44 protein-coding genes (1 of these 44 running past the window's edge) are annotated in these 57182 nt (G+C 73.7%); 17 read left to right on the top strand and 27 right to left on the bottom strand.

Features of this window, described 5'->3' with window-relative positions; genetic code table 11:
• The first annotated feature begins 424 nt into the window (after positions 1-424).
• Both ACZ5XZ_RS16055 and ptsP read left to right on the top strand, forming a co-directional pair.
• Positions 425-874 (top strand): PTS sugar transporter subunit IIA, encoded by a 450-nt coding sequence (locus tag ACZ5XZ_RS16055; RefSeq protein WP_468978234.1) that lies wholly within the window; start codon positions 425-427, stop codon positions 872-874.
• Between the two features lie 76 nt (positions 875-950).
• Positions 951-2621: a phosphoenolpyruvate--protein phosphotransferase gene (gene ptsP, locus ACZ5XZ_RS16060; protein ID WP_468978236.1), complete on the top strand. Its 1671-nt coding sequence runs from the start codon at positions 951-953 to the stop codon at positions 2619-2621.
• An 88-nt stretch (positions 2622-2709) separates the two neighbouring features.
• On the opposite strand, the gene ACZ5XZ_RS16065 is transcribed toward ptsP, so the two are convergent.
• A complete protein-coding gene (locus ACZ5XZ_RS16065; protein ID WP_468978237.1) occupies positions 2710-3654 on the bottom strand; it encodes a hypothetical protein in 945 nt (314 codons plus the stop codon).
• Between the two features lie 154 nt (positions 3655-3808).
• Entirely contained in the window at positions 3809-5842 is a 2034-nt protein-coding gene (locus ACZ5XZ_RS16070; protein ID WP_468978239.1) for an acetoacetate--CoA ligase, read from the bottom strand.
• Positions 5843-6173: 331 nt separating this feature from the next.
• Here ACZ5XZ_RS16070 and ACZ5XZ_RS16075 point away from each other — a divergent pair, with 331 nt between their 5' ends.
• Together ACZ5XZ_RS16075 and ACZ5XZ_RS16080 are read left to right on the top strand one after the other, a co-directional pair.
• On the top strand, positions 6174-8570 hold the full coding sequence (locus ACZ5XZ_RS16075) for a glycoside hydrolase family 31 protein (RefSeq protein WP_468978241.1): 2397 nt from the start codon (positions 6174-6176) through the stop codon (positions 8568-8570).
• Between the two features lie 90 nt (positions 8571-8660).
• The gene (locus ACZ5XZ_RS16080) at positions 8661-9464 is read left to right on the top strand and encodes a M15 family metallopeptidase (protein WP_468978243.1); all 804 of its coding nucleotides are present in this window, start codon (positions 8661-8663) and stop codon (positions 9462-9464) included.
• Between the two features lie 40 nt (positions 9465-9504).
• Here the strand turns inward: ACZ5XZ_RS16080 and ACZ5XZ_RS16085 are convergent, their stop codons facing one another.
• Entirely contained in the window at positions 9505-10422 is a 918-nt protein-coding gene (locus ACZ5XZ_RS16085) for an NUDIX hydrolase (RefSeq protein WP_468978244.1), read from the bottom strand.
• Positions 10423-10672: 250 nt separating this feature from the next.
• Here ACZ5XZ_RS16085 and ACZ5XZ_RS16090 point away from each other — a divergent pair, with 250 nt between their 5' ends.
• The 3 genes from ACZ5XZ_RS16090 to glpK all read left to right on the top strand — a co-directional run bounded on the left by ACZ5XZ_RS16090 (position 10673) and on the right by glpK (position 14910).
• Positions 10673-12400, top strand: a complete 1728-nt coding sequence (locus ACZ5XZ_RS16090) for a bifunctional diguanylate cyclase/phosphodiesterase (protein WP_468978247.1) — start codon at positions 10673-10675, stop codon at positions 12398-12400.
• A gap of 151 nt (positions 12401-12551) precedes the next feature.
• Entirely contained in the window at positions 12552-13319 is a 768-nt protein-coding gene (locus ACZ5XZ_RS16095; protein WP_468978249.1) for an MIP/aquaporin family protein, read from the top strand.
• Between the two features lie 52 nt (positions 13320-13371).
• A complete protein-coding gene (glpK, locus tag ACZ5XZ_RS16100) occupies positions 13372-14910 on the top strand; it encodes a glycerol kinase GlpK (RefSeq protein WP_468978250.1) in 1539 nt (512 codons plus the stop codon).
• Between the two features lie 58 nt (positions 14911-14968).
• On the opposite strand, the gene ACZ5XZ_RS16105 is transcribed toward glpK, so the two are convergent.
• From ACZ5XZ_RS16105 to ACZ5XZ_RS16115, 3 genes are all read right to left on the bottom strand, one after another.
• On the bottom strand, positions 14969-15580 hold the full coding sequence (locus tag ACZ5XZ_RS16105) for a GTP-binding protein (RefSeq protein ID WP_468978253.1): 612 nt from the start codon (positions 15578-15580) through the stop codon (positions 14969-14971).
• A gap of 146 nt (positions 15581-15726) precedes the next feature.
• The gene (locus tag ACZ5XZ_RS16110) at positions 15727-16344 is read right to left on the bottom strand and encodes a TetR/AcrR family transcriptional regulator (protein ID WP_468978254.1); all 618 of its coding nucleotides are present in this window, start codon (positions 16342-16344) and stop codon (positions 15727-15729) included.
• Positions 16345-16406: 62 nt separating this feature from the next.
• Positions 16407-17276, bottom strand: a complete 870-nt coding sequence (locus ACZ5XZ_RS16115) for an alpha/beta fold hydrolase (protein ID WP_468978255.1) — start codon at positions 17274-17276, stop codon at positions 16407-16409.
• A 421-nt stretch (positions 17277-17697) separates the two neighbouring features.
• On the opposite strand from ACZ5XZ_RS16115, the gene ACZ5XZ_RS16120 reads away from it, so the two are divergent.
• Positions 17698-18702: an MASE1 domain-containing protein gene (locus ACZ5XZ_RS16120; RefSeq protein ID WP_468978610.1), complete on the top strand. Its 1005-nt coding sequence runs from the start codon at positions 17698-17700 to the stop codon at positions 18700-18702.
• 86 nt (positions 18703-18788) lie between these two features.
• Here ACZ5XZ_RS16120 and ACZ5XZ_RS16125 read toward each other — a convergent pair whose 3' ends face one another.
• The 3 genes from ACZ5XZ_RS16125 to ACZ5XZ_RS16135 are packed head-to-tail and all read right to left on the bottom strand — an operon-like array spanning position 18789 to position 22511.
• Complete coding sequence (locus ACZ5XZ_RS16125) at positions 18789-19202, bottom strand: DUF742 domain-containing protein (protein ID WP_468978258.1); 414 nt, start codon at positions 19200-19202, stop codon at positions 18789-18791.
• Positions 19203-19221: 19 nt separating this feature from the next.
• Positions 19222-19662, bottom strand: a complete 441-nt coding sequence (locus tag ACZ5XZ_RS16130; protein WP_468978260.1) for a roadblock/LC7 domain-containing protein — start codon at positions 19660-19662, stop codon at positions 19222-19224.
• Positions 19659-22511 (bottom strand): nitrate- and nitrite sensing domain-containing protein, encoded by a 2853-nt coding sequence (locus tag ACZ5XZ_RS16135; protein WP_468978262.1) that lies wholly within the window; start codon positions 22509-22511, stop codon positions 19659-19661. Before ACZ5XZ_RS16135 ends, ACZ5XZ_RS16130 begins: the two co-directional genes overlap by 4 nt.
• Before the next feature lie 373 nt (positions 22512-22884).
• Between ACZ5XZ_RS16135 and ACZ5XZ_RS16140 the strand changes: the two genes are divergently transcribed.
• On the top strand, positions 22885-23268 hold the full coding sequence (locus tag ACZ5XZ_RS16140; protein WP_468978263.1) for a hypothetical protein: 384 nt from the start codon (positions 22885-22887) through the stop codon (positions 23266-23268).
• A gap of 64 nt (positions 23269-23332) precedes the next feature.
• Here ACZ5XZ_RS16140 and ACZ5XZ_RS16145 read toward each other — a convergent pair whose 3' ends face one another.
• Entirely contained in the window at positions 23333-23662 is a 330-nt protein-coding gene (locus tag ACZ5XZ_RS16145; protein ID WP_468978264.1) for a bifunctional 3-phenylpropionate/cinnamic acid dioxygenase ferredoxin subunit, read from the bottom strand.
• A 161-nt stretch (positions 23663-23823) separates the two neighbouring features.
• Between ACZ5XZ_RS16145 and ACZ5XZ_RS16150 the strand changes: the two genes are divergently transcribed.
• Positions 23824-24630, top strand: coding sequence for an IclR family transcriptional regulator (locus ACZ5XZ_RS16150; protein WP_468978267.1), 807 nt, complete (start codon positions 23824-23826; stop codon positions 24628-24630).
• A gap of 304 nt (positions 24631-24934) precedes the next feature.
• Positions 24935-26020, top strand: a complete 1086-nt coding sequence (locus ACZ5XZ_RS16155) for an S-(hydroxymethyl)mycothiol dehydrogenase (RefSeq protein WP_468978268.1) — start codon at positions 24935-24937, stop codon at positions 26018-26020.
• A gap of 31 nt (positions 26021-26051) precedes the next feature.
• Here the strand turns inward: ACZ5XZ_RS16155 and ACZ5XZ_RS16160 are convergent, their stop codons facing one another.
• The 7 genes from ACZ5XZ_RS16160 to ACZ5XZ_RS16190 form a co-directional block, all read right to left on the bottom strand.
• The gene (locus ACZ5XZ_RS16160) at positions 26052-30737 is read right to left on the bottom strand and encodes a hypothetical protein (protein WP_468978269.1); all 4686 of its coding nucleotides are present in this window, start codon (positions 30735-30737) and stop codon (positions 26052-26054) included.
• A gap of 56 nt (positions 30738-30793) precedes the next feature.
• A complete protein-coding gene (locus tag ACZ5XZ_RS16165) occupies positions 30794-31717 on the bottom strand; it encodes a hypothetical protein (RefSeq protein ID WP_468978271.1) in 924 nt (307 codons plus the stop codon).
• Between the two features lie 142 nt (positions 31718-31859).
• Positions 31860-33398: a hypothetical protein gene (locus ACZ5XZ_RS16170; RefSeq protein ID WP_468978273.1), complete on the bottom strand. Its 1539-nt coding sequence runs from the start codon at positions 33396-33398 to the stop codon at positions 31860-31862.
• Between the two features lie 156 nt (positions 33399-33554).
• Positions 33555-34199 (bottom strand): pyroglutamyl-peptidase I, encoded by a 645-nt coding sequence (gene pcp, locus ACZ5XZ_RS16175; protein ID WP_468978274.1) that lies wholly within the window; start codon positions 34197-34199, stop codon positions 33555-33557.
• Positions 34200-34248: 49 nt separating this feature from the next.
• Entirely contained in the window at positions 34249-35217 is a 969-nt protein-coding gene (locus tag ACZ5XZ_RS16180; protein ID WP_468978277.1) for a DUF979 domain-containing protein, read from the bottom strand.
• Positions 35214-35924 (bottom strand): DUF969 domain-containing protein, encoded by a 711-nt coding sequence (locus tag ACZ5XZ_RS16185; protein WP_468978280.1) that lies wholly within the window; start codon positions 35922-35924, stop codon positions 35214-35216. The genes ACZ5XZ_RS16180 and ACZ5XZ_RS16185 overlap by 4 nt, the downstream gene beginning before the upstream one ends.
• A gap of 124 nt (positions 35925-36048) precedes the next feature.
• Entirely contained in the window at positions 36049-36792 is a 744-nt protein-coding gene (locus ACZ5XZ_RS16190) for a GntR family transcriptional regulator (RefSeq protein WP_468978281.1), read from the bottom strand.
• A gap of 271 nt (positions 36793-37063) precedes the next feature.
• On the opposite strand from ACZ5XZ_RS16190, the gene ACZ5XZ_RS16195 reads away from it, so the two are divergent.
• Genes ACZ5XZ_RS16195 through ACZ5XZ_RS16205 form a run of 3 tightly spaced genes read left to right on the top strand, consistent with a single transcriptional unit; the run spans position 37064 to position 39356 of the window.
• On the top strand, positions 37064-37837 hold the full coding sequence (locus ACZ5XZ_RS16195; RefSeq protein ID WP_468978283.1) for a LamB/YcsF family protein: 774 nt from the start codon (positions 37064-37066) through the stop codon (positions 37835-37837).
• A complete protein-coding gene (pxpB, locus tag ACZ5XZ_RS16200) occupies positions 37834-38466 on the top strand; it encodes a 5-oxoprolinase subunit PxpB (RefSeq protein WP_468978285.1) in 633 nt (210 codons plus the stop codon). Before ACZ5XZ_RS16195 ends, pxpB begins: the two co-directional genes overlap by 4 nt.
• Positions 38463-39356, top strand: a complete 894-nt coding sequence (locus ACZ5XZ_RS16205) for a 5-oxoprolinase subunit C family protein (protein WP_468978287.1) — start codon at positions 38463-38465, stop codon at positions 39354-39356. Before pxpB ends, ACZ5XZ_RS16205 begins: the two co-directional genes overlap by 4 nt.
• Positions 39357-39390: 34 nt before the next feature.
• Here ACZ5XZ_RS16205 and ACZ5XZ_RS16210 read toward each other — a convergent pair whose 3' ends face one another.
• The 5 genes from ACZ5XZ_RS16210 to ACZ5XZ_RS16230 form a co-directional block, all read right to left on the bottom strand.
• The gene (locus tag ACZ5XZ_RS16210; protein ID WP_468978289.1) at positions 39391-42996 is read right to left on the bottom strand and encodes a hydantoinase B/oxoprolinase family protein; all 3606 of its coding nucleotides are present in this window, start codon (positions 42994-42996) and stop codon (positions 39391-39393) included.
• Positions 42993-43976 (bottom strand): SGNH/GDSL hydrolase family protein, encoded by a 984-nt coding sequence (locus ACZ5XZ_RS16215; protein ID WP_468978291.1) that lies wholly within the window; start codon positions 43974-43976, stop codon positions 42993-42995. Before ACZ5XZ_RS16215 ends, ACZ5XZ_RS16210 begins: the two co-directional genes overlap by 4 nt.
• Before the next feature lie 2 nt (positions 43977-43978).
• Positions 43979-45217: a glycosyltransferase gene (locus tag ACZ5XZ_RS16220; protein ID WP_468978293.1), complete on the bottom strand. Its 1239-nt coding sequence runs from the start codon at positions 45215-45217 to the stop codon at positions 43979-43981.
• A complete protein-coding gene (locus ACZ5XZ_RS16225) occupies positions 45214-46341 on the bottom strand; it encodes a glycosyltransferase family 4 protein (protein WP_468978295.1) in 1128 nt (375 codons plus the stop codon). The genes ACZ5XZ_RS16220 and ACZ5XZ_RS16225 overlap by 4 nt, the downstream gene beginning before the upstream one ends.
• A gap of 515 nt (positions 46342-46856) precedes the next feature.
• The gene (locus tag ACZ5XZ_RS16230; RefSeq protein ID WP_468978297.1) at positions 46857-48272 is read right to left on the bottom strand and encodes a HEAT repeat domain-containing protein; all 1416 of its coding nucleotides are present in this window, start codon (positions 48270-48272) and stop codon (positions 46857-46859) included.
• Positions 48273-48594: 322 nt separating this feature from the next.
• On the opposite strand from ACZ5XZ_RS16230, the gene ACZ5XZ_RS16235 reads away from it, so the two are divergent.
• Positions 48595-50061: a PP2C family protein-serine/threonine phosphatase gene (locus ACZ5XZ_RS16235; protein WP_468978298.1), complete on the top strand. Its 1467-nt coding sequence runs from the start codon at positions 48595-48597 to the stop codon at positions 50059-50061.
• 201 nt (positions 50062-50262) lie between these two features.
• Here the strand turns inward: ACZ5XZ_RS16235 and ACZ5XZ_RS16240 are convergent, their stop codons facing one another.
• A complete protein-coding gene (locus ACZ5XZ_RS16240) occupies positions 50263-51798 on the bottom strand; it encodes a DNA-binding protein NsdB (RefSeq protein ID WP_384436402.1) in 1536 nt (511 codons plus the stop codon).
• 285 nt (positions 51799-52083) lie between these two features.
• Here ACZ5XZ_RS16240 and ACZ5XZ_RS16245 point away from each other — a divergent pair, with 285 nt between their 5' ends.
• Positions 52084-53217 (top strand): aminoglycoside phosphotransferase family protein, encoded by a 1134-nt coding sequence (locus ACZ5XZ_RS16245; protein ID WP_468978300.1) that lies wholly within the window; start codon positions 52084-52086, stop codon positions 53215-53217.
• A 292-nt stretch (positions 53218-53509) separates the two neighbouring features.
• Positions 53510-55513, top strand: coding sequence for an N-acetylmuramoyl-L-alanine amidase (locus ACZ5XZ_RS16250; RefSeq protein ID WP_468978303.1), 2004 nt, complete (start codon positions 53510-53512; stop codon positions 55511-55513).
• A gap of 96 nt (positions 55514-55609) precedes the next feature.
• Here the strand turns inward: ACZ5XZ_RS16250 and ACZ5XZ_RS16255 are convergent, their stop codons facing one another.
• The 4 genes from ACZ5XZ_RS16255 to ACZ5XZ_RS16270 all read right to left on the bottom strand — a co-directional run.
• Positions 55610-56107, bottom strand: coding sequence for a hypothetical protein (locus ACZ5XZ_RS16255; protein ID WP_468978304.1), 498 nt, complete (start codon positions 56105-56107; stop codon positions 55610-55612).
• Between the two features lie 87 nt (positions 56108-56194).
• Positions 56195-56590 (bottom strand): ACT domain-containing protein, encoded by a 396-nt coding sequence (locus ACZ5XZ_RS16260; protein WP_468978306.1) that lies wholly within the window; start codon positions 56588-56590, stop codon positions 56195-56197.
• Between the two features lie 110 nt (positions 56591-56700).
• Complete coding sequence (locus ACZ5XZ_RS16265; protein ID WP_468978308.1) at positions 56701-56940, bottom strand: DUF397 domain-containing protein; 240 nt, start codon at positions 56938-56940, stop codon at positions 56701-56703.
• Positions 56941-57058: 118 nt separating this feature from the next.
• A protein-coding gene (locus tag ACZ5XZ_RS16270) for a thiolase domain-containing protein (RefSeq protein WP_468978310.1) crosses the window boundary here: on the bottom strand, positions 57059-57182 show its end. 1058 nt of this gene lie beyond the right edge of the window; the window shows 124 of its 1182 coding nt (coding positions 1059-1182); the start codon falls outside the window, past its right edge; the stop codon is at positions 57059-57061.

A 57182-nucleotide genomic window follows, 5' to 3' on the forward strand; every position in this document is an offset into this window, starting at 1 on the left:
TCTGGCGTTGACTTTTGGCACGCTGTTGAGTTCTCAAGGAACGGACGCTTCCTTTGTTCCTGTTTCACCAGGATCTCCGGGCGCTTCCCTTCGGTGTTTCACACTCTATCAGGCCTTTTCCGGCTTTCGAACCGCTGCTTTTCTGCAGACATGCAGAAGCGCAATTCTTGAGTCGCGATCAAGACGCTGGGAGTGCCGCCCACCTCAACCGGACGCAGTGATTGCGTCTGGTTGTTTGGGGCAGGTCTCAGACAGTACAGCTCTGCTGTGGGCGAGGCAAATCGATTCAGCGGGACGCGCGGTGTGCAACTGGCGCCTGTCATGCGGAACCGTCAGTTCCTATGACTTACGCTTCTGAACGGTGCGCCGTCCAGGACAGGTAGTGACGGCGGCCTGATGAATCTCCACCCCTGGGAGGCTTCCCATGACCACCGTGACGTCCCCGCTCGCAGGACGCGCCATCGGACTCGCGGCTGTGCCCGACCCGGTGTTCTCCGGCGCGATGGTGGGTCCCGGTACCGCCATCGACCCCGTTCGTGAACCGTCTACCGCCGTCTCGCCCGTGGACGGTGTTCTCGTCTCACTGCACCCGCATGCGTTCGTCGTCGTCGACGGTGAGGGGCACGGCGTGCTCACTCACCTCGGTATCGACACCGTTCAGCTCAATGGCGAGGGCTTCGAGCTGCTCGTGAACAAGGGCGACACCGTCACCCGCGGCCAGGAGATCGTGCGCTGGAACCCGGCCGCGGTCGAGGAGGCCGGCAAGTCGCCGGTGTGCCCGGTCGTCGCGCTCGAGGCCACCGCCGACTCGCTCGGCGATGTGCGCGAGGACGGCGACATCAAGGCGGGCGACGAGCTCTTCTCCTGGCAGTAGCCGGGCGCCGTCCCCAACGGCAGAGACGACATTCACCGCGGCGGCCGGGCCGTCGCATCAACCGGAGACGGGTGCAATGGAGACAACGCTGCGAGGCGTCGGTGTGAGCCACGGTGTGGCGATAGGCGAGGTGCGGCACATGGGCACGGCGGTTCTGGAGCCGCCGGCCAAGCAGATTCCGGCCGATGAGGCGGAGCGCGAACAGGGGCGTGCCCGTCAGGCCGTGGAGGCCGTCGCCGCCGACCTGATAGCGCGTGGAAACCTGGCGGGCGGCGAGGCACAGGCCGTTCTGGAGGCCCAGGCGCTGATGGCGCAGGACCCCGAGCTGATGGCGGACGTCGAGCGGCGGATCGCCGTCGGCAGCACCGCCGAGCGCGGTGTGTACGACGCCTTCGCGGCCTACCGGGCGCTGCTTGCCGGTGCCGGTGAGTACCTGGCGGGGCGGGTCGCCGACCTCGACGATGTGCGCAACCGTATCGTCGCCCGGCTGCTGGGTGTGCCGATGCCGGGTGTGCCGGACAGCGACGAGCCGTATGTGCTGATCGCGCGGGATCTGGCGCCGGCCGACACCGCGCTGCTGGACCCGACGCTGGTGCTCGGGTTCGTCACCGAGGAGGGCGGGCCGACCAGCCACAGCGCGATTCTGGCGCGGGCGCTGGGTGTGCCGGCCGTCGTGGCGCTGCCGGGCGCGGGTGAGTTGGTCGAGGGCACGGTGATCGCCGTCGACGGCAGCACCGGAGAGATCTTCGTGGAACCGAGCGCCGAGAAGCGGGCGGAGTTGGAGCGGGCCGCCGCGGAGCGGAAGGCGGCACTGGCCGCCTCGTCCGGTCCCGGGGCCACCTCTGACGGGCACAAGGTGCCGCTGCTGGCGAACGTCGGTGGTCCCGGTGATGTGGCCGCCGCCGTGGAGGCCGGGGCCGAGGGTGTCGGGCTCTTCCGTACCGAGTTCCTCTTCCTGGACGACAGCAAGCAGGCGCCGTCCGAGGAGAAGCAGGTCGAGGCGTACCGGAAGGTGCTGGAGGCGTTCCCGGAGGGCCGCGTGGTCGTACGCGTGCTGGACGCCGGTGCCGACAAGCCGCTGGACTTCCTGACGCCGGCGGATGAGCCGAACCCGGCGCTGGGTGTGCGGGGTCTGCGTACGCTGCTCGACCACCCCGAGGTGCTGCGTACCCAGCTGACGGCGCTGGCGAAGGCTGCCGAGGGTCTGCCGGTCTACCTCGAGGTCATGGCCCCGATGGTGGCGGACCGGATCGACGCCAAGGCGTTCGCGGACGCGTGCCGGGAGGCCGGGCTGCGGGCGAAGTTCGGTGCGATGGTCGAGATTCCGTCCGCGGCGCTGCGGGCCCGCTCGATTCTGCAAGAGGTGGAGTTCCTTTCGCTGGGGACCAACGACCTGGCGCAGTACACCTTCGCCGCCGACCGTCAGGTGGGTGCGGTCTCGCGCCTGCAGGATCCCTGGCAGCCGGCGCTGCTCGACCTCGTGGCGGCTTCGGCCGAGGCCGCGAAGGCCGAGGGCAAGAGCTGTGGTGTCTGTGGTGAGGCGGCCTCCGATCCGCTGTTGGCGTGTGTGCTGACGGGGCTCGGTGTCACCAGCCTGTCGATGGGTGCGGCGTCGCTTCCCTATGTGCGGGCGACGCTGGCCAAGCACACGCTGGCGCAGTGCGAGCGTGCGGCGGCCGCGGCGCGGGCCGCGGACACCGCCGATGACGCCCGGGCGGCCGCGCAGGCAGTGCTCTCCGGCGAGTGATGTCGCAGGAGACGTCGTAGGAGCCTTGACGGCCGTCCCGCCCTTGTGGCGGGGCGGCCGTTTTGTGTGTGCCGCGGTTGCGTGCGGCTCAGTGGTCGTGGGCGTCGGGCGGGGGGTCGAGGGGCAGGCCGGGGGCGTAGTCGACGCCGGGCTCGGGCGGGATCGGTTCTCCGCTGTCGGCGTCGGTGCAGTAGGCGGTGAAGACCTCGGCGGCGGTGAGCGGGCGGAGCCAGGAGTCGCGCAGGGACCAGCCGCGGACCGTGTCGCGCAGGGGCCCGGCGGTGGCACCGTGGTGGGCGGAGCCCGCGGGTCCGGTGGGGTCGGCGGTCGTGCGGGAGACGATGCCGCCGGGGGTGCGCAGGGCGAGGCCGGTGGCGAGGACGGTGCAGAAGACGAGGGTCTCGGCTTCGGCGAGCCTGAGGCGGTCGCCGGCGCCGTCGGTGGCGCGCAGGACCGCGAGGAGGGACGGCTCGCCCGCGGCGACGGAGCAGACGAGGTGGTGGGTGCCGCCGCCGAGGGACGTCAGCAGCTGCTGGAGGGCCTGGGTGGCGCGGGTGAAGGCGGAGTGGGCGAGGTCGGCGCCGCAGTCGTCGCAGCTGCCGGCGCGGGCGAGGAGGGCGGCGGCGTGGTTCCAGGCCGCCTGGCGGTCGGCCTCCTCGACGAGTAACGGCAGCAGCTGCCGCAGCGGCTCGCCTTCGTACGTCACCCGGGCGCCGGTGCGGGCGGCTTCGGCGGTGTAGCGGGTGCGGCTGTCGGGGCGGTCCGGGTCCAGGTCACGCTCCGCGCAGTACTTCTCGAAGGCGGCCGGGTCGAAGAGGCTGAGGGTGGTGAGCACGCCCTGGGCGGCGAGGGTGCGCAGCAGGGTCTCCATCTGCTGGAGGTAGCTGCCGTGGTCGTCGAAGGGGAAGGTGCGGTAGCGGCGCATGGCGGTGAAGTCCTGCTCGTCCGCGAGGACGGCGGCGGTGCTGGGGACTTCGCGGCGCAGTGTGCGGTGGGCGGCGGACCGGTTGGTGTGCCGGGATGCGGATGTCATGACTCCCCCTGGGTGAGATGCGCCCGTTGCGAGCGGGGCGCTGACCGAACGTCACTTGTCACTCACAGTAATCGGGGGGTCTGACAATCGCGGTCGGCGCCGGACCGACAGGCAGCAGGTGCCCGGTCGGTCCGGCGCCGGCCGGGCCCGCTGTCTACGTCGTGGGGCGTTCGGCCGCGCGGTCGCGGGCCACCCGCTCGTAGAAGCTCAGGAGTGCGATGTTGTCGACGGAGCCGGGGTTGACGGCCTTGTCGAGGGGGGTGCCCTGGAGGAGGCGTTTGACGGGCACCTCGATGCGCTTGCCGGTGAGGGTGTGGGGGACGCCGGGGGCTTCGATGATGTCGTCGGGGACGTGCCGCGGCGAGAGCTGTTCGCGCAGGGTGCGCTTGATGCGGTCGCGCAGGTCGTCGTCGAGGGTGGCGCCGGGGGCGAGGTGGACGAAGAGCGGCATCCAGTAGCCGCCGTCGGGGAGTTCCAGGCCGATGACGAGGGATTCGCGGATCTCGGGGAGCCGTTCGACGGCTTCGTAGATGTCGGCGGAGCCCATCCGGACGCCCTGGCGGTTGAGGGTGGAGTCGGAGCGGCCGTGGATGACGACGCTGCCGCGGGAGGTGACGGTGATCCAGTCGCCGTGCCGCCAGACACCGGGGTACATGTCGAAGTAGCTGTCGTGGTAGCGGGCGCCGTCGGGGTCGTTCCAGAAGCGGGTGGGCATGGACGGCATGGGTTTGGTGACGACGAGTTCGCCGACCTCGTCGATGACGGGCTTGCCCTGGGGGTCCCAGGCCTGCAGGTCGGTGCCGAGGCAGGGGGCCTGGAGTTCACCGATGTGGACGGGGAGGGTGGGGACGGCGCCGGCGAAGCAGCTGCAGACGTCGGTGCCGCCGCTGACCGAGGCCGTCCACAGGTCGGCGCCGCTCTCCGCGAAGGAGTCGTGCAGCCAGCGGAAGCCGTCCGGCGGGAGCGGGGAGCCGGTGGTGGCCACGCAGGTGATGGCGGAGAGGTCGAGGTCGCGGGCGGGATGGATGCCGGCCTTGCGGCAGGCCATGACGTAGGCGGCGGAGGTGCCGAAGACGGTGGCGCGGGTGGTTTCGGCGACCCGCCACTGGGCGGTGATGTCGGGGTGGCCGGGGCTGCCGTCGTAGAGCACGATGGTGGAGCCCACCAGCAGGCCGGCGACGAGGAAGTTCCACATCATCCAGCCGGTGGAGGTGTACCAGAAGAACCGGTCGCCCGGGCCGAGGTCGCAGTGCAGCCCGGTCTGCTTGAGGTGTTCGAGCAGGATGCCGCCCTGGGACTGGACGATGGCCTTGGGCAGTCCGGTGGTGCCGGAGGAGTACAGGACCCACAGCGGGTGGTCGAACGGGACCTGTTCGAAGACCGGTTCGGTGTGCTGCGAGGTCAGGTCCGACCAGTTCACGGCGCCTTCGGGAGCGGGGGTGCCGAGCAGCGGGATGTGGACGACGGCGCGCAGAGTGGGCAGTTCGGCGCGGAGTTCGCCAACGGTGTCGCGGCGGTCGTGCTCCTTGCCGCCGTAGCGGTAGCCGTCGACGGTGAACAGGACGACCGGTTCGATCTGCTGGAAGCGGTCCAGGACGCTGCGGGCGCCGAAGTCGGGGGCGCAGGAGGTCCAGACGGCGCCGACGGCGGCGGTGGCCAGGAGGGCGACGACGGCCTGCGGGATGTTGGGGACATAGCCGCTGACCCGGTCTCCGGGACGGACGCCGAGGCGGCGGAGTGCGGCGGCCAGCGATCCGACCTGGGCGCGCAGCTCCGCCCAGGTGACGGGGGTGGGCTCGTGGGTCTCGTCGACGTACAGGAGCGCGGGGTCGTCGGCGCGCGCCGGGTCCTCGCCGGCGCGCAGGGCGTGCTCGGCGTAGTTGAGGGTGGCGCCGGGGAACCAGCGGGCGCCGGGCATAGCGGAGTCGGCGAGGACGGTGTCGTAGGGGGTGGCGAAGCGGACGTCGAACCATTCGGCGGTGGCCTGCCAGAAGGCGGGCAGTGCGTCGACGGACCACCGGTGCAGCGCGGCGTAGCTCGCGGCGGGGTCGCCGGGGGTGGCGGCGGGCGCGCCGTGCCGCTCGGCGGCCCAGGTGTGGAAGCGGGTGACCTGCGCGCCGGCGATACGGTCCGGGCCGGGCTGCCAGAGGGGTTCCGGCCGGTGGTCGGACTGCGGTGCGGTGGTCATGATGCGGCTCCCGGTCGGTACGCGTGGTGTGCGTCGTATGCGTCGGGCGCGCACCGCGGTGGGGGTCCCCCGGCCCGACGTGTGCGCGTGACACGGCTTTCCTGGACGATGCCATGTGATCGACTTGTGCACCAGGGTGGGCTGCCCATATTCGGAGTGTGGCGGATGTGGCGTAGCCATGTGGTGCGGGCCGGGCCGGGAAGGGGGCCGCCGGGATTCGGCCACCGGGCGGCGGTCCTCAGGCCTCAAGGTGGCCGAGCGTGACCTCGTGCAGGTGAACGGCAGTTGAACGCTGCCCGGATGCCCGGACGTCAATGGCAGGCTGACCGGCATGGACGGGCGTGATCTGGTGCGGTCGGTACGGGTGGTCAGGGCGGTCGGGCCGGCGCAGGGGCTGCGGTCCGTGCGCTCGGCGTGGCGGGCGCGGAGGGCGGATGCGAAGGCGCTGCCGCGCGGCGGCGGGGAGCGGGCACGGGTACCGGGGGCGGCGTGTGGCGCGGAGCCGCTGCCGGGCGGCGGGGTGATCCGCTTCGCGCGGTCGTCGCTGCGGGTGCGGGTGGCGTCGGGCGGTGCCGTCTTCTGCGGCTGGGACGGTGCCGAGCCGGAGCCCTCCTACGCGCTGGCCGGGGCGTGTCCCGAGGTGGACGCCCGGGCGGTGCTGGAGCCCGATACGGAGGGCGGCTGGCGGGTGGTCTCCGAGCGGGTGCTGGTGGCGGTGTCCCGGCACGGCGCGGTGGAGGTGCGCACACCGGGTGGAGCGGTGCTGCGGCGGGAGCTGCCGCCGCGCTGGTGGGACCGTACGGACGCGGAGGGCGTATCCGGGGCGGGCGGGCGGCCGGAGGCGTGCGGCGCGTCGCGGTGGATACAGCGCTCGGAGGTGGCGGCCGATGCCCGGTTCTTCGGGCTGGGCGGCCGGGCGCACGGGCCGCGGCTGCGGGACGGCGTCTACCGGCTGTGGAACACCGATCCGGGCGGTGCGTTCGAGCCGGGCGACGATCCGCTGTCGGTGACGATGCCGGTGCAACTGGTGGTGGCGGACGCGGGTACCCATCTGATCTTCCACGACAACTCCTGGGACGGCCGGGTGCTGCTCCGGGAAGGCGCGGAGGGCGCGGGCTCCGGGCACGACCGTCCGGGCAGCTGCGAGGTGCGGATGGACGGCGGGCCGCTGCGCTACTGGGTGCTGGCCGGCACCCCCGCCAGGGTGCTGCAGGTCTGGACGGCACTGACCGGGGCGCCCGCACTGCCGCCCCAGTGGGCGCTGGGCCACCAGCACGCCCGTTGGGGGTTCGGCGGCCAGGACGAGGTGCGCCGGGTGGTGCACGGCTATCAGGAGCGCGAACTGCCGCTGTCCGCCGTCCATTTGGACATCGACCACTTCGACCGGCACCGGGTGTTCACCGTCGATCGCGCACGCTATCCGGATCTGCCGGGTCTGGCCCGGGAGTTGCGGGCGCAGGGGGTGCGCCTGGTGTCGATCGTGGATCCTGCGGTGAAGGCGCAGCCGGGCGAGGCGGTGTACGAGGGCGGGGCGGGGTCCGATGCCTTCGTACGGGACGCCGGGGGGCGGGAGGTGCGCGGGGTGGTGTGGGCCGGGGAGTCGGTGTACCCGGACTTCACCGACGCGCGGGTGCGCAAGTGGTGGGGTGCGCAGTACGCGGAGCGGCTGGCGCAGGGCTTCGCCGGCTTCTGGCACGACATGAACGAGCCGGTCTCCTTCGCGGCCTTCGGGGAGCAGACGCTGCCGCGCTCGGCCCGGCATGCGCTGGAGGGGCGGGGCGGCGACCACCGCGAGGCGCACAACGTCTACGGTCTGGCGATGGCGCAGGCCGGCTTCGAGGGGCTGTGCGAACTGCGCCCGGCCGAGCGGCCGTTCCTCTTCTCCCGTTCGGGGTGGGCGGGGATGCAGCGCTATGGGGGCACCTGGTCGGGGGATGTGGCGACGGGCTGGTCGGGGCTGCGGGCCTCGTTGTCGCTGGTGCTGGGGCTGGGGCTGTGCGGGGTGCCGTACAGCGGCCCCGATGTCGGCGGGTTCTCCGAGGTGCCCTCCCGGGAGCTGTATCTGCGCTGGTTCCAACTGGGCGCGTATCTGCCGCTGTTCCGTACGCACTCGGCGATCTGGGCGGGCCGACGGGAGCCGTGGGAGTTCGGGCCGGAGGTGCTGGAGCACGCCCGCACGGCGCTGCGCGAGCGGCAGCGGCTGCTGCCGTACTTCGAGACGTTGGGCCAGTTGGCGCGGCTGACGGGGGCGCCGTACGTCCGCCCGGTGTGGTGGAGCGCGCCGCGGGACCGCGCGCTGCGGGACTGCGAGGACGCCTTTCTGCTGGGGGACGCGCTGCTGGTGGCGCCGGCGCTGGCGGCGGGTGTGACCCGGCGGCCGGTGCGGCTGCCGCGCGGGCGGTGGTACGACACCGCGACCGGGCGGGCTCACGACGGTCCCGGGCAGGTGTGGGTGGACGCGCCGCTGTCACGGATTCCGGTGCTGGTGCGGGCCGGTGCGGTGCTGCCGGTGGCGGGCGAGGACGGCGGGACGGAGCTGGAGGTGTGGGCACCGGCGGCCGGGCGCGGCGGCAGTGGTCTGGTGGTGCCGGACGCCGGGGACGGCTGGCGGCGGCCGACGGTGGAGCGTTTCGCCTCGCGGTGGGAGGGCGACCGGGTGGTCGTGGAGCGGCGGGACGGCGGCGCGGTGGGGTATCCGGTGCGGGTGCGGGGGCTGGTGGGTGGGTAGCGCGGTTGCGTCCGGTGGCGCTCTTCCCCGGGCGGTTGCGTGCGGTGGCGCTCTTCCCCCGCACGCGCCGCGCCTGGTAGACGAGGGGCCATGCCGAGACTCGCTGCCGCGCTGCGCGGCCTGGCCGTTGCCGCCGCCGCCCTGATGACCGTCGCCACACTGCCGTCGGGGGCGGCGGCGGGGTCCGCTCACCGGGCGGCGCCCCCGTCCGCGTTGCCCAAGGGGTTCGTCGCGCTGCGCGAGGTGGACCCCACGATCATCCAGGAGATGCGCTACGTCACCCCGCACAACTTCGTGGGCGTCCCGGTGGACGGCTACCAGCGGCCGACGTGCCTGCTGACCCGGGACGCCGCGCGGGCGCTGCACCGCGCGCAGCTGTCCTTCCTCAGGCGGGGGCTCTCGCTGAAGGTGTACGACTGCTACCGGCCGCAGCGCGCCGTGGACCACTTCGTGCGGTGGGCCAGGGACCTGGGTGACCAGCGGATGAAGGCGGAGTTCTATCCGCGGGTGGACAAGACCAGGCTGTTCGACGACGGCTATATCGCGGCCAAGTCGGGCCACAGCAGGGGAAGTACGCTCGATGTGACGCTGGTGCGGCTGCCGGCCGTGCCCACCCGTCCGTATGTGCCGGGTGAGCCGCTGACGCCCTGTTACGGGCCGAGGGCCGGGCGCTTCCCGGACAACTCGCTCGACATGGGGACCGGCTTCGACTGCTTCGACACCCTCGCGCACACCCTCGACCCGCGCGTCCGCGGGCGCCAGCTGGCCCATCGCCTGCTGCTCAAGGAGGGGCTGGAGCGGGCCGGGTTCGTGAATCTGCCGGAGGAGTGGTGGCACTACACCTTCAAGCCGGAGCCCTTTCCGGACACCTACTTCGACTTCCCCGTCCGGTGACGGCTTCCCCGTCCAGTGACCTCGCCGGCGCCGCCGGCGGTCATCGCGCGCTCTCCTCGGGGCGCAGCAGCGCCGGGTGCAACAGCCGGGCGTCGCCCGCCCGGTAGAGGCGGGCGCGCGGTCCGCCGCGGGCTCCGCCGCGCGACGCGGTCGTCCCGGTGGCTTCGACGAAGCCGGGGACGGAGAGCACCTTGCGGTGGAAGTTCCCGGCGTGCAACGGGCTGCCCCAGATGGATTCGTAGACGCCGCGGAGTTCGACGACGGTGAACTCGGTGCCGAGGAAGGCCGTGGCCAGCGGGGTGTACTCGATCTTGGCGCGGGCCCGGTCGAGGCCGTCCGCGACGATGCGGGCGTGGTCGAAGGCGAGCGGGAGCGGTGCCTCGGCGGCACCTGGGCCGGGTGTCCGGTCGGCCGGGGTCCGGGGCGCGGAATCACCCCCGTGGATCCCGCGCCCCGGGCCCTGATGTGGGGGACGCGGCCGGGCCGCGTCCGGTTCGCCGAGCCCGAGTGCGCCGACCGGGACCCAGGCGGCGGCCGTGGCGTCGCCGCCGCCGCGCGCCTCGGGGAGGTCGGGGGCGAAGGCGAGGTAGGCGACGGTGACCACGGGCATCCGCGGGTCCCGGCCGGGGTCGCCGTACGAGCCGAGCTGTTCGAGGTGGACACGCTGAAGCTGGGTGGCGTCCAGCCCGGTCTCCTCGGCCAGTTCGCGGGCGGCGGCCTCGTCGAGCGACTCCCGGCCGGCGCGGACGAAGCCGCCCGGCAGCGCCCAGGCGCCCTGGAAGGGCGGGCCGCCGCGCTCGACGAGCAGGAGGTGCAGGGCGCCCGCGCGCAGGGTCAGCACGACGATATCGACGGTCACGGCGATGGCCGGGAAGTCGCGCGGGTCGTAGGCCGCGAGGAAGGCGCGCTCGCCGTCGTCGGCGCCGCCGCTCCTGCCGCCCTGCGGGTCCGTCTCCACGGCCGTGCCCCCTCGTGGCTCATTCTCACTCTGAGTCTTTCTCGGAACGAGAACAACTTAGCAGCGGGTGTGCACGGCGTCCACGCCGACCGGAATCCGATGGACCGTCAGGGCCCCGGACTCGACGTGCACCGCACCCTCGAACGTCCTGTGTGCATCGCGCGGCAGCCGCCCGCACGCTCCGGAAGGGTGCGTGAACAGTGCGTTAATCACACCCAGTTGGGGGTTGGGGCGGGGCATGCTGCTCCTCGTGCCTGCCTGGACGGACCAGCTTCGATTCGCCTTCCAGCCCGTCGTGAACCTCTCGACCGGTTCGGTCGCCGCGCTGGAGATACTCGCCCGCCCCGAGCCAGGCGAGATCGACGTTCTGGCCACCGCACGGCGCTGTCCCGACCTGGACGCCGAACTCGCGGCGCTCGCCGTTCGGACGGCGGCACACCAGGAGACGCTGCTGCCGCTGCACGTCAACGTCTTCGCGACGACCGTCGCCGAGCTGCCCCGGCTGACGGCGCTGGGCAAGGCCGTGCACGACATCGGCCGCCGGCCGTGGGAGATCACCCTCGATCTCGTCGGGCCGTTCACCCATGTCCCGCGCGCCGCGCTGCTGGAGTCGGTGACGGTGCTGCGCGACGAGGGCTACCGGATCTGCGCGGACGGGGTCGGGGACGGCGATCTGCCGCTGCGGCTGCTCGGCGAGCTCGCGCCGGACCTCGTCAAGCTCGACGCATCGCTGTGCGCGCGGCTGGACACCGATCGGGGGCGGCAGGCCGCGGTGGCCGCGATGCGGCAGCTGTGCGAGCGGATCGGCGGGCTGCTGGCCATCGAGGGGGTGGAGAGCGAGCGGCAGTACGCGGCGGTGCGGGACGCCGGGGTACAGCTGGCGCAGGGCCACTTGTTCGCGCCGCCCGCACGGCGGCCGGCCACCGAGGTCTATCTGCCGCCGCCGGCCGCGCGGGCGGTGAGCGGGCCGGCGGTGCCGTACCGCCCGCCGTCCGGGCCGCCGGTCGCGCAGTTCCTGCAGCCCGCCGCACTGCTGCCGATGTCCGCGTCGGCGGGCGCGGTGCGCAGCCATCTCACCGGCTTTCCCGAGGTGTCGGGGGTGCTACTGGTGGACACCGACGGGGTGCCGGTCCGGGCGATCGACCGGGACCGGTTCCTGCTGTCGCTGTCCGGGCGCTACGGGCATGCGCTGTACGCCGACCGGCCGGCGCTGCGGCTCGCGGACCGGCCGCGGACGGTCGGGGCGGACGCCACCGCCTGGCAGGTGCTCGACGTGATCGCCGAGGGCGACCGCGACCGTACGGGGGACGATGTGGCGGTGGTGGACGAACGCGGCCGGTGCATGGGGGTGGTGCACCTCGCCGACATCGTGCGGGCACTGGCCGAGAGCCGGGTGGAGGAGGCGGCCCGGCTCAACCCGCTGACCCGACTGCCCGGTTCGGACGAGGTCAACGGCGAGGTGGACCGGCGGATCGCCGAGGGCCGGGCCTTCGCGCTGAGCTGGCTGGATGTGGACGGTTTCAAGCAGGTCAACGACGGCGCCGGGTTCGCGGCCGGCGACGAGCTGATCCGTGCGGTGGGGCGGACGCTGGCCGGGGTCGCGGCGGGCGAGCCGGCCTGCCGGGTCGGCCACATCGGCGGCGACGACTTCCTGGTGCTGACCGAGCCGGACGGTCTGGAGCCGTTCGCCGCGGCGCTGCTGGACGTGGCCTGGTCGGCGGGCGGGCGGGCGGTCACGCTGTCGCTGGCGACCGCGGTGTGCCCGCCCGGCAGCGTCGGCGGGCACCATGCGGCCGCGGCCGCGCTGGCGCCGCTGAAGAAGGCGGCGAAGGCGCTGCCGGGGGCGAGCTGGGTGCTGGGCCGGCCGGGCTCGGGGCGTACCGAGGTCCGGCGCGGGTCACCGGTCCGGGTGCCCGGTCCGGCCGGGCCCGGATGCCCCGCCGCGCCCGGCCAGGGCGGGGTACGGGCTCCCGGCTAGGGCGGCACGCGGGACATCCCGAGGAGCCGTTGGCTCCTCAATGTCCTTTGTTGTATGCGACCTTGACGGTCCCTCACCTCGGGTGAACACTTCCGGACGCACCCTACGGAGGACCGGGGCCCGTCCCCGGGGCGAGAGCCAAGGAGCCGCCATGTATTCCAACGGGGACATCTTCGCCGGTGAAGTGATCGGCACCGCGATGCTGATTCTCTTCGGCGCCGGCGTGTGCGCCGCCGTCACCCTGCACCACTCCAAAGCCAGGGGCGCCGGCTGGGTCGTGATCGCGTTCGGCTGGGGCATGGGCGTACTGGCCGGGGCGTACACTGCGGCGCCGCTGTCCGGCGGGCACCTCAACCCCGCGGTGACGGTCGGCTCGGCGGTCGCGGGCGGCACCGAGTGGTCCAAGGTGCCGCTGTACGTCCTGGCCCAGATGCTCGGCGCGGGGATCGGTGCCGTACTGGCCTGGGCGCTGTACTACGCGCAGTTCGCCGCCAACGCCGAGCGGGACAAGGCCCAGCCGACGCTGGGGGTCTTCGCCACCGCCCCGGAGGTCCGCAAGCCGGTCGCCAACCTCGTCACCGAGGTCATCGCCACCATCGGCCTGGTGCTGCCCCTGCTGTTCTTCGGCCAGAACAAGGGCATCGGCATCGGCCAGGTGCCCGGCGCGCAGGCGGGGGTCTACGGCTCGGGGATCAATGTGCTGCTGGTCGCGCTGCTGGTGGTCGGCATCGGGCTGTCGCTCGGCGGGCCCACCGGCTATGCCATCAACCCGGCCCGCGACCTCGCCCCGCGCCTGGTGCACGCTCTGCTGCCGATCCCCAACAAGGGCTCCTCGGACTGGAGTTACGCCTGGATCCCGGTGGCCGGGCCGCTGATCGGCGCGGTGCTGGCCGGTCTGGTCCACAACTGCGTGTTCTGACCCGGAAGGCCCCGCACCCACTTCGAGCCAGGACGTCAGGAGGCGTGACGGTATGACCGAGCGAACCGGGAAGACCGAGAAGTACGTGGCCGCGATCGATCAGGGCACCACGTCGAGCCGCTGCATCATCTTCGACCACGGCGGGGCGATCGTCGCCGTCGACCAGCGCGAGCACCGGCAGATCTTCCCCAGGCCCGGCTGGGTGGAGCACGACGCGACCGAGATCTGGGCGAAGGTGCAGGCCGTGGTGGCGGGCGCGCTCGCCAAAGCGGGGCTGCGCGCCGACCAGCTCAGCGCGCTGGGCATCACCAACCAGCGGGAGACCACGGTCCTTTGGGACCGGGCCACCGGCAGACCGGTGCACCATGCGATCGTCTGGCAGGACACCCGTACCTCCCAGCTGTGCGCGCAGCTCGGCGGCCAGGACGGCCAGGACCGGTTCCGGGACGCCACCGGTCTGCCGCTGGCCAGCTACTTCTCCGGGCCGAAGGCGGCCTGGCTGCTGGACGAGGTGCCGGGGCTGCGGGCGCGCGCCGAACGCGGCGAGATCGCGTTCGGCACCATCGACTCCTGGCTGATCTGGAATCTGACCGGCGGCACCGACGGCGGGGTGCACGTCACCGACGTGACCAACGCGGGCCGCACGATGCTGATGAACCTGGGCACCCTGCAGTGGGACCCGGCGATCCTGTCGGCGATGAACGTGCCGGCCGCGATGCTGCCGGAGATCCGCTCGTCGGCGGAGGTGTACGGCACGGCGGTGGGGCAGCTGCACGGGGTGCCGGTGGCGTCCGCGCTGGGCGACCAGCAGGCCGCGGTGTTCGGACAGACCTGCTACGGCGTCGGCGAGGCCAAGAACACCTACGGCACCGGCTCGTTCCTGCTGCTCAACACCGGTAACCGCCCCGTTCCGTCCAAGAGCGGGCTGCTGACGACCATGGGCTACCAGCTCGGCGGCGAGGCGCCCGTCTACTGCCTGGAGGGCTCCATCGCCATTACGGGCGCGCTGGTGCAGTGGTTCCGCGACCAGCTCGGGATCATCGCGTCGGCCGAGGAGATCGAGCCGCTGGCGGCGAGCGTCCCGGACAACGGCGGGGCGTATGTGGTGCCGGCGTTCTCCGGTCTGTTCGCGCCGTACTGGCGTTCCGACGCGCGGGGTGTGATCACCGGCCTGACCGGGTTCGTCACCAAGGCGCATCTGGCCCGCGCCGTACTGGAGGCCACCAGCTGGCAGACCCGCGAGGTCGTGGACGCCATGTTCCAGGACTCCGGCGTGCGGATCACCCGGCTCAAGGTCGACGGCGGGATGACCGCCAACAACCTGCTGATGCAGCATCAGGCGGACGTGCTCGGGGTGCCCGTGATCCGCCCGGTGATCTCGGAGACGACCTGTCTGGGCGCGGCCTACGCGGCCGGGCTGGCGACCGGCGTCTGGCAGGACCTCGACGAGCTGCGCGGCCACTGGAAGCGCGACCGGCAGTGGGAGCCGCGGATGGACGACCGGACCCGCGAGGGCGAGTTCGCCAACTGGCGCAAGGCCGTGGAGCGGAGCTTCGGCTGGCTGCCCGAGGACGGCCCGGCGGCGTCGTAGCGCAGGCGTGCGGCCCGTGCCCCGGACGGCGGGGGGCGGGCCGTACTTCGGCGCCCGGTCAGGGAAGCGCGGGCTCCCGCCGCCGGGCGTCCGCGCGCAGCGCGTGCTGGACGACGGAGATCAGCACGTCCCGGACGGACTCCCGGCGGCGGGCGTCGCACAGCATCACCGGCACCTCGGGGTTCAGGTCCAGGGCTTCGCGTACCGCCTCCGGCGGATACTGGTCGGCGCCGTCGAAGCAGTTGACGGCGACCGTGAACGGCAGGCCGCGCCGCTCGAAGTAGTCGATGGCCGAGAAGCTGTCCGCGAGCCGGCGGGTGTCGGCGAGCACCACCGCGCCGAGCGCGCCGAGCGCCAGCTCGTCCCACAGGAACCAGAAGCGGTCCTGGCCGGGAGTGCCGAAGAGGTACAGGACCAGCTCGTCGTTGAGGGTGATCCGTCCGAAGTCCATCGCGACGGTGGTGGTGGTCTTGGCCTCCACCCCGTCGAGGTCGTCCACCGGCCGGCCCGCCTCGGTCAACCGCTCCTCCGTGCGCAGCGGTTTGATCTCGCTGACGGCACCGACCAGGGTGGTCTTGCCGACCCCGAAGCCGCCCGCGACCAGGATCTTGAGCGTCAGGGGATCGACGGGGGCGGTCCGTCGGCGATGGTCGGAGCGCCCGAAGACCATGGGATTCTTCTCCTGAAATGCCGGGAGTGCGAGCGGAGCTCGTCTGCTCCCGCGCGTCGGCGCACAGGGCAGCGGCTGCAAGGGAACGGTACAACGTACGCCGCGCGGCGCCCACTTGAGATGCATCACGCTTGGGCCACAGCCGGTCAGGGCCTGCGGGCCCCGAGCGCCTCGGGCCGGTCGAGCAGTCCCAGCAGGCTCACGAAGCTGGCTTCGATGAACGCGCAGAGCTCGTCGCGGGCCGCGTCGTCCGACTCCGGCCAGGTGGTGACCGCCTCCTCGGCGAACGCCATCCAGGCGCGGGAGGCCAGCTCCAGGCGCGGGGCGTCGGGCATGCCGAGCCGCCGCTGCCCGTCGCGCAGCCGGCGGGCGATCGTCTCGCGGGTCTCGCCGATGATGTCGGCCACCGCGGGGTGACTGCCCGCGACGCCCCGTACCAGCGCGAGGTACGCCTGCCGGTGCTCCAGGACGTACGCCACGAAGCCGGCGATGAACGCCCGCATCCAGGCGACCGGCTCCAGCGAGCCGTCCGGTTCGGTCGCGGCGGTGAAGCGGTCGCACTCGGCGCGGACCACGGCGCGGTAGAAGTCGCGCTTGGAGTCGAAGTAGTGGAAGAGCAGTCCGCGCGAGATACCGGCCCGCCGGGCGACTTCGTCGGTGGACAGCTCGTCCAGGGAGCGGTCGGCGAGCATCTCCAGCCCGATGCCGACCAGCTGCGCGCGGCGCTGGTCGGGGGTGAGTCGGGTGGTTCGCTTGCCGGGCATGCCCGCAGTTTACGGCGGTGGGCCGGGCGCGTTCGCGCTGTCCCCGGCCCGCCGCCGCAGCGTCAGGCGTACTGCCCGAGGTGGTCGAGGATCGTGGGGGTGACGAGGCCCGGGACCTCTTCGGGCAGCCAGTGGCTGGCGCCCTCCAGTGCCTCGAAGCGGTACGGGCCGTCCACCCACTCCCCCGTCGACTCGGCCGCGCCGCGGCCCAGCGCCATGTCCTCGCTGCCCCACAGAAAGAGGGTGGGGACGGTGATCCGGCCCGCGGGCACCGAGATGACGGACTCGGGGGCGCGGTACCAGTTCAGGGTGGCGGTCAGCGCGCCCGGTGCGGACAGCCGGCGGATGTTGCCCTCGACGAGCGCGTCGGGGACCTTTCCGCCGTACGCGGCGCGCAGCCGGGCGGCGTCGTCGGCGAGCAGGGCGGCCTCCGCCGCACCGTCGTCGCGGCGGAAGAAGCGGACGTAGTCGAGGCGGTGGTGCTGGGTGGGGTCCTCGGCGGCGGCGCGGTTGAGCGCATCCGGGTGCGGGGTGGCCAGCACGGTCAGGGACTTCAGCCGCTCGGGGTGGGCGCCGGCCAGCGCCCAGGCGACCATGCCGCCCCAGTCGTGGGAGACGAGGTGGAAGCGGCCGGCGCCCTGGGAGTCGGCGAAGGCGAGGGCGTCGGCGACGAGTTCGGGGACGGCGTAGTCGGCGATCCGGGTGGGGCGGGCCCGCGGGGAGTAGCCGCGCTGGTCGACGGCGAGGGCGCGGTAGCCGGCCGCGCCCAGGGCGGGGAGCACCGCGCTCCAGGAGTCGGCGAACTCCGGCCAGCCGTGCAGCAGCAGGACGAGCTCCCCGTCGGCGGGGCCCGAGGCCAGGGCGTCGTAGGTGTGCGGGCCGACCTGGATCTCCAGGCGCTCGACGGGGGCCGGGGTGGCGTCCGTGGGCATGGCGGCGGTTCTCCTCCTGTTGACAGTTGCTCAATAGAGCGTACTCCCGAGGTTGAGCAGTGCTCAACGAGCCAGGGGTAATGTGAGAGTTCAGCGGCGATTCGTCCCTACGGGGTCGGCCATGCGGAGCGGGGTGCTGAAGGAACGGTCACCGCGCCACCTCCGGCCCGCCGTCCGAGGAGCTGCTGCGCCTCCTCGGCCAGCTCACCCACCGCCTCCGGCGCGGAGGTGCTTGATGGACGGGCTCGCCGACCCGGCGGCCACGGTGATCGCGGTGGCCGATCTGACGGGGCACACCGACGATGCCGCCGTTCTCGTGCTCCGCCACAACGGCGGCCCCTACGCATAGGCGCGCCCGCGGCGACGAGCGGAGGCTGGTGTGGTGCACGACGAGCGGCGCGGACGGCACGACGGCACCGCCGTGCGGCTCCGCGCCGCCGTGTGGCGGCAACGGGTCACCGTCGTGCAGATCCTGGCGACCGCCGGAATCTATTACGGCAGCGCCCAGGTCGGCCTCCTGCAGGAGCTCGTCCGCGGCCAGGTCACCCCGCTGTGGCCGCCCACCGGCATCGCGCTGACGGCGCTGCTGCTGCTCGGCCTGCGGATGTGGCCGGGGATCGCCCTCGGCGCGTTCCTGGTCAACGTCTCGCTGGGGCCGTCGCTGCTGGTGGTCCTCGCGATCGTCGCGGGCAACACGATCGGCCCGGTGCTCTCCTGCTGGTTGCTGCGCCGGGCGGGGTTCCATACGGAGCTGGACCGGCTGCGCGACGCCCTGGCGCTGGTGGTGCTGGGCGCGCTGACCGGGATGCTGGTGAGTTCGACGGTCGGCAGCGGCGTCCTGGTGCTCTCCGGGGCGCTGCCGGCGTCGGGCTTCTGGCCCACCTGGGCGGTGTGGTGGACCGGGGACGCGATGGGGGTGCTGGTGATCACGCCGGTGCTGCTGCTCCTGAGCACCGTCCGGTGGCCGCTCACCAGGCGCGTCCACTTCCTGCGGTGGGCGGAGGCGGTGCTGCTGGTCGGCTGTACGTTCACCGTCACCGTGCTCGCCGTGAGCAGCTCGATGAATCTGCTCTTCCTGGTCTGGCCGTGCCTGATCTGGGCCGCGTTCCGGTTCGAACGGGCCGGGGCGGCGCCCTGTGCGCTGCTGGTCTCGACGGTCGCGATCGTGGCGGCCGCCCAGGGCTCGGGACCGTTCGCGCTGCACGACCTGTTCACCAACATGGTCATCCTGCAGGCCTTCAACGGGATCACCGCGCTCACCGCGCTGCTGCTCGCCGCGGTGATCACCGAGCGGCGCAACACCGAGCGGCAGATCATGCAGATCGTCCTCCAACTCTCGGAGGCGGTCAGCCAGCTGGACTCCGAGCCGTCCGCGGAGCAGTGGCCGCCGCCGCGCCGGAGGAAGTCCGACGACGACGGCGGATAGGGAGTGGACAGGGGGTGCACACGGGCTGCCTCCCCGAGGGGCGTCGGCAGGCCCGCGGGGACCGGACAGGCGCCCCAGGGCTCCGGTCACAGGGCCCGTAGGCCGTCGATCACCTCGCGCAGCACCTTCTCGTCGGGCAGCTCGGCGGGCGGCACCGGGCGGCTGACACGGACCAGGTCCGCGTCCAGCAGGTCGCCGATCAGGACCCGTACGACGCCGACCGGCAGGTCGAGTTCGGCCGCCAGCTCGGCGACCGACAGCGGCGTCTCCCGGCACAGCTCGACGATCTCGACCTGCTCCGGCGACAGCGTCTGGTCGTCGATCGTGCGCTCCGCCCGGCTCTCGGCGACCACCTGCGCGATCAGGTCGAGGCGCCCCTCGGCGTCCGTGCGGGTGCGCCCGCGCGTCATGGCGTACGGCCGGACGACGGGCCCCGCCTCGTCGTCGAACCAGCGGGCCGCCTCCCGGTCCCGCGCCGCCCGGCCGTCCTGATCGCTCATGGCGTCACCGTCGTCGTGCTCAGGTGGGCAGGCCGGACCTGGGCGCGGTGCCCAGGTGCGCGCCCACCCGCTTGACCAGCAAGGTCATCTCGTAGGCGATCAGTCCGACGTCGGAGTCCGCGTCGGCGAGCACGGCCAGGCAGCTGCCGTCGCCGGCCGCGCTGACGAACAGGAACGCGTCGTCCAGCTCGACCATGGTCTGGCGGACCTGCCCGACGTCGAAGTGCCGGCCGACGCCCTTGGCCAGGCTGTGGAAGCCGGAGGCGACCGCGGCCAGATGCTCGCCGTCCTCGCGGGTCAGGTCCTTCGAGGCGCCGGTGGCCAGTCCGTCGCTGGAGAGCACGAGGGCCTTGCGGATGGAGCCGACCCGGTCCACCAGCTCGTCCAGGAGCCAGTTCAGCTCACCGGACCCCTTCGCCGAGAACGATGCGCTGGAAGCTGCTGCCTTCGGTGCGGTCATGGACCGTCCCCTCCCGATGTGGTTCCTGGTGCTGCGGTGCCCGTGTCCTCGCCGCGGTGCGCGGCCCGGTCAGGGGCATCCGGGTCTGTGGTGTCCGCGGCCGGCGGGTTCTGCGCCGTCGCGTCCTGGTCCGGCGGTGCCGCGCCGGGGCGCGGTTCCTCGCCGTGCTCCCGGCGGGCGCGCTGCCAGCCCCGCTGGAGCGAGGCCATCCGGGCCCGCACCGCCGCGGCGTCCCGGTCGTCCTCGGGCGGCGCGCCGGGGGGCTCCGCCGCGGCCGGACCGGACGCCTCGGCCTTGAGCTGCGGTGCGAGGCTGGCCTGCCGGACCCGGCGGGGCAGCCCCGTCGGCGTGATCGCCGTGGGCGGGTTCGGGGGCGGGCCCGGGTCGGCGGCGTCCTCGCCGGAGGGGCGCTCGCCGGAGGGGCGCTCGCCGGAGGGGCGCTCGCCGGACGGCTCGCGGTCGGACGGCTCGTCCGCGCCGTCGCGGCCGTCGACCGTCCTGCCGTGGTCCGAGACCAGCACCGGAGGCCGGGGGCGGCGCGGCAGCGGTGCCAGTCCGCCGCCGGGCGCCTGGTCTCGGGTCTGCTGGTGCTGCTCGCCGTCGGGGACCGGCGGCACCGGCGCGATGCTGCGCGGCCCGGGGCCCGTGGTGCGGCGGCCGGCATCGCGGTCGCGGCCCCGGTCCCGGTCCCGGTCCCGGCCGGCGTCGCGGTCCCGGTCCCGACCCCGGAAGAGGTTCTCCTCGTCCTCGTGGGGCCCCAGCCCCTCCAGGGCGAGCGGCGCCTCCAGTTCGACCGGACCGTCGAGGATGGCGGGCGCGTGCCGGTCCCGCTCCGGAAGCGGCAGCGGCGCGTGCGAGAGCGCGGCCAACTTGCCTGCGGCGTGCTCCAGTTCGTTGCCCGGCGGGCCGGACAGCGCGTCGAGGACCGGCCCGTCGACCTCCCTGGTGCCGTCGGAGGTCTCGGTGAGGATCTCGCCCGGGATGAAGACCACGGCGGTGGTGCCGCCGTACGGCGAGGGCTGCAGCGAGACCCGTACCTGCTGGCGCTGGGCGAGCCGGCTGACCACGAACAGGCCGAGGCGGTCGGTGTCGGACAGCTCGAACTCAGGGGTCTCGGCGAGCCGGAGGTTGGCCTCCAGCAGCAGGTCCGGGGCCATGCCCAGGCCGCGGTCGTGGATCTCCAGGGTGTAACCGTTGGCCACCCGCTCGCCCAGCACCTGTACGGCGGTGTGCGGCGGCGAGAAGACGGTGGCGTTCTCCAGGAGTTCGGCTATCAGGTGCGTGAGGTCGGAGACCGCCGGGCCGTCCACCGCGAGCCGCGGCAGCCGGCGGACCTCGATCCGCTCGTAGTCCTCGACCTCGGCGACCGCCGCGCGCACCACGTCCATCAGCTGGATCGGTTTGCGCCACTGCCGCGACGGGGCCGCGCCGGAGAGGATGACCAGGCCCTCCGCGTGCCGCCGCATACGGGTGGTGAGGTGGTCGAGCCGGAAGAGATCGGCGAGTTCGTCGGTGTCCTCGGTGCGCCGCTCCATGGCGTCCAGCAGCGTCAGCTGGCGGTGCAGCAGGACCTGGCTGCGGCGGGCGAGGTTGACGAACACCTCGGAGACGCCGCGGCGCATGTCCGCCTGTTTGACGGCGGCCTCGATGGCGGCCCGCTGGAGGGTGTTGAGCGCCTGGCCGACCTGGCCGGTCTCGTCCGGACCGAATTCGAGCCGGGGTGCCTCGGTCTCCACATCGACCTGCTCCCCGGCCGCCAGCCGGCGCATCACACTCGGCAGCCGTACGCCGGAGACCTCGTGGGCGGTCTTGCGCAGCCGGGTCAGGTCCCGGACGTGGCGGCGGCCGATGCGGAAGGAGACGATGACCGAGACCAGCAGCGCGACGAAGCCGAGGACACCGGCGACGGCGGCCTTGAGCAGGATGTGCGAGGCGACCGGGGCGACCCGCTGCTGGTAGCGGTCGCCGGCGTCCTTGCCCATCCGTTCGAGGTCGTCGAGCACCTTCTCCGCCGCGGTGTGCCAGCGCTCGGCGTTGATCACCTGCGGTCCGGTCCCGGCGCCCGCGGCGATCACCCGGTCCTCGTAGGAGGTCAGTTCGCCGGCCTTGGCGGAGCGCCAGTAGTCCTCGTAGAGGCCGCGGTCCTTGGACGGCAGGGCGGGGAGGTTGGTGTCGTACAGGACCCGGCGTTCGGCCACCCGGTCGGACAGCGAGCGCAGATCGCGCCTGCTCATGCTGCCGGAGGCGAGCACCGCGGACATCAGGGCGTCCTCGCGGGAGACGGCCTCCCGGGCGCGGGTGATGTTGACCAGCGCCCGGCCCTGCTTGTCCATCTCCACGTTCTCCAGGGCGTGGAGCGCGGCGAGGAAGTCGTAGCCGGGGTCGACCAGGGAGTTGTAGCTCTCCATGGCCTCGTCGCGGGTGACGGTGTTGTCCTCTACCTGGGCGCGCAGCGAGCCGAGGCCGGACAGGCCCTTGAGGACGCCGTCCATCCGGTCGCCGGCATCGCCCGTCAGGTCCTCGCGCACGTCACGGGTGTCGGCGTCGGCGCGCAGCCGGGTGATGGCCTCGTCGGTGGCCCGGGTCTGCGCGTGGAGTTCGCCCTGTGCGTCGGCGCCGCGCCGGTCGGCCAGGTAGAGCAGGCTCTGCCGGCGCTCGCGCTGGAGGGCCTGGATGACGTCCTCGACCGGATAGCCCAGGCTCTGTACGACGTTGCCGACGTCCAGCAGCTGGTTGGCCTCACGTCCGGTGATATAGGTCATGAACGCCCACATGGACGTCAGGGACACCAGCGGTACGAGCAGCAACGCCACGATCTTCCGGCGGACCGACTTCCCGCGAAAGCGCATGGCCTCCCCCACGTCAACCCCGGCGCACGGGGGCGGTGTTCCGTCAACAAACGGCGCGAGCCTACTACTGTCGGGGGACGGAGCCGAAGGCCTCTTGTGAGGTCACGGAGGTCCCCGCGGCAGGATCGTCCTACGTTGTCCGCTGATTCCCGGACAAGGCGCCCGTATTCCTTGGGCTGGACGTCTCGGCCGTATTCGGCCGCAGGTCGGGACACTTGGCCGGTTTTTCTCTACCCCGAGTAACCCGTCGCCGCTTCGGTGCGTGACCATGGACGTGGACGGTGTGCGGCACCCAGGGAATGCACCCGGCGAAACCCGGGCAGCCACCGAGGAGCCGGACACACGGGGAGAGTGCGGGGAGTGTGACGCGTTCATGGACACCGGCAGGCGGCCGTTGTGGCAGGAGGAACCGGCGGCCCGGCCCAGGATGGCGGATCCGGTACGCACGGCCGCGGTGCGCGCCGTCATCATCGTGGCGATCACGCTGATTCAAGCCATGGTGGCGTTCCTGTGCACCCTGGCGGGTTCCTGGTTCGCCTTCCCCGCGGTGCTCAGTACGGTCGCCAGCACCGTGGTCGCCACCTGGGGCGTACTCGACGTCTGGGTGACCCGCCAGGTCTGGGTGCAGCGCAACGGGGTGCAGTCCCAGCCGAGCAGCACGGCCCGGGAGTTGCGCCGCGAGCGGCGCCGGGCGCGCCGGCGGGAGCGGCGCGCCTCGCGGGAGGGCTCGTCAGGGGTGGACCGCGCGGCCGCGTGAACGACCGGGGCGACGGCCCGGAGCCGTCGAGGCCGCGGCCCGCCCCCGACCCCTCGGACGACCTCTAGGCCACCGCCTCTTCCCGCACGGCGGGCCGTACATGGATCATCCCGTCCAGGACGTCGACCTCGTGGGTGCGCACCGCGCGCCGGGCCGGCAGGCAGGTCGGGACGCCGGTGCGCAGGTCGAACAGGGCCGCGTGCAGCGGGCATTCGACGAAGCAGCCCTCCACCCAGCCTTCGGAGAGCGAGGCGTCCTGGTGGCTGCAGGTGTCGTCGACGGCGTAGAACCCGCCCTCGGCGTGGAAGACCGCGATCGCCGGTGTGGCGTCGTCGATCTCGATCCGTACGGACTCGCCCTCGGGCAGGTCCTCGATGCGGCAGACGGGAATCATCTGGCCCCCCTCGCGCTGGCCGGTATCATGTGTTCTGAATAACGCATCGCAGAGCGCGATGCGCAACAGAATCCAAGTCGGGGAGCGGGTCGTCAAGGGCTTCCCGGCAGATGCCTCCAGACGTGCCCGTCGGGGGCGACGGGGTGGTGACGCAAAGACCCATGGCGAACACGAGCGATACGGCGGACGACCGGCCCGAGGAGCGGCGCGGCGGGGCGGGGTCCGTCCAGTCCGTGGACCGCGCGGTGAGCGTGCTGGAGATCCTGGCCCGGCTGGGCGAGGCCGGGGTGACCGAGATCTCCGAGGAACTGGGCGTCCACAAGTCGACCGCGTTCCGGATCCTCGGGGTGCTGGAGAGCCGGGGCCTGGTGGCGCAGGAGAAGGAGCGCGGCAAGTACTACCTCGGCGCCGGGGTGCTGCGGCTGGCCGGCGCCGCGGCGATCCGGCTGGACATCTCCCAGGAGGGCCAGCCGGTGTGCCGGGCGCTCGCCGACGACACCGGGGAAACCGCCAACATCGCGGTGCTGGACGGCGATGCGGCGGTCAACATCATGCAGGCCAGGGGCGCCGCCGCGGTCACCGCCTACAACTGGCTCGGCCGGCGCACCCCGCTGCACGCCACCGCCAGCGGCAAGGTGCTGCTGGCCCATCTGCCGGCGCAGCGGCGGGAGAGCCTGGCGACCCGGAAGCTGGCACGGTTCACCGAGCACACCCTGACCACGGCCGCCGGGCTGCGCGAGCAGCTGGCCGCCGCGCTGGTGGACGGATTCGCCTGCACCAGCGAGGAGTTGGAGATCGGGCTCAACGCGGTGGCGGCGCCGGTGCGGGCGCACGACGGCGCGGTGATCGGGGCCATCGGCGTCTCGGGACCGGCGTACCGGATGGAGCGTCAACTGCTCCCCGAACTCGCGGAGCGCGCCGCCAAGGCTGCGGCCGAACTCTCCCGCCGTATGGGGTACGCGGGTTGACGACCGCGTGAGGGCGTCCGGGGCGCTCCAGGGCCCTGGGGCGCCTCCCCCGGGGCGCCCCCTCACAAGCCGGCGCCCCTAGCAGAAAATCGCCCCTTGACGGATCCCTGACGGACTTCCAGCATGTCTCCTATGGCGCAACCTAGCGCGTTATAGGCAACACCGGAGACGGTGGTGGAGCGCCCTCCACCGCTGTCCCCGTTCTCAGCGCAGCGCACCACTCCCACCCCTCACAGGCACCCGTGCCACCTCACCTGTGTCACCCGCCCTGCCGTCACCGCAGGCGCTGTATTAGGAGTGAGACATGCCGCACGAAGCCCGCGCCGTCGTCGCCCTGAAGAAGGGCGCGCCCGTCGAGGTGCTGCCGATCCTCGTGCCCGACCCCGGCCCGGGCGACGTGCTCGTGTCCGTACAGGCCTGCGGGGTGTGCCACACCGATCTGCACTATCGCGACGGCGCGATCGGCGACGACTTCCCCTATCTGCTCGGCCATGAGGCGGCGGGCGTCGTCGAGGCGGTCGGCCCCGGCGTCACGGAGCCGGCGCCGGGCGACTACGTGGTGCTCGCCTGGCGGGCGCCCTGCGGCAGCTGCCGGTCCTGTCGCCGCGGCCGGCCCTGGTACTGCTTCGACTCCCGCAACGCCGCCCAGCCGATGACCCTGCTGGACGGCACCCCGCTCAGCCCCGCGCTCGGCATCGGCGCCTTCGCCGAGAAGACGCTGGTCGCGGCCGGACAGGCGGTGAAGGTCGATCCGTCGGCGCGTCCGGAGGCCGCGGGCCTGATCGGCTGCGGGGTGATGGCGGGGTACGGCGCCGCCGTGCACACCGGGGCCGTCGGCAGCGGTGACACCGTCGCCGTCATCGGCTGCGGCGGCGTCGGCAACGCCGCCGTCGCGGGCGCCTCCCGGGCCGGGGCGCGCCGGGTCATCGCGATCGACATCGACGACGGCAAGCTGGACGCGGCCGAGCGGTTCGGCGCCACCGACACCGTCAACTCCCGTGGTACGGACCCCGTCGAGGCGGTCCGCGCGCTCACCTCCGGACACGGCGCCGATGTGGTGATCGACGCGGTGGGCCGTCCGGAGACCTACCGGCAGGCGTTCTACATGCGCGATCTGGCCGGCACGCTGGTGCAGGTCGGGGTGCCCGACCCCGACCTGCGCATCGAGCTGCCGCTGATCGACCTCTTCTCGCGCGGTGGCGCGCTGAAGTCCTCCTGGTACGGCGACTGCCTGCCCAGCCGCGACTTTCCCGTCCTGATCGATCTGTTCCTGAGCGGCAAGCTCGACCTGGAACGCTTCGTCAGCGAGACCATCGCACTCGACGGCCTGGAGGCGGCCTTCGCCAAGATGCAGCGCGGGGAGGTGCTGCGGTCGGTCGTGGTGCTGTGACCGCCCGCGGCCCGCTCCCCGCGCCCCTGGGTCACCCGGCCGCTTCGTCCGCCTCCTGGGGCGCGGGCTCCTCCGGGCGGCGGTACATCCGGGTGGCCGTGATCTGGCCGTGCACCACCTCGCCGGACGGGTCCGGCTGCGGCAGGCCGGGCCGCAGGTGTTCCTCGACGCTGATGTACTTCAGGCCCGCGCGCAGGTCCGCGTCATTGCGCAGCCGGATGACCAGCGGGAACTCGGCGAGCGCGGTGGTGTCGAACAGGCCGGTGGTGTAGAGGAGCTGGACGCCCAGCGCGTCGGCGACGGCGCGCTGCAGCTCCAGCAGGTACGTGGCGTTGGCCCGGCCGATGGGGTTGTCCAGGAACAGCGTGCCGGCGTGCCGCTGCTTGTCGCGACCCCGGTCGTTGCTGCGCAGCGCCGCCATCGTGCAGTACAGGGCGATGGCGGCGGTCAGCAGCTGACCGCCGGAGAAGACATCGCCCATCTGCCCGACCGGCACCCGCTCCGCGCGCAGCACCGCGTCCGGCTTGAGGATCTCCACGGCCACGCCGCGCGGCTGCAGCGCCGCGCCGACCCCGCGCAGCAGCAGCGACATCCCGTCCCGCCGCAGATCGCTGTTCTTCCGCACCGCCGAGCGGGTCGCCTCGTCGATGACCTCGCCCAGCCGCTCGGTGAGCGTGGCCTGGTCGGGGTCCTCGAAGCGGATCCGCAGGAATTCCTGGCCGGACCACTCCCCCAGTCCCTCGGGCAGCCGGGACAGCCGCTGGGCCGAGCGCAGCGTCGTCAGCGACGACTCCACCAGGCCGCGGAGCCGGTCGACGATGGAGTCGCGGTTGCGCTCCAGCTGCGCCAGCTCGTCGGTGAGCACCCGCAGCCGCGGTGCGAAGGCCTCCGCCCACTTGGCGGCGTGGTCCGGCAGGGCCGCGGCGGGCAGTTCGCGGATCTGCTGCCGGGCGGGGGTGCGGACCTGCTCGTAGCGGGTGGAGTTGGCATGCCGTACCAGGACGTCGGCGGCCTCGCGGACCGCGGACTCGGCGGCGGAGAGGTCGGCGGCGCAGCCGCGCAGCGAGCGGCGGGACTCGGCGGCGGTCTGCCGGGCCTCGGCGAGGGAGCCCGCGTAGGGCTCGGGCCGCTCGCCGGCCGCCTCCTCCGCCTCCTGGTGGTCGCGCAGCAGATCCCGCAGCAGGGCGGCGGTCTCGTCGAAGCCGCCGGCCGCGTCGTCGGCCGCGCGGTGGCCGCGCAGCAGCTCCTCGTGCCCGTCCCGCGCGGCCGCCAACGCCTCGGTGGCGGTGGCCAGTTCACCGGCCGCGGTGCGCAGCAGCTCCTTGGCGCGGTCGGCGTCCGCGGGCACCAGTTCCTCGGGCAGCTCGGTGTGCGCCGCCCTGTCGGTCGGGGCCAGTCGCTCGGCTTCGCCGCGCAGCCGGCCGAGCTGCTCGCTGGCGGCCGAGGCGCGGGACTCCAGCATCTGCACCAACGATTCGGCGCGGGCCGCCGCGGCCTGCCGGGACGGGCCGTCGGCGGCGTCCGGGCTCTCCAGGAGGGCCTCGGCGCGGGTACGGACCTTGTTGGTGAGGCGGTTGAGCTCGGCCAGCGCGGCCGACTCCTCGCCCTCGGCGCGGGCCTGCTCTGCGCGCAGATCGGCGCCGACGCCGACCTTCTCGTAGAGCTGGGAAGCGGCGCGGTAGGCCTCGCGCAGGGCGGGCAGCGAGGTGCTCGCCCCTTCGGGGGCCTCGCCCAGGTCCTCCGGCACGCCGGCGATCTCGGCGCGCTCGGCGCGCAGCGCGCGGGCGGTACGGCGTGCGTCGTCGGCGGCCCGCTGGGCGGCCCGGCGGTCCTCGTCGGCCGCCCGGGCGCGGTCCACGCACTCCTCGGCACGGGCCTCGAACTCGGCTGCCTCATCGGCGAGTTCACGCATCCGGGACTGCCAGGAGGCGCGCTCGCGCAGCCGGTGGGCGAGCCCGGCGAGCAGGTCGGCGGCGCGGCGGGCGCGCTGCGCGGTCTCCTGCCGCTCGTCGCGCACCCCGGTGGCCTCGGCCGCGATCTCCTCGGCCTCGGCACGGGCCGTACGGGCCTCGGCGAGCCCGGCGGCGGCCTCGTCGGCCGCCATGCGGGTCTCGTCCGCGGCGGCGGCCAGCTCCGCGAGCCGGCCGGCGGGGCAGCCCGCACGCCACGAGCCGAGCCGGGCGGCCAGCGCCCGGTCCCCGGCGAGCCGGCCGGCCAGCGCCCGGATCTCCTCGTCGCGCTCCGTCGCGCGGGCCCGCAGCGCCCGGCGCTCCTCGTCGGCGGCGGACTCGTCGTGCATCGCCGGGTTCGGCGGGACGAGGAACACGCCGGTGTCCCGCTCGTCGGGGGCGGGGGTGGGCGCGAGCAGCGCGGCGGCGGTGCCGACGGCGACGGCGGAGCGCGGCAGCAGTGCGGCCTGGGCCAGCACCTCGCGGGCCCGGGCGTGGGTGTCCGGGTCGGTGATGATCACGCCGTCGACGAGTTCGGGCCGGGCCGCCAGCACCCGGGCGTGGTCGGCGGGGTCGACGGACTGTGCGAGATAGCGCCAGCCCGGCAGCGCCGGGACGCCGTGCTCACCCAGATACTCCACCGCCGCCAGCACATCGGGCCCCGGCGGCAGCAGGCCGCCGTCGCCCAGCGCGCCGAGGATCCGCGCGTCGTCGGCGGCGGCCGTGCGCAGGTCGAACAGCTGCCGCTCGGCGGCGGCGACGCCCTCCTCCAGCAGTTCGCGCAGCGCATCGGCGTTGCGGTCCAACTCCTCGGCCGTCAGCGCTCCGGCCGTGGCGGAGCGGCGCGCGAGGCCCGGGTCCGAACCGGATGCGGCCGTACGGGGACCGGGCACGCCGACGGCCTTCGCCTCGGACTGCCCGAGCCCGAGGAGTTCGGCGAGCCGCTGCTCGGCGCCGATCGACTCGGCCGCCTGGCGCTCGGCGTCGTAGGCGCGCCCGGCGGCCTGCGCGGCGTCCTCGGCACGGGCCGCCGCCAGCTCCGCCGCGGAGTGCCGGGCCGTCGCCTCGCGGGCGCGGTCGGTGGCCTGCCGCGCCGCCTCACGGGCCTGGTCCCAGGCCTCGACGGCGGTCTTCTCTGCGTCCGAGGCGGCGAGCGCTGCGCGGGCTGGGTCGGCGTCGGGGGCGCTGTCGTCCAGCCAGCCGGCCCGGACGGCCTCGGCGGTCTCCTCGGCGACCTCGGCGAGCCGCTGCTTGAGGTGATCGGCCTCGCTGCGGGCACGCTGGGCGTGGGTGGCGGCGGTGGTCGCGTCGCGGTGCGCCGACTCGCCGGCCTCCTGAAGGGCGGCGGAGCGCTCCTCCTCCTCGTTGGCGACCCGCTCGCCCGCCTCGGCCGCCGCCTGCAGGGCCCGTACGAGGTCGGCGGCGGCGGTGGCGCGGGCGGCGAGCGCCGGGGCGGCGTCCCGCTCGGCCTCCCGGATGGCGGCGGCGACCCGGGCGGAGCGGTCGGCCGCGGCGCGGTGGCGCAGCGCGATCTCGGCGGCCTGCCAGGCGCTGTGCAGCGTACGGGCGTCGTTCAGCTCGCGGCGCTGGGCGGCGGCGCCCTTCTCCGCGGCGGCCAGCGCCAACGAGGCGTGCCGGTAGGCGAGTTCGGCGGAGACCAGGGAGCGGTCCTCGCGGGTGCGCTCGGCGTCGGTGACGCGGTGGGCGGCGGCGGCGACCTGCTCGGCCAGCTCGGCGGCGCGGCCGCGCTCCTCGGTGGCGCGGCCGTGCAGCCGCTGGGCCAGGCCCCGGGTGCGCCGCTCGGCGCCCGCATGCACCTCGCGGGCGCGTTCGCGCTGCTCGGCGGCGTCGGCGATGCGCGAGAGCAGGTCGAGCGAGCCGGCGGTGAAGTCCCGCTCGGCGGTCAGCTCGGCGCGCCGGCCGAGCTTGTGGGCGAAGCCGTGGACCAGGTCGGCGAGACCGTCGGTGTCGCGGGTGTCCGTGACGGCGCGCAGCAGCAGGTCGGTGAAGTCCGAGTCGTTCTTGACCGCGAACAGGCCGGCCGCCTCGCCCTCGTCGGCGTTCATCTCCCGCTGGTAGCGGAAGAGCTCCGGGTCCAGGCCCAGCTCGCCGAGGTGCTCGTTCCAGCGCTCGTGGATCTCCTCCCAGACGACGTCCAGATTGGGGTAGTTCTTCCCGGCCTCCGTCAGAACGTCGCGGAAGCCCTTCATCGTGCGGCGGCGGCCCTGGGCGCCGGAGGTGCCCTCGCCGCCCTCCTGGCGGGGACGGACGAGGGTGGCCTCGGCGACGGGCAGCGAGTCCAGGCTCATACCGGGCCCGGGCCGGAAGCTGTACCAGGCCTCCGCGAACTTCCGGGGGTCGTTGGAGACCTGGCGGCCGCGCCACTCGCTGACCTTGCCGACGACGACGCTCTCGCCCGTCAGGACGTGCTGCCACTCCAGGGCGACATGGCCGCAGTCGTCGGCGAGCAGGAACTTGCGCAGTACACCGGAGCTGGCGCCGCCCAGGGTGTTGCGGTGACCGGGCAGCATCACCGAGAAGATCAGCTTGAGCAGGACGGACTTGCCGCCGCCGTTCTCCAGGAACAGCACGCCCGCGGGGGCCGGGCGGCGCGGCGGCCCGACCGGCTCGTCCTCGAAGAAGTCCGCCTGCGCCGGGGCCGGTCGGGGCACCGCGGCGCCGACTCCGCGCAGGTCCAGCACGGTGTCGGCATAGCGCGCACCGGCAGGCCCGATGGAGTAGAGGCGGACCCGGGACAGCTCGTACATGGCGGACTCTCGTGGTGTGGGGCGAAAAGGCGGCGGTCGGTGGGCGGGCGGGCTCGTCAGGCGGAGTGGAACGGCAGTCCGGCGTCGGAGACCAGGTCGAGGTCGTCGGTGTCCTCGCCCGGCAGCAGGGAGGCGCTGCCGTCGGCGACGGGGACGATGCCCAGGTCGAGGAGTTCGGCCATGGCGGCGCTGCCGGCCATGTCGCGGACCTGGAGTTGGTAGCGGGCGGTGGTGCGGTAGGCGCCGCCGGCGTCGTCGCCGGTGCGTTGCAGGAAGCCGGAGTCGACGAGGAACGTGACGGCCTTGGCGATGATGCCCGTGGTCGAGCCGGCCAGTCGCCGGGCGTCCTTGGTGGCGCCGGTCGCGCTGCGCCGGGCGTAGATCCGCCAGGCGGACTCCAGGCCGGGGGCGTCGGTGGCCGGGTCGGTGTTCTCGCCGTCCTGCTCGGCGCGCTCCTCCAGACGGCGGCACGCCTGCCGGACGAAGGCGTCGACGCCGTTGACGGTGATCCGCCCGATATAGCCGTCGTCGGCGAGGTCTTCGGGCCGCGGAAAGGCGAGCGCGGCGACCGCGAGGTGTGCCAGGCCGTGCAGGAAGCGGTCGGCGGAGTCGGCGGAGGCCCGGCGGGCGTAGTCGCCCATCCGCACCGCGAAGACGGAGTCCTCGGCGGCCGTGACGGCCATGCCGGCGCGCGTGGAGACCTCCAGGACGACCAGGCCGAGGCCGGTGGCGACGGCGTCGGCGAGCCGGGCGAAGGCGGGGTCGTCCCGATAGCGGCGCAGCAGCTCGCCGTATTCGGCGTCGCGGGCCGGCAGCAGCTTGGGCTGGAGGCCGAAGGAGACCAGCCGCGCGGCGTCGGCGGCGTCGGCCGGGGTGACGGGCTGGGGTCTGTCCTGGTCCTGGCGGTCGCCCCGGTCCGGCTCGCCGGTACCGGCGGCCGGGTCCGGCTGCGCCACCTCGTCGGCGTCGTACTGGGTCACGGGACAGGCTCCTTGCGGGGGACGGGCACAGACATCTGCGGCCGGCGGACGGGATCGTGCCGGCGCGCGGGCGGGCGGCCGCACGGCGCGGTCCGGCGGCGGTCGGCGGCGCGCGGCGTGGTGGGTATCGGCGGCAGGGGCATCAGGCCACCTCCGAGCGGTCGGCGGCCATCCCGGCGGCGTCGAGGAGCGCCGTGCCGACGATGAGGTCGGCGCCGCCGAACTCGGGGTCGGTCAGCTCCGTGCCGTCGTCGACCGCGAAGAGCAGCTGCGGTTCGCCCTGGCGGTAGGCCGTGCCCACCGGCGGGCTGGCGGCGTGCACCGCCAGCAGGGCGACGAGGTAGGGGAGTTCGGGATCGCTGCGGCGGGCCTCGGCGAGCAGGCCGGAGAGCCTGCGCGGAGCGTCGGCCGGCAGGTCCAGCAGCGCCGTCGCGGCGTCGAGCTGGGCCTCGCTGAAGCGGCTGTCGTCGGGCGTGGCCACCAGGTCGGGCTCGGGCATCTCGGCGCCGAGGTGCTCGCGCTCCAGGGGCGGGGTCAGGAGCACCTCGACGAGGTCCCCGACGCGCACCGCCGAGGGCGTGCGCAGGCCCGTGCCGTGCGCGAAGTAGGCGTCGGTGACACGGATGGCCTGCTCGGCGGGGAGCGGCAGCAGGGGCGCGACGAGCTGGCCGTACAGGTCGAGTCCGGCGCGGGCGGCGGGGGCGGCGAAGGCCTGCCGGTCCTGCTCGGCGCGGAAGAGCGGGCCGGCCTCCAGCAGCCGGGACTGGAGCTGGGTGTGCCGGCGGATGCAGTCCTTGACGATGTCGACGAGCTCGGCGGCGCGGCGCTTGTGCTCCCCCGTCTTGGCATCGACGGCCTCCGCCTCGTCGCGGGCCTTGCGGATGTTGGTCAGGATGGCGTTCTCGTGGCGGTAGCGGTCCGCGACGTGGTCCAGCGCCTCGCTGATCATGTCGGGGACGGTCTCGAGCCAGTCGACGGCGCGGACGTTGCGCCGGGTGGCGTCCAGGGTCCGGCGCAGGGTCTCGGCGTACTGGACGGTGCGGTAGCGGGCCTGCTCGGCGGCGAGCTGGGCGTCGGCCAGCCGCCCGCGGTTGATCAGCACCTCCAGCTTGACCTCGGCGGCGATCTGGGCGCTGGTGACGTCGGTGTCGAGCGCGCCGACCAGGACGTTGACCGCCTCGTCGGTGGCCCGGAGGTAGACGGTGCCGCCGGCGCCGGGGACCTCCTCGATGAGCTTGAAGTCGTAGTCGCGCCGGACGTACTCGCCGTCGGTGGTGAACGTGCCGTAGACGGCGCGGAAGCCGCGGTCCACGCTGCCGACGTTGATCAGGTTCTCCAGCACCCAGCGGGCCACCCGCTCGTGCTCGCCCGTGGGCCGGCCGGGGTTCTGGGCGGCCACCCGGGGGAGCACCTTCGCCACTATCTCCTCGTGGTCGGCGCCGGTGTCGAAGTCCATGTTGAGGGTGACGAGGTCGATGACGGCCAGCGCCACCTCCGCCATGGCGTAGCCGCCGTACTCGCCCGCGAGGTTGGCCTTGCGCACGTCGAGGTCGTGCAGCGGCGCGGTGCACGCGAGGGCGCGCAGCCGGCGGGCCAGGCCTTCGTCGGCGGCCGGGCCCGGCGCGGGTCGGTTGACCCCGTTGAGCTGGGGCGCAGCGGGCCCCGGGGCGGGAAAAGTCACGTCGCACAGAGTAGGCGCTCGCACTGACAACGGACGAAACGGCGCGGATCCGCTCGTGGGTGGAACGGCTGCCGGGTCCGTTGACGGACCGCTCGCGGGCCGGTGCGCCAGTCTACGAGGCGGCCCGTCACGGCCGGGCGCCGGGGCCGCCGCCGGTCAGTGGGTGGCCCCGCCCGCCACGCGGATGTCGGTGCGGGTGTGCGCCGCGGCGGTGGCGATCTCCCGCAGGGCCCGGGCGACCGCGGGGACCGGCAGCGACGGCTGGGCGCGGTCGGTGACCTGCTCGGGCGCGTAGGGGACGTGCACGAACCCGCCGCGCAGGTCGGGGAGTTCGGTGGCGATGAGGTGGGCGAGGCCGTAGAAGACGTGGTTGCAGACGAAGGTGCCGGCCGTGTTGGAGACGGAGGCGGGCAGCCCGGCGGCGCGGACGGCCGCCACACACGCCTTGATCGGCAGGGTGGAGAAGTACGCGGCCGGGCCGCCGGGCACGATCGCCTCGTCGACCGGTTCGGCTCCGGAGGTGTCGGGTATCCGGGCGTCGTCGACGTTGATCGCGACGCGTTCGACGGTGATGTCGGGGCGGCCGCCCGCCTGGCCGACGCAGATCACCACCTCGGGGCGGGCCTCCTCGATGGCGGCGCGCAGCACGGCCACCGACGCCCCGTAGACGCACGGCAGCTCGACGGCGGACACCTCGATCCCGGGGGGCGGTTCGGCCGCGGCGGCGCGTACCGCCTGCCAGGAGGGGTTGGTGGCCTCACCGTCGAAGGGCTCGAAGCCGGTGAGCAGGACCCGGGTCATACGGACATCCTCGGCAGTGCTGGGAGGGGGACGGGGCGGGGCGGCCGGCTCAGAAGGCGAACAGCGCCATGATCACGATGTTGCAGCCGAGCAGCACGCCCGCGGTGGGCAGCTGCGCCTTGATGGGCCCGTACTGGTCCTTCAGTTCGAGCAGGGCGGCCGGGACGATGTTGAAGTTGGCGGCCATGGGGGTCACGAGCGTGCCGCAGAATCCGGCGAGCATGCCGATGGCCAGGACGGCGGCGGGGTCGCCGTCGAAGTGCCCGATCAGGACGGGCCAGCCCACGGCCGCGGTCATCACGGGGAAGGCGGCGAAGGCGTTGCCCATGATGATGGTGAAGGCGAACATGCCCACGCAGTAGACGACCACCGCGACGTAGAGCGAGTCCTTGGGCAGGACGGAGGTGGTGAGCTTGCCGACCTGGTCGCCGACGCCGGAGACCTGGAAGATGGCGCCCAGGGTGGCCAGCATCTGGGGCAGCAGCATGGCCCAGCCCATCGCCTCCAGCATGGAGCGGCCGGACTGCACGGGCACCGAGATCCGCTTCTCCCGCAGCATGACCATGCCGACGACGAGGGCGACGACGGCCCCGATCCCGAGGCCCAGGATGGTCTCGCTGCCCTCCTGGAGGACCGGTCGGCCCCCGATGGAGAGGTGTTTGACGCCGACGGCGCAGGCCATGGCGACGGCCGGGATGGTGAGCGCGGGGACGAACAGCCGGTTGCCGAGCCTGGCCGCGCTGGCGACGCGCTGCTCGGGGGTGGTGGTGCGCGGGGTGCCGCGGCCGGTGCAGCCGAAGCCGGCCAGCGCGGCCATGGCGAGCACGGCGACGCCCAGCGGCTCGGCCGGCGCCTGCTTGGTGACGACCCAGCTGCTGTAGACGAAGCCGGCGCCGATCAGGCCCCAGAAGGCGCCGGTCCCGTAGCGCTTGGGGTTGCTGCGGTCGGTGACCATCTGAGCGGCCATCACCAGGAAGCTGAGGCCGACCAGCCAGTAGAACCACTCTGCCTTGATCACTGGGCTGCCTCCACTGCGGCGCTGGGCTGAACATTGGCGGTGAGCAGTTCGCGCTCCAACTGGCGGTCCAGGCGCAGCAGTCGCCAGCCGTGGACCACGAAGGCGCACACGGCGGTGGGGATCGCCCACAGTGCGAGGTGCAGCGGTTCGAGGTGGGTGCCGTAGGTGGTGTTGACGAATCCGGTGATCAGCAGGATGGAGCCGACGGCGAGGAAGACGTCCTCACCGAAGAACAGGCCGACGTTGTCCGCGCTGGCGGAGAACGACCGGACCTTCTCGCGCGTCCGGTCGGGGAGGCGGCCGTACTTGCGCTCGGCGGCGCCTTCGGCCATCGGCACGGCGAGCGGGCGGACGGTCTGGGCGTGCCCGAAGACGTTGGTCAGCCCGACCGCGGCGCCGATCTGCCGCAGGCCCAGGTAGAGCGCGAGGAAACGGCCGGTGGTGAGCTTGGCGAACCGGGCGATGAGGTTGCGGGCCTGTTCCTGGAGGCCGTAGCGCTCCAGGAGCCCGATGACCGGGAGGGTGATCGCGAAGATCGTCACCGCCCGGCTGCCGGCGAAACCCTCGCCGAAGGCGGCGAGCACCTTGCCGGGCGACAGGCCGCCCAGCAGGCCGGTGCCGATGCCGGCCACTCCCACGACCAGCAGGGGGTTGCGTTTCGTGGCGAAGCCGATGACGACCACGAGCACGCCGAGGAGCACGATCATGGATCCGCCTTCCGCGTACGGGACCACGCGGGTCCGTGAAGAGGGGTGAAGAGATTGCAGCGGACGTTAGGCGATTGTTCAACGATCCGACAAGGGGTCTGCGCGGGCAATCTCGAAACCGCGTTCACTCCTCCGCGATGTGCCGGGCGTAGGCGCCCGACAACTGCACGCGCGAGTCCTCCAGATAGGAGCGCAGCAGCCGCTCGGCCTCGGCGGCGTCGCCCGCCTGCAGCGCCTCGACGATCTGCCGGTTGCGGGTGAGGTAGGGCGCGTGGAAGCGCCGGGGGTCTGCCATGACGTGGAAGACCAGCCGGAGTTCGGCCAGCACGCCCCGCATCAGCTCGTCCGTGCGCGGACTGCCCGCCAGGGCCACGATGCCCTGATGAAAGCGGATATTGGCGGTCGAGAGGTCCTGCCACTCCCGCTCGTCGGAGGCGGCCTCGCCGGCCCGTACGGCGGCCTCGATCGCCGCGACGGCGTCGTTGACGCGGGCGTCGTAGGGCCCCTGCCCCAAACCCCGTACCGCCGCGCACTCCACGAGCGTACGCACCCGGTAGATGTCGTCCAGGTCCTCGACCGTCACCACCCGCACGAAGACCCCGCGGTTGAGCTCGTGCACCAGCAGCCGCTCGTGGGTCAGCAGCCGGAACGCCTCCCGCAGCGTGTTGCGCGAGACGCCCAGCGCACCGCCGATGCTCTCCTCGGAGAGCCGGGCACCGGGCGGGAAGTAGCCCTCGGTGATCCTGTCGCGCAGGATGTCGGCGACCCGCTCGGCCGTGCTGGCGCGCCCCAGCATGGCGCGGTCCTGTTCCAGACCCGCGACCTCGGCGAGCCGCCCCTGATCGTTCTTCGCCACGTGGCCGGCCATGCCGCCGCTCCCCGCTGTCGTGTCCGTACCCGGCGGCCACAGCGGGCCTCCGGGTGCCCTGTCGAGCGGAAGTCAATCCCAGACCAGGGGACAAAACAACGGAGCCGGGACCAGGTGCCGCACATCTCTTGTCGGATCGTTCAACGATCCTCTACGTTGTTCCCCACGCCGGTCGGCTCGACGGCCCTCGGGGGAGAGCCGCTACGGATACGGGCCGGCCGGACCGCTTCCGTCCGCCCGCCGGCCCGACGAACCCCTGGAACGGACACACATGAGCGACGCGGTGGACTGTGTCATCGACCTCAACGCCGACCTCGGCGAGGGCTTCGGCCGCTGGCAGCTCACCGACGACGAGGCCCTGCTCTCCGTCGTCACCAGCGCCAATGTCGCCTGCGGCTTCCACGCCGGGGACCCCTCGACGATGCGCCGGGTGTGCGACCTGGCCGCCGCGCGCGGCGTGGTGATCGGCGCCCAGGTCTCCTACCGCGACCTGGCCGGCTTCGGCCGCCGCGCGATGGACGTCCCCCCGGACGAACTGGCCGACGAGATCGCCTATCAGATCGGCGCGCTGGAGGTCTTCGCCCGCGCCGCCGGCACCCGCGTCTCCTACGTCAAACCGCACGGCGCGCTCTACAACCGCTGTGTGCACGACGCGGAGCAGGCCGGCGCGGTCGTCGAGGGCGTCCGCACCGCCGGCGGCCAACTGCCGGTCCTCGGCCTGCCCGGCTCCCGGCTGCACGAGGCCGCCCGGCTCGCTCAACTCCCCGTCGTCGGCGAGGCGTTCGCCGACCGCGCCTACACCGCCGAGGGCACCCTCGTCCCCCGCCGCGAGCCGGGTGCGGTGATCCACGACCCGGACGAGGTCGTCAAGCGCGCCGTCGGCATGGCCCGCGACCGCGCGGTCACCTCCCACGACGGCCGCCGCGTCGCGATCGCCGCCCGCTCGCTGTGCCTGCACGGCGACACCCCGGGCGCCGCCGACCTCGCCCGGCGCGTACGGTCCGAGCTGACCGCCGCCGGCGTCCGCGTCCGGAGCTTCACATGAGGCCGCTGCCGGTCGGCGAACACGGGCTGCTGATCGAGCTGGACGGCGCCGAGGAGGTCGAGGCGCTGCACGCCGAGCTGCTGCGCCGGGCCGCCGACGGCGCCCTGCCGCGGATCGGCGAGATCGTGCCGGCCGCCCGCACGGTCTTCCTCGACGGCCTCGCCGACCCCCGCGGCTTCCTCGCCGAGCTGGCCACCTGGGTCGTCCCGCCGCGCGCCGCCGCCGACCGGCCCACCGTCGAGATCCCGGTCCGCTACGACGGCCCCGACCTCGCCGATGTCGCCGCCCTGTGGGACACCACCCCCGACGAGGTCGTCCGCCGGCACTCCGGCACCGAATTCCACGTCGCCTTCTGCGGCTTCGCCCCGGGCTTCGGCTATCTGACCGGCCTGCCCGAGCCGCTGCACGTACCGCGCCGGGACACCCCGCGCACGAAGGTCCCGGTGGGCTCGGTCGCGCTCGCCGGACCGTACACCGGCGTCTATCCGCGCTCCTCCCCCGGCGGCTGGCAGCTGATCGGCACCACCGACACCGTGCTGTGGGACCCGCGCCGCGAGCCCGCCGCACTGCTCACCCCGGGCATCCGGGTCCGCTTCGTCCCCCTGGAGAGCGTGGAGACCGCCCGATGACCGACCGCGCCTTCTCGGTCGTCCGAGCCGGTGCGCTCACCACCGTCCAGGACCTCGGCCGCCCCGGCCACGCCCACCTCGGGGTGCCGCGCGCCGGCGCCCTGGACGAACCCGCGCACCGCCTCGCCAACCGCCTGGTCGGCAACCCCGAGTCGGCCGCCGCCCTGGAGACCACGCTCACCGGCTGCGCCGTACGGGTCCGCACGGCCACCACCGTCGCCGTCACCGGAGCCCCCTGCCCGGTGACCGTCGACGGCCGCCCCGCCCCCTGGGGCGCACCGTTCCGCATCCCGGCCGGCGCCGTTCTGGACGCCGGGCCCGCCACCCACGGCCTGCGGTCCCACCTGGCCTTCGCCGGCGGCATCGAGGCCGAGGAGATCCTCGGCAGCCGCGCCACCGACCTGCTCTCGGGCCTGGGCCCCGATCCGCTCACCGACGGCGCGGTCCTCCCCCTCGGCGCCCCGCACGGCCCGCCCGCGGCCGCCGACGCCGTCCCGCACCCCGGCCCGGCGTCCGAACTCCTCCTGCCGTTCCTGCCCGGCCCCCGCGACGCGTGGTTCACCGAGGCCGGCCTGCGCACCCTCGCCACCGGCCGCTTCCGGGTCTCCCCGGCCAGCAACCGCATCGGGCTGCGCACCGAGGGCCCGCCCCTGGAACGCGCCCGTCCCGGCGAACTCCCCAGTGAGGGCATGCCGTTGGGCGCCCTCCAGGTCCCGCCGAACGGCCTCCCGGTCCTCTTCCTCCACGACCACCCCACCACGGGCGGGTACCCGGTCGTCGGCGTCGTGCCCGCCCGCTTCCTGTCCGCCGCGGCACAGGCGGTGCCGGGGACCCCGGTGCGGTTCCTGCCCCTCGGCCGGCGGCCGGCGCCGGCGCCGCACCCCGGCTGACACACCCGACCCCGGTCGCGGGTCGACCGGCCCCCTAAGCCTCCCCGTACCCGCCGCCCCCGGGCGTGCGGATCACCAGCACGTCGTCGGTGCCGACCTCCGCCGCGTCGCAGCCCTTCAGCTGCTGGTGCGAGCCGTCCGCCCGTTCGATGAAATTCACGCCCAGCGCGCCCGGGGCGCCGCCCGCCATGCCGTACGGCGGGATCCTGCGGTGGTTGGTGAGCAGGGCGATGGTCATCGGCTCCAGGAACCGCAGCCGGCGCTCGGCGCCGCAGCCGCCGTGCCAGCGCCCCGCTCCGCCGCTGCCGGCGCGGATGGCGAAGCTGTCGACGCGGACCGGGTAGCGCCACTCCAGTACCTCGGGGTCGGTCAGCCGGGAGTTGGTCATATGGGTCTGCACCGCGTCCGCCCCGTCGAAGCCGTCACCGGCGCCCGAGCCGCTGGCGACGGTCTCGTAGTACTGCACCCGGTCGTTGCCGAACGTGAGGTTGTTCATCGTGCCCGAGCCCTCGGCCTGGACGCCGAGGGCCGCATAGAGCGCGCCGGTGACCGCCTGCGAGGTCTCCACGTTCCCCGCGACGGTGGCCGCCGGGAAGACCGGGGCGAGCATCGAGCCCTCCGGGATGCGGACCTCGACGGGCTTGAGGCAGCCGCTGTTGAGCGGGATGTCCTCGGCGACCAGGGTGCGGAAGACGTAGAGCACGGCCGCCATCACCACCGAGGTGGGCGCGTTGGCGTTGCCGGGCTGCTGGGGTGAGGTGCCGGCGAAGTCGAGCACGGCGCTGCGGGCGGCGCGGTCGACGCGCAGCGCGACATGGATCTGCGCGCCGCCGTCGGTCTCGTAGCGGCAGCTGCCGTCCGCCAGCCGCGCGATGATCCGGCGCACGGACTCCTCGGCGTTGTCCTGGACGTGGCCCATGTAGGCGCGTACGACGTCCAGTCCGAACTGCTCGGTCATCCGGTGGAGTTCGTGGATGCCCTTCTCGTTGGCGGCGATCTGGGCGCGCAGGTCGGCGAGGTTGGCGTCCGGTGCGCGCGAGGGGTACGGGCCGGAGGTCAGCAGCTCGCGGGTCTCGCGCTCGCGCAGCCCGCCGTCGCGCACCAGCAGCCAGTTGTCGAAGAGGATGCCCTCCTCCTGGATGGTGCTGCTGAAGGCCGGCATCGAGCCCGGGGTGATGCCGCCGATCTCGGCGTGGTGGCCGCGGGAGGCGACGAGGAACAGCAGCTCGCCGCCGTCCGGGGCGAAGACGGGGGTGACGACCGTGACGTCCGGGAGGTGGGTGCCCCCGTGGTACGGATCGTTGATCGCGTACACATCGCCCGGCCGCATCTCGCGGCCGCGCCGCTTGAGCACCTCCTTGATGGACTCCCCCATCGAGCCCAGGTGCACCGGAATGTGCGGCGCGTTGGCGATCAGGTTTCCCTCGGCGTCGAACAGCGCGCAGGAGAAGTCGAGGCGCTCCTTGATGTTGACGGAGTGCGCGGTGTTCTCCAGGCGGACCCCCATCTGCTCGGCGATGGCCATGAAGAGGCTGTTGAAGACCTCCAGCATCACCGGGTCGGCCTCGGTGCCGACCGCGACCCGGTCGGTGCGCGGCCGGGTCCGGGTCAGCGTCAGGTGTCCGCGCTCGCCCATGGCCGCCTGCCAGTCGGGGTCGACGACCGTGGTCGCGTCCTCCTCGGCGATGATCGCCGGGCCGGTGAGGGTGTCGCCGGGGCGCAGGTCGGTGCGCCGGTAGAGGCCGGTGTCCCGCCAGCGCCCGCCCGCGTACATCCGGACCGTCGCGGCCGGCGCCAGCTCCCCCTTCCTGCCGCCGGCCCCCGCCTCGTAGCCGCGCGCGCCGCCGGCCTCCCCCAGCGCCTCGACCGACACCGCCTCGGCCACCAGCGGCTTGTCCATGGTGAAGGCGTAGCGCTCGCGGTGCGCGCGGACGAACTCCGCTGCCATGGTGTCGGCGTCGGCGAGCGGTACGCCGATGGTGGAGTCGGTTCCGGCATAGCGGACGAGCACCCGGGCCCGGGTGGTGATCGACTCGTCCGGCACCCCGTCGTCGAGGAGTTCGCGCCGGGTCTGCCCGGCGAGCGCCGCGCACACCTCCCGGACCCGGTCGAGGGCCGCGGCGTCGGTGAACTCCGCCTCGACGGCCTGCTCCCGCATCGCGGTGGCGTCGGCGACCCCGATGCCGTACGCGGAGAGCACCCCGGCCAGCGGCGGGACGAGGACCGTGGCGATGCCCAGCGCGTCGGCGACCGCGCAGGCGTGCTGGCCGCCGGCGCCGCCGAAGCTGGTGAGGGCGTAGCGGGTGATGTCGTGGCCGCGCTGGACGGAGATCTTCTTGACGGCGTTGGCCATGTTCAGCACCGCGATGTCCAGGAAGCCGGCCGCGACCTCCTCCGGGCCGCGGTCGTCCCCGGTCTCGGCGGCGATCCGCGCGGCCAGCTCCGCGAAGCGGGTGCGGACCGCCTCGGCGTCCAGCGGCGCCTCGCCGTCCGGCCCGAACACCGCGGGGAAGTGGGCGGGCTGGATGCGGCCGAGCATCACATTGGCGTCGGTGACGGCGAGCGGCCCGCCGCGGCGGTAGCAGGCCGGCCCCGGGTCCGCGCCCGCCGAGTCGGGGCCGACCCGATAGCGGCGCCCGTCGAAGTGCAGTACGGAGCCGCCGCCGGCCGCGACGGTGTGGATGTTCATCATGGGGGCGCGCATCCGTACGCCCGCGACCTCGTTGCCGAAGACCCGCTCGAACTCGCCGGCGTAGTGCGAGACGTCGGTGGAGGTGCCACCCATGTCGAAGCCGATCACCCGGTCGTGCCCGTCGCCGGCCTCGGCGGCCGCACGGACCATGCCGACCACGCCGCCCGCGGGCCCGGACAGCACCGCGTCCTTGCCGCGGAAGTGTGCCGCCTGCCGCAGCCCGCCGTTGGACTGCATGAACATCAGCCGGATGCCGGGGAGTTGGGCGGCGACCTCGTCGACGTAGCGGCCCAGGATCGGGGAGAGGTAGGCGTCGACGACGGTGGTGTCGCCGCGCGGCACCAGCTTCATCAGCGGGCTGACCTCGTGCGAGCAGCTGACCTGGGCGAAGCCGGCCGCTCTGGCCAGCTCGGCGACGGCCTTCTCGTGGTCGGCGTGCCGGTAGCCGTGCAGCAGGACGACGGCGGCGCTGCGCAGCCCGTCGGCACGGGCCCGCAGCAGCGCCTCGCGGACGGTGTCGGTGTCCAGCGGCCGGACGAGCTCGCCGTGGGCGCCGATCCGCTCCGGCACCTCGATCACCCGGTCGTAGAGCGCCTCGGGCAACACGATCCGCCGGTCGAAGATCCGCGGCCGGTTCTGGTAGGCGATCCGCAGCGCGTCCCGGAAGCCCTCCGTGGTCAGCAGCACCGTCGGCTCGCCCGTGCGCTCCAGGAGGGCGTTGGTGGCGACGGTGGTGCCCATCTTGACGACACCGACCCGCTCGGCGGGCACCGGTTCGTCCGGGCCGAGCCCCAGCATCATCCGGATGCCGGCCACCGCGGCGTCCCGATAGCGCTCGGGGTGGTGCGAGAGGAGTTTGCCGGTGACCAGCCGCCCGTCCGGCCGCCTGCCGACGACGTCCGTGAACGTGCCACCGCGGTCGATCCAGAACTCCCAGCGTCCGGTCATCCCGCCATTGTCGCAGCGCCCTTCACCGCACCGGCGTCGTTCGGCGGGGATCCGGCCCCCGGGGCCTGTGCCGCAAGCCCCGCCTGCCCCGCGACACCCGGCACTGGCCCCAGCGCGGCGAGGGCGCTGCGGGTGGCACGGTCGGCCGCGGCGTCCAGCAGCCGCCCGGACCCGGCCAGTGCGTGCCGGCACTCCTGGAGCGCCAGGGCGAGCAGGCCGGGCAGCAGATCCGTGCACCGGTCGGCGACCCAGCGCGTCCCCTTGGTCGCCATCCACAGGGCGGAGGCGGCAGGGGTCGGCGGCCGGCCGTCGAGGGTGAGCGAAGGCGGCGGTCCGACGGGCACGCCGGCGGCGGCGAGCGCCGTATGGAACCCGCGCGCCAGCAGCCGGTGGCCGCGCTCGCTGGGGTGCAGCCGGTCGACGCTCCACGAGGCGCGCTCGGCGACCCACGGGTGGTCGGCCAGGTGCAGATGCACTCCCCCGTGGCGGGCGGACACCGCGTGGACGACGGTGTTGACGGCGCGCATCCGCCGCGCCAGCGGACGGGCCAGCGGCCCGGGCAGGCCCAGCATCCGGCCCGGATCGGGCAGACACGCCGTCAGGACCACGGCACCGCCCGCGCTCAAAGCGCCGTGCGTCCGGTCCAGCGCGGCCGCCACCCGCTCGATGGTGAAGGCGGCCCGCAGGGTGTCGTTCGCGCCGACGACCAGCGAGACGAACCGCGGCTTCAGCTGCTGCGCGGCGGGCAGCTGCCGGTCGGCCACATCCGCCGCCAGCGCCCCGCTGAAGGCCAGGTTCACCAGCTGTACGCCCCCCGGCGGCTCGCCGAGCGCCGCGGCGAGCAGCGCGGCCCAGCCACGCCAGCCGCCGCCCGGCAGCGGATCGCCCAGCCCCTCCGTCAGCGAGTCGCCGAGCGCGACGAATCGGCCCGGGCCGGCGGCCGGCGCCCCCGTCGCACCCGCTGTCCCCTCCGGTCCCATGGTCACCACCCGCCCAACGGGCCCGCCGGATACGGCACCGCCGGTGCGCCGACCGGCCGGCCGCGCACCGCCGGCGCGTCGTGCGCCGCCAGGAAGGCGTCGACGGCGGGCTGCCAGCCGTAGCCCTCGGCCCGGCGGCGGGCGGCGGCGCGCCGGGCGGGCTCGGGCCGGGCCAGTACCCGCTGGACCGCGTCGGCGAAGGAGGGCCCGTCGTCGAGCGCCGTGTCACCGCCGCCGTCGACGAGTCCGGCCAGCGCCGACGCCGCGCTGGCGACGACCGGGGTCCCGCAGGCGAGTGCCTCCAGGGCGGCCAGCCCGAAGGTCTCGGCAGGTCCGGGCGCCAGGGTGAGGTCGGCGCTCGCCTGGAGCGCGGCGAGCCGGGACCGGTCGGCGAGATGCCCGAGGAACGCCGCGGGCAGCCGCTCGGCCCGCGCCCGGGCCTCCAGCCGCGGCCGCAGCGGCCCGTCGCCGACCACCACCAGCGCCGCGTCGACCCCGCGCCGGCGCAGCTCCGCCAGCGCGTCCAGGGCCCGCCCCGGACGCTTCTCCTGCGACAGCCGCGAGCACATCAGCAGCAGGAACTCGGCCCGGCCCGCGCAGCGGCGCCGAAGCTCCGCACTGCGGCAGTCCGGGTGCCAGGCGGCGAGATCGACGCCGAGCGGTGCGCGCACCACATTGCGCGCCCCGGCCCGGGTGAACTCCGCCGCCGCCCAGTCGGTGGTGCACACCACCCGGCTGTAGGCGTGCGCCGTACGGCGGTTGAGCCGGTCCGCGGCGGCCCGCGCGAGCGGCCGCGGCACGCCCCAGGTGCGCAGCACCCCGTCCACGCTCTCGTGCGAGACCATCACCGCGGGCACCCGGGCCCGGCGTGCCCACTCGCCCGTCCAGCGCAGCGTCGTACGGTCGGAGACCTCCAGGCGGTCGGGGGCCAGCGCGGCCAGCAGGCGCTGCAGCCGGTGGCGGTCGGTCAGCAGGCGGTAGCCGCCGCTGCCGGGCAGCACCGGCCCCGGCAGGGTGATCACCCGCCCCTGGCCGGTGAGTTCGTCACGTACCCCGCCCACCCGGCCGGCGCCGTCGCCTTCCGGCGGTCCGGGCACGATGAGCACCGGCTCGTGCCCGGCGGCCCGGTAGCCCTCGCCGAGCGCGCGCAGTGCGGTGCGCAGCCCGCCGGAGGCCGGGGTGACGAAGTTGGCGATCCGTACGATCCGCAGTCCGGTGCCGGCCGTGCGCCGCCGGTTCATGCCGCCACCGCCGTCCGGTCGGCGAGCACGGCCTCGTAGTGGCCCAGGAGCTGATCGCCCACCGCCTCCCAGGTGCGGTCCGCGACGGCCCGGCGGGCCGCGGAGCCGTACCGTACGCGCAGCTCGGCGCTGCCCCGGAGGAAGCGCACCGCGTCCCGGAACGCGCCGCCGTCGCCCGGTGTCACCAGCAGCCCCGTACGGCCGTGGTCGACCAGGTCGACCGGGCCGCCCGCGCGCGGCGCGACCACCGGCACACCGGAGGCCATCGCCTCCTGCACGGTCTGGCAGAAGGTCTCGTACGGGCCGGTGTGCACGAACACGTCCAAAGAGGCGTAGAGGCGCGCCAGTTCGTCACCGGTGCGGCGGCCCAGGAAACGGACCTCCGGCAGTGCGGCGCGCAGCCCGGCCGCGCTGGGGCCTTCGCCGATGACGACGGTACGAACGCCCGGCAGCCGCGAGGTCTCGGCCAGCAGCCGGACGTCCTTCTCCGGCGCGAGCCGTCCCACGTACCCCACCAGCAACTCCCGCCCCGCGGCCAGCGAGCTGCGCAGCACCGCGTCGCGCCGCCCCGGGTGGAACCGCTGGGAGTCGACGCCCCGCGGCCACAGGTGGACCCGCGGCACGCCGTGGTCGGTCAGGTCCAGCAGCGCCGCGCTGGAGGGCGCCAGGGTGCGGTCGGCGGCCGCGTGCACGGCCCGGATACGCCGCCAGGCGGTGGCCGCACCACCGCCGAGGTAGGTACGGGCATAGCGGCCCAGGTCGGTCTGGTAGACGGCGACGGCGGGCACCCGCCGGCGGGCGGCGGCCGCCATCGCGCGGGCACCGAGGACGAAGGGGCTGGCGAGGTGCACCAGATCGGGCCGGTGCCCGTCGAGGGCGGCCGACAGCCGGCGCCCGGGGAGCGCGATCCGCACCTGCGGGTACCCGGGCAGCGGCATCGAGGGCACCCGGACGACGGGGCAGGGGCTCTCGTACGTCGCGGCGCCGGGCACGCGGCCACCGAGCGGCGCGATGACCAGCGGATCGTGCCCGCGCCGTACGAGGTGCCGGGCGGTTTCCAGGGCGCAGTGTGCGACGCCGTTGACATCGGGCGGGAAGGATTCGGTGACGAGGACGACACGCATAAGGCTGTTGTCGGCGGGCCGTGCGTGGAGGGGACCACGTGGATCTTTCTTGCCGGAGAACGTCCCATGAGCGTTCCTCTGCGCTTGGCCGGCTTCCCACGTTTTCGGCTGGCCCGCCGTGGTGGTTGTTCGCCGTGTCGCCTGCGGCGGGCCCCTCCGCTGCGCTTTGCTGCTGCCGACTCGTCTGCTTTCGCGCCGTGTCGCCTGCGGCGGGCGTTTGTTTGTCGGCTGCGGTGACAGCCCTACGGACTCCGTCCTACGGTCTGTCCCCTCCCGTGAGTGGGTGGGAAGGCAGGCCGGTGGGGGCACACCTGATCTGTCCACTACCGGCACACGAACGCTGACGTCCACCCCCACCGGTCTTCTCTCCCCCCACTACGGGAGGGGGCGGACCGCAGGACGGAGTCCGGAGGGGCGCACCCGTTGCCGAAAACGCCCCGCGCAGCGGCACCAGCCCGCCGCAGGCGAAAAAAGCGAAACCCCCACGGCGGGAAAGCCGACAACGTGGGAAGAGCCTAGGACTCCGGTCCGATTCGGCTGCGGACGGCCGTCTGGACCTCGGCCTCCTCCGCCGGGTCGGCGGCTAGGCGGCGGAGCTGCTCGACGACCCGGTCGTCGCCCGTGGCCGCGTGTCGGGCGGCCAGTTCCCGGGTGGTCTCCTCGCAGTCCCACAGGCACTCGACGGCGAAGCCGGCCGCGAAGCCCGGGTCGGTGGCGGCGAGCGCAGCGGCGGCCCGGCCGCGGAGGTGGGAGGAGGAGGTCTCGCGGTAGACGTGCCGCAGGACGGGGGCGGCGCAGACGACGCCGAGGCGGCCGGTGCCGTCGACCAGCTCCCACAGGCCGCCGGCGTCCGGGCCCTCCTCCCGGACGGTCCGGCGCAGCGCGGCCAGCACCAGCTCGGCGTCGCGCTGTGCGCCGCGGCGGGCGAGCATCGCGGCGGCCGACGCGCCCAGCCGGTCGGCGCGCGGCGCCCAGAGGCGGGCCCGCTCGACGGCGGCGACACTGCGCATCCGTTCGAAGGAGGTCTGCGCGGCCGAGATCAGCTGCTCACTGGAGAAGGGGCAGGTGACCGCGGACTCGATCAGGTCGAGGACGTCGGGATCGCCGCGTTCGGCGAGGTGGTGGAGCACGGCGGCGCGCGCCGCGTCCGGTCCGCTGCGCGCGGCGCGCAGCAGCTCGGGGCGGTCCTCCGGTCCGACGACCGCGGACAGGCAGCGGGCGGCGGCGAGGTGGCGGTGCTCCGCGGGTTCCAGGTCCAGTCCCTGCTGGGCCCACGCCAGGACCTCGGTCACGCTCCAGCCGGGGCGCGGCCCGCGGGGCCGCAGCTGCCGCTGCCAGCGGTCGAAGGAGCCCTGCTCCCCGGCGGCCGCCAGTCGGGCGCCGTAGCGGGGGTCCTCGGCCCACAGGCGCCACGGCCGGGGCTCGAAGGCGTCGCGGACGGCCGCGGCCAGCTCGGCCGCACCCTGCTCGGTCTCGGGGAAGCGTGCGAGCACGGCGGGGGCGAGGGTCATCAGCCCGGCGTCGTCGTCACGCAGCGCGAGCTCGTCCAGGGCCCAGCGCCAGTTGCTGCCGGCCGCGGCGTAGCTGCGCAGCAGCAGTCGGGCGGCGTCCCTGCCGTACGCGGCGAGGTGGCCGAGGACGGCGAGGGCGAGTCCGGTGCGCTCCTCGCCCGTGTCGAGGAGGTCGTCGGGGTGGAAGAGGTGGCGTTCGATCTCCTCCAGCCCACCGTCGAGCTGCATGTAGAGGCGCGCGTAGTACAGAGAGCGGTTCTCGACCTGCCAGTCGCGCCGGGGGTCGCGCAGCACGCAGTCGTTGAGTGCCGCGAGCGCCTCGGCCCGCGGCGCCGCGAGGGCATGCAGGGTCCCGTCGCCGCGGCCTCGCTGCAGGAGGCCGAGCAGGGTGCCACTGGGCGCTATGTCTGGATCGAACATGAGGTCAGCATCCGGTGCGGGGGACAGGCTGGCAACGGGATTTCCGCTGACCGGCATTCTTGCCGGTGACCGCGGACCGTATGCACGGCATCCCTCGTCAACCCCGTGGAATCGGCGAGAACACCTGCGGTACGGCGGCCGAAGCCTAGCCTGGAAGCTGCCATTCCGCCGATTCGCCCCGAGGTTGCCCCAGGGAGGCCGCTGGCATATGCCAGGTGCACCACCGTATCGGGTAGTGCCAAATCCCTTACGGACGGTCGCTGCCTGTGCAACAGTCGTTACCGGCCCTTTAGCCCGGCGCCGCCTGATCACGGAGTACGTCATGCCGTCCCCTCTCTTCGCGGACCATCCAGCCGACCGGCCCCCCGAGCGCGACACGGTCGAGGCACTCATCACGCAGGCGCGCCGTCTGCGCGGCGGCCTCGACGCGGTGCGCCGGGAGTCCACGGTGGACACCGACCTCGCCGCCGACCCGCAGCTTCGCTGGCAGCGGGCGCTGTGCGACCTCGCCGTGCACCACCTCGACGACCTCGGTGGCCACCTCGACCAGCTGAGAGAGGGCCTGCCCACTGAGAGTGACGACGAGCAGGCGGCCGAGGTCGAGCTGCCGGCGGCCCCGCCGGAGCCCGCGCCCCATGAGCGCGGCGCGCTGCTGCGCCGCGTGGGCAGCGCCGAGTGGAATCTGCTCACGGACGAGGTCAGCTGGTCCGACGAGCTGTTCGCGATGTTCGGCCGAGCCCCCTCCGAGGGCCCGCTGACCCTCGACGAGCTGCCGTCCCTGGTATACGCCGAGGACCAGGAGGGGCTGGCCACGATGGTCACCGACTGCCTGGTGGACGGCCGGCCGATCGACGGCGAGTTCCGCATCGTGCGGCCGGACGCGAGTCTGCGCACGGTGCACATGGTGGGCGAGCCGGTGCTCGACGCCGATGGCAGCACCGCCTGCATGTGGGCCGTGCTGCGGGACGTCAGCGAGCTGCGCCGCAGCCAGCAGGCGGTACGCGAGACCCGTGACTCGCTGCACCGCGAGCGGCATATCGCGCAGACCGAGCACCGGCTTGCGGTCGAGCTGCAGGAAGCCGTGCTACCGCCGTGGCGCGGCTCCCTGCGGTTCCCGCAGGGCGGCCCGGTCGCCCTCGATCTCGCCGGGCGCTATCTGCCGTCCGGCACCAGCGCCCTGATCGGCGGCGACTGGTACGACGCCCTGCAACTCCCGGACGGCGCCACGCTGTTGAGCGTCGGCGACCTCACCGGCCATGGCGCCACGGCCACTTCGGGCATGGCGATGGTGCTGGGCGCGCTGCGCGGTATGGCGGTCTCGGGACAGCGGCCGGGGCCGCTGATGGGCTTTTTGAACCAACTGCTGGACACCGCCGCCCAGCCGGCGCTCGGCAGCGCGGTGTGCGGCCGGTTCGACCCCGAGACGCGCACGCTGGAGTGGGCCCAGGCGGGCCACCCCGCACCGCTGCTCTTCCGCGGCGGCACGGGGCGCGCGCTGGACCCACCGGAGGGCGTACTGCTCGGGGCGACCTCGGGGGCGGCGTACACCCAGCGCACCGAGCAACTGGAGCCCGGCGACCTGCTCGTGCTGCACACCGACGGTCTCGCGCCACGCCGTACGCATGGCGCGGAGGCCGCCCATGAGGGTGCCGAGCGGCTCCTCGCCCTGGCACCGCGGTTCGCCGCGGCCCGTAACGCGCAGGACAGCGTCCGCGTCGTCGTCGAGGAGTTCGGCAGCACCGAGCGCGAGGACGACGCCTGCGTGCTGATCGCCAGGGTCGGCGGCTGACACACAGCGCGGCAGCTGAGGGGCGGACCGGCGGAAGCGAAGCCGGCCGCCCTGAGGCGTGGGGCGGGGGTTGGTCGGCTCTCAGGTGAAACGGCATCTCTGCCGGGTGTGACGCGTCGTCACGCGCAGGTGCGCGTGACGCTCCGCCACCTCTGCCGTTTCTGTCATCTCGTGCTGTACGAAGGCCGGAACGCAGCGGATTCAGACCGAGAAGTTCTGGCCCAGTCCGACTCCGGAACCGACCCCGGGCCCCAGGCCCGACCCCTTGGCCTTGGGCTTCGCCTTCGGCAGGACCTGCTGGATCTCCTCGCGCAGATCCTGGATCTTGGCGTAGTTCGCGTACTGTCCGGTCAGCCGGAACATTTCGCGGAGCCGGTCCCAGGTGCGGTGGGAGGAGTTCTCTCCGATGGACACCAACGCCAATCTGGCGTAGCGGTCGGCCTGTTCGGGGTCGTCGCCGATGAAGCAGGCCGACGCCATCGAGATGTAGTCGAAGATCTGCGAGCGCTGGCGGCCGCCCTCGCGCAGCTCCAGTGCCTGTTTGGCGTGATGCTGAGCGATCCTGGCGGCCGAGGGGTCGTGATCGGCGAGAGTGCGGAAGGCCAGCGCCTGCATGCCGTGCAGATCCGCCTCGTCGAACATCTGCATCCAGCACGGCGGGGGCACATCGCCCTTGTCCGAGACGAAGAGCTCCTCCGCCTCTCCCAGCGTGCGCCGCATCGCCTGGCCATGGCCCTTGGACGCCTGTGCCCAGGCCTCGATGGTGTGCAGCATGGCGCGGGTGCGCGGCAGGGTCTCCTCGCCGGAGCCGGACTTGGCCAGCTTCATCAGATCGAGCGCGTCGTCGGGACGGCCCAGATGGACCATCTGGCGGGCGGCGCGGGAGAGCGCCTCCCCGGCGCGCGGGCGGTCGCCGCCCTCGCGTGCCGCATGGGCGGCGATGATGAAGTACTTCTGGGCGGTGGGCTCCAGGCCGACGTCATGGGACATCCAGCCGGCCAGCACCGCCAGATTGGCGGCCACCCCCCACAGCCTGCGCTGCAGATGGTCGGGGTGGCGGTAGGCGAGCATGCCGCCCACTTCGTTGAGCTGGCCCACCACGGCCTTGCGCTGCAGCCCGCCGCCACGGGCCGCGTCCCAGGCGCGGAAGACTTCGACCGAGCGCTCCAGCGCGTCGATCTCCTGCGACCCCACGGGGGCCGCCTCATAGCGGTCGAGGCCGATCTGGTCGAGTTCGGTGAGGGAGTCGGAAGCGAACGGGTCGTCGTGGCGGGGGGCGCCGGCGGGGGCCGGATCGGTGTGCAGCCAGTCGTGCATGGCGCCGGTGAGTGCGGAGCCCGCGGCGAGCGCCGCGCCCGCCCCCACCAAGCCGCGTCGGTTGAGCATGAGGTCCATTCCCGTGAATTCCGTGAGGACCGCAGCGGTCCGTTCGGGAGCCCACGGCAGACCGTCCGTGGCCTGCCGCTTCCCCGAGCGACCGGTTCTTGCGAACCCGAGGTCCTCGATGGTTACGACACGGCCGAGGCGCTCGGTGAACAGGGAAGCCAGGACCTTGGGCACCGGATCCCGTGGGGTCTCCCCCATGTCGATCCAGCGCCGAACCCGCGAGGTGTCCGTCGCCAGCTGCGGATGGCCCATGGCCGCCGCCTGCCGGTTGACGAGTCTCGCCAGCTCTCCTTTGGACCAGCCGGCCAGGCCGAAAAGGTCCGCGAGACGGGTGTTCGGCTGCCTGTCCACGTCAAGCCCCCAGGTTCCTCGACTGAGTTGACAGTAACGGCCGGTGACGTGCGCTGCGACCATTCGCCAGGGTTCGCCAGGGTGCGCCAGATGGTCTGCCACCCGCAGCCCGTTGTTCTGTAGGTGTGCCGCCCCCGGCCTGGTGGCGGGACCGCATTCCCCAGGGTGCGCGCCCTTCACAGGGACCCTGGATCGGCCTCCTGCACGGGGCCCGTTCACGGGTTCCCTCCACCGGGCCGGGGAGCGCGCGCAACTCGTCGGCGCACGAAGGGATCTTCTTCACCCATGTATGCAGCATCGTCCGCCGTGACCGCCCCCGCCCGGCCGTACCGCCCGCACCCCGCGGGCAGCGGGCCGTATCTCGCCCCCTCCTCATCCGCGGGGGCGGTCCCCGGTCTCTCCGGTGGCCGGACCCGGCGGACGCAGGGGACGGGCACCCAACCGCTCAGCGGGAGACTTGACTTGTCCGGGCCCCAGGGCGCCCAGCTGCGCGCCGCGGTCGCCTCCGTGCATCGCATCTGTCCGGAGTTCAACCCGGTCCAGGTGCTGCGCCGGAGCGGCAAATCCGTCCTCCTCGTCGGCACGACGGGCCGCATGACCGCGGTCGCCAAGTGTTTACTGGACCACTCCCCCGCATGGGCGGAAAGGTTCCAGCAGGAAATAAGCGCATACCGCGCATTCGTCCGGCATCGTCCGCCGGTACGGGTGCCGCGGCTGGTGGCGGCCGACCCCGACAACTGCACGCTGATCGTGGAGCGGATGCCCGGCCGGGTCGCCGCCATGACACGGCACCCGTCCGAGGCGCCTCCCCGCGCGGATGTGCGGGCCGCGCTCGGCGCGATCTGCCGGATCAACCTCTGGCGGCCGCCGGCCGGACTGTTCGACACCCCGCTGGACTACGCGGGCCGCATCGGCCGCTATCACGACCTCGGGCTGCTCACCGACCGCGACCTGGGCGATCTGCAGAAGCTGATGCACGGCCTGTCGCACGTCCAGGGCCAGTTCTGCCACGGCGACGCGCTGCTGAACAACGTGCTGCTCTCCCCCGCCGGTCCGGTGCTGCTGGACTGGGACAACGCGGGCTGGTACCTGCCGGGCTACGACCTGGCGACGTTGTGGTCGGTCCTCGGCGACGCCCCGGTGGCGCGTCGGCAGATCAGCCAGCTCGCCCAGAACGCGGGCCCGGCCTCGCGGGACGCCTTCCTGGTGAATCTGATGCTGATTCTCACCCGCGAGATCCGGCGCTATGAGACCGCGGTCCAGCGGACCATGCGCGAGCCCGCGCCGACGGGGACACCGGGCCCGGGACAGCCCGGCGTGCCCGCGGCGGGCGAGGAGCAGCGGCTGCTCCTGCGCCGGCTGCACGACGACTGCCAGATGGCGCGCCGTGCGGTACGGGCGGCGGTCGGCACCCGCTGACCGACTAGGGGGACTGTGAGCGGCGCGCCCGGGCACGGGGCGCGCCGCTCACCCATGTGCCCGTTCATTGGTCCATTCCACTGACGCCTCGCAGGCCCGGGGCCGGTCCGGGAAGGCTCCTGGGGAGATGCCCTGACATGCGTAATCCCGGCCCGGCGCGGTGATTGACGGTCCGTCGGCAGACGTATAGCTATAGGCCCGACGGGGGATCTACCCTCGGGTCCCACCCCGCACGGCCGTTTGCGCACCAACCGTCACACCGTCCGGCTCGGGCCGGCTCGAGGAGGTCGTTTTGCGAGGATCCGCCCCGGAAGACGCAAGGAGAATCCACCGCCCCGCCCTGCGCAGATCCACCGCCGTCGCGGCGGCGCTCCTGCTGCTGCCGCTCTCGGGAGCACCGGCCGCCAGCGCCGGGCAGCCCCCGGCCGGCCGGCTGCAGCGGGCCTTCACCGACGCCGCCGTCCGCTTCCACGTACCCCGCAGTGTGCTGCTCGGCGTCTCGTATCTGGAGTCCCGCTGGGACGGTCACGGTGGCGCGCCCAGCGTCGCCGGTGGCTACGGCCCGATGCATCTGACCGACGCCCGTACGGCTCTGTCCCGGCTGCCGGAGTTCAGCGAGGGCGACGAGGACGCCCGCGGTGACGGCTCGCGCGACCGGAAGCGGGTGCCCAGGAGCACCACACAACGGGCTCTGCTGCCGGCGAAACTCCCCGCCCGGTTGCGGACGTTGGCGACCGCGGCGAAGCTGACCGGCCTGTCCCCCGAGAAGCTGCGCAGGGACCCCGCGGCGAACGTGCTGGGCGGTGCGGCGCTGCTGGCCGCCGAGCAACGCCGGCTGGGGCTGCCGGCGGGCGGTGATCCGGCCCGGTGGTACGCGGCGGTGGCGGCCTACGGCGGCCAGGACAGCGCGCGCGGCGGCCGGGCCTTCGCGGACGAGGTGTACCAGGTCGTGCGCCGGGGCCAGGCGCGTACGAACGACGCGGGACAGCGGGTCACGCTGGCCGCCACGCCGGGGCTGGTCCCCGACCCCGCTCAGCAGAAACGTCTCGGCAGGCCGGCCGTCAAGGCCTCCGCGGCGGGTGGCGACGGCGGGCTGGAGTGCCCGTGGAGCGTCGCCTGCATGTCGGTCCCGGCGCCGTACGAGGAGTTCGGCGACAAGGACTACGGCAACCACGACCTGGCGAACCGCCCCAAGGACCAGAAGGTCAACGCCATCGTCATCCATGACACCGAGGGGTCGTGGGACGTCACCCTGAAGCTGATCAAGGACCCGAAGTATGTGTCCTGGCACTACACGATCCGCTCCTCGGACGGTCTGATCGCCCAGCATGTGCCGACCAAGGACGTCGCCTGGCACGCGGGCAACTGGTACATCAACTCGCACTCCATCGGAGTCGAGCACGAGGGCTTCCTCGCCTCACCGGACGCCTGGTACACAGAGGCGATGTACCGCGCCTCGGCCCACCTGGTGAAGTATCTGAGCCGCAAGTACGACGTCCCGCTCGACCGGCAGCACATCCTGGGCCACGACAACGTGCCCGGCACGACCGCGTCCACGATCCCCGGTATGCACACCGACCCCGGCCCGTACTGGGACTGGGCGCACTACTTCACCCTGCTGGGCCGGCCCTTCCACCCCAACGCGGGCCCGCGCGGCGGTCTGGTCACCATCCGCCCCGACTACGCCAGGAACACACCGCGCTACACCGGCTGCGCCAAGCCCGGTGACACCTGCGCGCCGCACGGCTCCACCGCGGTCCGGCTGCATATCGCGCCCGACGAGAACGCCCCGCTGGTCAAGGACGCCGGGCTGCACCCGGACGGCAGCGACTCCACGGACGGCGTGAACGACATCGGTGCCCGCGCCTCGACGGGCCAGCGGTTCGCGGTGGCGAGCCGGGCCGGCGACTGGACGGCGGTCTGGTACCTCGGGCAGCTCGCGTGGTTCCGCAATCCGCAGGACGGGCCGACGGCGGTGAACACGCAGGGCCTGATCGCCACGCCGAAGGCCGGCCGGGCGGAGATCCCGGTCTACGGCCGTGCGTACCCGGAGAAGGCGGCGTACCCGGCCGGCGTGCCGTACCAGGCCGTCTCCCCGCTGCCGTACAAGATCACCGCGGGTCAGAAGTACGCGGTCGGCGACCGGATGGCGGGCGAGTACTTCTACGCGCCGACCTTCGACACCAGCAAGCACACGGTCGTGCGCGGCAAGGACGTCTACTACGAGATCCAGCTCGGCCACCGGGTCGGCTATGTGCGTGCGGCCGATGTCGACGTACAGCGCTCGGGGTCCTAGGGGGAAGGACGTCGCTCAGCGCGACGCGCCCGGTGGACGGCGCGGGTCAGGCCGTCCACCGGGCGCGAGGCGTGTCCGCTCCCGTGTGCGCTGGGGTCAGCCCTGCTGGAACAGCTCCGCCGGCAGCGGCTTGAGCAGCGCGTAGAGGTCGTCGGTGATCGGGCGGTCCCAGCTGGCGATGGTGACCAGCACACCGTCGCTGCGGTCGAACTGGGCACACGAGATCCGGCTCTCGGAGCACTTGATGCGCTTGACGATCAGCAGGTTGTCCTCGTGCATCACCGGGGTGTCCTCGCTCTCGACGACCGTCACCGGCTCGTCGTTGCCGAGCGCCGCGAGCAGCTGCGCCACCTCGAAGGGCACCTCGTCGCCCTCCAGCTCGCGGGCCGGGGAGCCCTCCGGCAGATTGCCGATGATCATCGCGGGGCCGCGGCCACCGAACAGGTCGTAGCGGAGGAAGACGCCCTGGCAGCTCCCGTCGGGCGCGGGCAGCAGCCCGGCCCCGAGATTGCCCGGCCAGTCCCCGGGGTCCATGGCGAGTACGTCGAAGTCTGGACCGGCGGGCGTGGCGCTACGGCGGCGGAGGAAGGACATGCCGCCATCGTACGTGGCTCGGCCCGACACGCCGCGCTGACGTCGAGGTAAGCGCGCGGGCGCCGCCGCGGCCCGCCGCGCCGCCGGTCAGGCCCGCGCGGACAGCTCGCCGAGGAGGCGCAGCGCCTCGGCGGCCGCGTCGTGGGGCACGAAGAGGTGATCGTGGTGGAAGCCGGCGACGACGTTGCAGCTGAGCCCGGCCCGGGCGAGCGCGGTGGCGACGGCGGCGGTCAGTCCGACGGCGTCCAGCGCGGAGTGCACCCGCAGGATGATCCAGCCGGCGACATAGTCGTACGGCAGGCCGGCGCGATCGGCCTCCTCCTGGCGGACGACGAGGGTGAGCCCTTCGGGTTCGGCGACGGTGACCTGGGGCGTCACCCCCTCGGGGACCGGGCCGGGCACGGTCGTAAAGACAAAGCGGCCCTCGTTCAGCTCCGGACGCATCCCGCTCAGCAGCAGTCCAAGATCACGCTCACCCGTCATACCGCCCATCCTACGAGCGGCCCGGCAGGCGTCGTCCGCCTCGTGGAACCGCGGTCCCGGCGGAGCGAGTTGGGCGGGACGACCACCGGCCATGACCCATCGGACAGGCCCTAGGTGAGGTCGAACTCGCCGTCGCGGGCGTCCAGGACGAAGGCGCGCCACTCGGCCGGGGAGAAGATCACCGCCGGGATCTCCGGGCTGCGGCGGTTGCGCATCGCGACATAGCCCTCCACGAAGGCGACCTGGACGTCGCCCACACCCTGGGTGGTGGACTGCCACTCGGCCTGTGACAGGTCGAGTTCGGGCCGGGGGCCGCCCGCGAGCCGCTGCTCGATGATGCTGTTGGCCACGTGTCCTCGCTTCCTTGCGATGCGTCGTCCGTGGGCAGCCTAACCACTGGGCCCGGGGACGGACAGGGGACGTGTCCCGGCGCCGGCGCGCGGGCTCGGGGAGGCGGATCCCGGTCCCTCAGGCGGCCGGGGAGTCCGCGCCGACCAGCCACATCGCGAAGAACTGGGCCCCGCCGCCGTAGGCGTGTCCCAACGCCCGGCGGGCGCCGTCGACTTGATGCGCGCCGGCCCGGCCGCGCACC

Source organism: Streptomyces sp. NPDC033270, from assembly GCF_055576575.1.

Excerpts from the sequence above, each read along its gene's own strand:
- ACZ5XZ_RS16055 (WP_468978234.1), top strand. The coding sequence starts at position 425 with ATGACCACCGTGACGTCCCCGCTCGCAGGACGCGCCATCGGACTCGCG.
- ptsP (WP_468978236.1), top strand. The coding sequence starts at position 951 with ATGGAGACAACGCTGCGAGGCGTCGGTGTGAGCCACGGTGTGGCGATA.
- ACZ5XZ_RS16065 (WP_468978237.1), bottom strand. The coding sequence starts at position 3,654 with ATGACATCCGCATCCCGGCACACCAACCGGTCCGCCGCCCACCGCACA.
- ACZ5XZ_RS16070 (WP_468978239.1), bottom strand. The coding sequence starts at position 5,842 with ATGACCACCGCACCGCAGTCCGACCACCGGCCGGAACCCCTCTGGCAG.
- ACZ5XZ_RS16075 (WP_468978241.1), top strand. The coding sequence starts at position 6,174 with ATGGACGGGCGTGATCTGGTGCGGTCGGTACGGGTGGTCAGGGCGGTC.
- ACZ5XZ_RS16080 (WP_468978243.1), top strand. The coding sequence starts at position 8,661 with ATGCCGAGACTCGCTGCCGCGCTGCGCGGCCTGGCCGTTGCCGCCGCC.
- ACZ5XZ_RS16095 (WP_468978249.1), top strand. The coding sequence starts at position 12,552 with ATGTATTCCAACGGGGACATCTTCGCCGGTGAAGTGATCGGCACCGCG.
- glpK (WP_468978250.1), top strand. The coding sequence starts at position 13,372 with ATGACCGAGCGAACCGGGAAGACCGAGAAGTACGTGGCCGCGATCGAT.
- ACZ5XZ_RS16105 (WP_468978253.1), bottom strand. The coding sequence starts at position 15,580 with ATGGTCTTCGGGCGCTCCGACCATCGCCGACGGACCGCCCCCGTCGAT.
- ACZ5XZ_RS16110 (WP_468978254.1), bottom strand. The coding sequence starts at position 16,344 with ATGCCCGGCAAGCGAACCACCCGACTCACCCCCGACCAGCGCCGCGCG.
- ACZ5XZ_RS16115 (WP_468978255.1), bottom strand. The coding sequence starts at position 17,276 with ATGCCCACGGACGCCACCCCGGCCCCCGTCGAGCGCCTGGAGATCCAG.
- ACZ5XZ_RS16125 (WP_468978258.1), bottom strand. The coding sequence starts at position 19,202 with ATGAGCGATCAGGACGGCCGGGCGGCGCGGGACCGGGAGGCGGCCCGC.
- ACZ5XZ_RS16130 (WP_468978260.1), bottom strand. The coding sequence starts at position 19,662 with ATGACCGCACCGAAGGCAGCAGCTTCCAGCGCATCGTTCTCGGCGAAG.
- ACZ5XZ_RS16135 (WP_468978262.1), bottom strand. The coding sequence starts at position 22,511 with ATGCGCTTTCGCGGGAAGTCGGTCCGCCGGAAGATCGTGGCGTTGCTG.
- ACZ5XZ_RS16140 (WP_468978263.1), top strand. The coding sequence starts at position 22,885 with ATGGACACCGGCAGGCGGCCGTTGTGGCAGGAGGAACCGGCGGCCCGG.
- ACZ5XZ_RS16145 (WP_468978264.1), bottom strand. The coding sequence starts at position 23,662 with ATGATTCCCGTCTGCCGCATCGAGGACCTGCCCGAGGGCGAGTCCGTA.
- ACZ5XZ_RS16150 (WP_468978267.1), top strand. The coding sequence starts at position 23,824 with ATGGCGAACACGAGCGATACGGCGGACGACCGGCCCGAGGAGCGGCGC.
- ACZ5XZ_RS16155 (WP_468978268.1), top strand. The coding sequence starts at position 24,935 with ATGCCGCACGAAGCCCGCGCCGTCGTCGCCCTGAAGAAGGGCGCGCCC.
- ACZ5XZ_RS16160 (WP_468978269.1), bottom strand. The coding sequence starts at position 30,737 with ATGTACGAGCTGTCCCGGGTCCGCCTCTACTCCATCGGGCCTGCCGGT.
- pcp (WP_468978274.1), bottom strand. The coding sequence starts at position 34,199 with ATGACCCGGGTCCTGCTCACCGGCTTCGAGCCCTTCGACGGTGAGGCC.
- ACZ5XZ_RS16185 (WP_468978280.1), bottom strand. The coding sequence starts at position 35,924 with ATGATCGTGCTCCTCGGCGTGCTCGTGGTCGTCATCGGCTTCGCCACG.
- ACZ5XZ_RS16190 (WP_468978281.1), bottom strand. The coding sequence starts at position 36,792 with ATGGCCGGCCACGTGGCGAAGAACGATCAGGGGCGGCTCGCCGAGGTC.
- ACZ5XZ_RS16195 (WP_468978283.1), top strand. The coding sequence starts at position 37,064 with ATGAGCGACGCGGTGGACTGTGTCATCGACCTCAACGCCGACCTCGGC.
- pxpB (WP_468978285.1), top strand. The coding sequence starts at position 37,834 with ATGAGGCCGCTGCCGGTCGGCGAACACGGGCTGCTGATCGAGCTGGAC.
- ACZ5XZ_RS16205 (WP_468978287.1), top strand. The coding sequence starts at position 38,463 with ATGACCGACCGCGCCTTCTCGGTCGTCCGAGCCGGTGCGCTCACCACC.
- ACZ5XZ_RS16210 (WP_468978289.1), bottom strand. The coding sequence starts at position 42,996 with ATGACCGGACGCTGGGAGTTCTGGATCGACCGCGGTGGCACGTTCACG.
- ACZ5XZ_RS16215 (WP_468978291.1), bottom strand. The coding sequence starts at position 43,976 with ATGGGACCGGAGGGGACAGCGGGTGCGACGGGGGCGCCGGCCGCCGGC.
- ACZ5XZ_RS16220 (WP_468978293.1), bottom strand. The coding sequence starts at position 45,217 with ATGAACCGGCGGCGCACGGCCGGCACCGGACTGCGGATCGTACGGATC.
- ACZ5XZ_RS16225 (WP_468978295.1), bottom strand. The coding sequence starts at position 46,341 with ATGCGTGTCGTCCTCGTCACCGAATCCTTCCCGCCCGATGTCAACGGC.
- ACZ5XZ_RS16230 (WP_468978297.1), bottom strand. The coding sequence starts at position 48,272 with ATGTTCGATCCAGACATAGCGCCCAGTGGCACCCTGCTCGGCCTCCTG.
- ACZ5XZ_RS16235 (WP_468978298.1), top strand. The coding sequence starts at position 48,595 with ATGCCGTCCCCTCTCTTCGCGGACCATCCAGCCGACCGGCCCCCCGAG.
- ACZ5XZ_RS16245 (WP_468978300.1), top strand. The coding sequence starts at position 52,084 with ATGTATGCAGCATCGTCCGCCGTGACCGCCCCCGCCCGGCCGTACCGC.
- ACZ5XZ_RS16255 (WP_468978304.1), bottom strand. The coding sequence starts at position 56,107 with ATGTCCTTCCTCCGCCGCCGTAGCGCCACGCCCGCCGGTCCAGACTTC.
- ACZ5XZ_RS16260 (WP_468978306.1), bottom strand. The coding sequence starts at position 56,590 with ATGACGGGTGAGCGTGATCTTGGACTGCTGCTGAGCGGGATGCGTCCG.